53 protein-coding genes and 1 pseudogene (1 of these 54 only partly in view) are annotated in these 56,910 nt (G+C 58.4%); 13 read left to right on the top strand and 41 right to left on the bottom strand.

The genetic code is table 11. From position 1 onward, the window contains the following. From ABWQ00_RS05125 to ABWQ00_RS05030, 20 genes are all read right to left on the bottom strand, one after another. On the bottom strand, positions 1-2,658 hold part of the coding region annotated (locus ABWQ00_RS05125; RefSeq protein WP_353237598.1) for a DEAD/DEAH box helicase (this coding region is incomplete at its 3' end). The annotated region extends 651 nt beyond the left edge of the window; 2,658 of 3,309 annotated nt are visible. Between the two features lie 92 nt (positions 2,659-2,750). Then, the gene (locus ABWQ00_RS05120) at positions 2,751-3,893 is read right to left on the bottom strand and encodes a hypothetical protein (protein ID WP_353237597.1); all 1,143 of its coding nucleotides are present in this window, start codon (positions 3,891-3,893) and stop codon (positions 2,751-2,753) included. Between the two features lie 87 nt (positions 3,894-3,980). After that, entirely contained in the window at positions 3,981-4,301 is a 321-nt protein-coding gene (locus tag ABWQ00_RS05115; RefSeq protein WP_353237596.1) for a hypothetical protein, read from the bottom strand. A 17-nt stretch (positions 4,302-4,318) separates the two neighbouring features. Continuing rightward, on the bottom strand, positions 4,319-5,404 hold the full coding sequence (nagZ, locus tag ABWQ00_RS05110; RefSeq protein WP_353237595.1) for a beta-N-acetylhexosaminidase: 1,086 nt from the start codon (positions 5,402-5,404) through the stop codon (positions 4,319-4,321). 35 nt (positions 5,405-5,439) lie between these two features. Continuing rightward, entirely contained in the window at positions 5,440-5,868 is a 429-nt protein-coding gene (acpS, locus tag ABWQ00_RS05105; protein WP_353237594.1) for a holo-ACP synthase, read from the bottom strand. Then, entirely contained in the window at positions 5,865-6,614 is a 750-nt protein-coding gene (locus ABWQ00_RS05100) for a pyridoxine 5'-phosphate synthase (RefSeq protein WP_502908080.1), read from the bottom strand. Before ABWQ00_RS05100 ends, acpS begins: the two co-directional genes overlap by 4 nt. An 8-nt stretch (positions 6,615-6,622) precedes the next feature. Continuing rightward, the gene (gene recO / locus ABWQ00_RS05095; RefSeq protein ID WP_353237592.1) at positions 6,623-7,372 is read right to left on the bottom strand and encodes a DNA repair protein RecO; all 750 of its coding nucleotides are present in this window, start codon (positions 7,370-7,372) and stop codon (positions 6,623-6,625) included. A 10-nt stretch (positions 7,373-7,382) separates the two neighbouring features. Then, complete coding sequence (gene era / locus ABWQ00_RS05090; RefSeq protein WP_353237591.1) at positions 7,383-8,438, bottom strand: GTPase Era; 1,056 nt, start codon at positions 8,436-8,438, stop codon at positions 7,383-7,385. Then, on the bottom strand, positions 8,435-9,127 hold the full coding sequence (rnc, locus tag ABWQ00_RS05085; protein WP_502908079.1) for a ribonuclease III: 693 nt from the start codon (positions 9,125-9,127) through the stop codon (positions 8,435-8,437). The genes era and rnc overlap by 4 nt, the downstream gene beginning before the upstream one ends. 7 nt (positions 9,128-9,134) lie before the next feature. Beyond that, positions 9,135-10,100: a signal peptidase I gene (lepB, locus tag ABWQ00_RS05080; protein ID WP_353237590.1), complete on the bottom strand. Its 966-nt coding sequence runs from the start codon at positions 10,098-10,100 to the stop codon at positions 9,135-9,137. Then, positions 10,100-11,908, bottom strand: coding sequence for a translation elongation factor 4 (lepA, locus tag ABWQ00_RS05075; protein WP_353237589.1), 1,809 nt, complete (start codon positions 11,906-11,908; stop codon positions 10,100-10,102). Before lepA ends, lepB begins: the two co-directional genes overlap by 1 nt. A 496-nt stretch (positions 11,909-12,404) precedes the next feature. Then, on the bottom strand, positions 12,405-13,790 hold the full coding sequence (locus ABWQ00_RS05070) for a DegQ family serine endoprotease (protein WP_353237667.1): 1,386 nt from the start codon (positions 13,788-13,790) through the stop codon (positions 12,405-12,407). A gap of 666 nt (positions 13,791-14,456) precedes the next feature. Next, positions 14,457-15,701, bottom strand: coding sequence for a beta-ketoacyl-ACP synthase II (gene fabF, locus ABWQ00_RS05065; RefSeq protein WP_353237588.1), 1,245 nt, complete (start codon positions 15,699-15,701; stop codon positions 14,457-14,459). Positions 15,702-15,707: 6 nt separating this feature from the next. Further along, complete coding sequence (acpP, locus tag ABWQ00_RS05060; RefSeq protein ID WP_019427049.1) at positions 15,708-15,944, bottom strand: acyl carrier protein; 237 nt, start codon at positions 15,942-15,944, stop codon at positions 15,708-15,710. Positions 15,945-16,005: 61 nt separating this feature from the next. Next, the gene (gene fabG / locus ABWQ00_RS05055; protein WP_353237587.1) at positions 16,006-16,749 is read right to left on the bottom strand and encodes a 3-oxoacyl-ACP reductase FabG; all 744 of its coding nucleotides are present in this window, start codon (positions 16,747-16,749) and stop codon (positions 16,006-16,008) included. After that, positions 16,746-17,696: an ACP S-malonyltransferase gene (gene fabD / locus ABWQ00_RS05050; protein ID WP_353237586.1), complete on the bottom strand. Its 951-nt coding sequence runs from the start codon at positions 17,694-17,696 to the stop codon at positions 16,746-16,748. Before fabD ends, fabG begins: the two co-directional genes overlap by 4 nt. 78 nt (positions 17,697-17,774) lie before the next feature. After that, positions 17,775-18,752 (bottom strand): beta-ketoacyl-ACP synthase III, encoded by a 978-nt coding sequence (locus ABWQ00_RS05045; RefSeq protein ID WP_353237585.1) that lies wholly within the window; start codon positions 18,750-18,752, stop codon positions 17,775-17,777. Then, positions 18,749-19,813 carry a phosphate acyltransferase PlsX gene (gene plsX, locus ABWQ00_RS05040; RefSeq protein ID WP_353237584.1) on the bottom strand — a complete coding sequence of 355 codons (1,065 nt, stop codon included), beginning with the start codon at positions 19,811-19,813 and terminating at the stop codon, positions 18,749-18,751. The genes ABWQ00_RS05045 and plsX overlap by 4 nt, the downstream gene beginning before the upstream one ends. Before the next feature lie 108 nt (positions 19,814-19,921). Further along, positions 19,922-20,104: a 50S ribosomal protein L32 gene (rpmF, locus tag ABWQ00_RS05035; protein WP_353237583.1), complete on the bottom strand. Its 183-nt coding sequence runs from the start codon at positions 20,102-20,104 to the stop codon at positions 19,922-19,924. Between the two features lie 123 nt (positions 20,105-20,227). Continuing rightward, the gene (locus tag ABWQ00_RS05030; RefSeq protein WP_353237582.1) at positions 20,228-20,764 is read right to left on the bottom strand and encodes a YceD family protein; all 537 of its coding nucleotides are present in this window, start codon (positions 20,762-20,764) and stop codon (positions 20,228-20,230) included. Positions 20,765-20,879: 115 nt separating this feature from the next. Here ABWQ00_RS05030 and ABWQ00_RS05025 point away from each other — a divergent pair, with 115 nt between their 5' ends. Next, a complete protein-coding gene (locus tag ABWQ00_RS05025; RefSeq protein ID WP_353237666.1) occupies positions 20,880-21,446 on the top strand; it encodes a Maf family nucleotide pyrophosphatase in 567 nt (188 codons plus the stop codon). A 35-nt stretch (positions 21,447-21,481) separates the two neighbouring features. Next, positions 21,482-22,216 (top strand): SAM-dependent methyltransferase, encoded by a 735-nt coding sequence (locus tag ABWQ00_RS05020; protein ID WP_353237581.1) that lies wholly within the window; start codon positions 21,482-21,484, stop codon positions 22,214-22,216. A 19-nt stretch (positions 22,217-22,235) separates the two neighbouring features. On the opposite strand, the gene ABWQ00_RS05015 is transcribed toward ABWQ00_RS05020, so the two are convergent. The 4 genes from ABWQ00_RS05015 to ABWQ00_RS05000 are packed head-to-tail and all read right to left on the bottom strand — an operon-like array spanning position 22,236 to position 25,298. Beyond that, complete coding sequence (locus tag ABWQ00_RS05015; protein WP_353237580.1) at positions 22,236-23,252, bottom strand: S49 family peptidase; 1,017 nt, start codon at positions 23,250-23,252, stop codon at positions 22,236-22,238. A 2-nt stretch (positions 23,253-23,254) separates the two neighbouring features. Next, positions 23,255-23,620, bottom strand: a complete 366-nt coding sequence (locus tag ABWQ00_RS05010; protein WP_353237579.1) for a Rieske (2Fe-2S) protein — start codon at positions 23,618-23,620, stop codon at positions 23,255-23,257. 21 nt (positions 23,621-23,641) lie between these two features. Then, a complete protein-coding gene (locus ABWQ00_RS05005; protein ID WP_353237578.1) occupies positions 23,642-24,310 on the bottom strand; it encodes an HAD family hydrolase in 669 nt (222 codons plus the stop codon). Next, positions 24,282-25,298 carry an RluA family pseudouridine synthase gene (locus ABWQ00_RS05000; RefSeq protein ID WP_353237577.1) on the bottom strand — a complete coding sequence of 339 codons (1,017 nt, stop codon included), beginning with the start codon at positions 25,296-25,298 and terminating at the stop codon, positions 24,282-24,284. The genes ABWQ00_RS05005 and ABWQ00_RS05000 overlap by 29 nt, the downstream gene beginning before the upstream one ends. Positions 25,299-25,888: 590 nt before the next feature. Here ABWQ00_RS05000 and ABWQ00_RS04995 point away from each other — a divergent pair. After that, positions 25,889-28,906, top strand: coding sequence for an Rne/Rng family ribonuclease (locus ABWQ00_RS04995; protein ID WP_353237576.1), 3,018 nt, complete (start codon positions 25,889-25,891; stop codon positions 28,904-28,906). A 116-nt stretch (positions 28,907-29,022) separates the two neighbouring features. On the opposite strand, the gene ABWQ00_RS04990 is transcribed toward ABWQ00_RS04995, so the two are convergent. The 4 genes from ABWQ00_RS04990 to hemC are packed head-to-tail and all read right to left on the bottom strand — an operon-like array spanning position 29,023 to position 33,160. Beyond that, complete coding sequence (locus ABWQ00_RS04990; RefSeq protein ID WP_353237575.1) at positions 29,023-30,318, bottom strand: heme biosynthesis HemY N-terminal domain-containing protein; 1,296 nt, start codon at positions 30,316-30,318, stop codon at positions 29,023-29,025. A 6-nt stretch (positions 30,319-30,324) separates the two neighbouring features. Continuing rightward, entirely contained in the window at positions 30,325-31,383 is a 1,059-nt protein-coding gene (locus ABWQ00_RS04985) for a uroporphyrinogen-III C-methyltransferase (protein ID WP_353237574.1), read from the bottom strand. After that, positions 31,380-32,228, bottom strand: a complete 849-nt coding sequence (locus ABWQ00_RS04980; RefSeq protein ID WP_353237573.1) for a uroporphyrinogen-III synthase — start codon at positions 32,226-32,228, stop codon at positions 31,380-31,382. The genes ABWQ00_RS04985 and ABWQ00_RS04980 overlap by 4 nt, the downstream gene beginning before the upstream one ends. 14 nt (positions 32,229-32,242) lie before the next feature. Then, a complete protein-coding gene (gene hemC, locus ABWQ00_RS04975) occupies positions 32,243-33,160 on the bottom strand; it encodes a hydroxymethylbilane synthase (protein WP_353237572.1) in 918 nt (305 codons plus the stop codon). Positions 33,161-33,295: 135 nt separating this feature from the next. On the opposite strand from hemC, the gene ppc reads away from it, so the two are divergent. Beyond that, positions 33,296-36,148: a phosphoenolpyruvate carboxylase gene (gene ppc / locus ABWQ00_RS04970; protein ID WP_353237571.1), complete on the top strand. Its 2,853-nt coding sequence runs from the start codon at positions 33,296-33,298 to the stop codon at positions 36,146-36,148. Positions 36,149-36,452: 304 nt separating this feature from the next. Here the strand turns inward: ppc and ABWQ00_RS04965 are convergent, their stop codons facing one another. Next, positions 36,453-38,246, bottom strand: a complete 1,794-nt coding sequence (locus ABWQ00_RS04965; protein WP_353237570.1) for an SNIPE associated domain-containing protein — start codon at positions 38,244-38,246, stop codon at positions 36,453-36,455. A gap of 73 nt (positions 38,247-38,319) precedes the next feature. Between ABWQ00_RS04965 and ABWQ00_RS04960 the strand changes: the two are divergent. Together ABWQ00_RS04960 and argH are read left to right on the top strand one after the other, a co-directional pair. Continuing rightward, a pseudogene (locus ABWQ00_RS04960) lies at positions 38,320-38,442 on the top strand (phosphoenolpyruvate carboxylase); the annotation flags it as partial. A 48-nt stretch (positions 38,443-38,490) separates the two neighbouring features. Beyond that, entirely contained in the window at positions 38,491-39,939 is a 1,449-nt protein-coding gene (gene argH, locus ABWQ00_RS04955; RefSeq protein ID WP_353237568.1) for an argininosuccinate lyase, read from the top strand. A 43-nt stretch (positions 39,940-39,982) separates the two neighbouring features. Here the strand turns inward: argH and ABWQ00_RS04950 are convergent, their stop codons facing one another. Then, the gene (locus tag ABWQ00_RS04950) at positions 39,983-40,711 is read right to left on the bottom strand and encodes an SOS response-associated peptidase family protein (protein ID WP_353237567.1); all 729 of its coding nucleotides are present in this window, start codon (positions 40,709-40,711) and stop codon (positions 39,983-39,985) included. Positions 40,712-40,772: 61 nt separating this feature from the next. On the opposite strand from ABWQ00_RS04950, the gene ABWQ00_RS04945 reads away from it, so the two are divergent. The 4 genes from ABWQ00_RS04945 (at position 40,773) to ABWQ00_RS04930 (ending at position 43,036) form a co-directional block, all read left to right on the top strand. Continuing rightward, positions 40,773-41,303, top strand: coding sequence for a pseudouridine synthase (locus ABWQ00_RS04945; protein ID WP_353237566.1), 531 nt, complete (start codon positions 40,773-40,775; stop codon positions 41,301-41,303). Between the two features lie 89 nt (positions 41,304-41,392). Continuing rightward, positions 41,393-42,031 carry a nitroreductase family protein gene (locus ABWQ00_RS04940; protein WP_353237565.1) on the top strand — a complete coding sequence of 213 codons (639 nt, stop codon included), beginning with the start codon at positions 41,393-41,395 and terminating at the stop codon, positions 42,029-42,031. A gap of 115 nt (positions 42,032-42,146) precedes the next feature. After that, positions 42,147-42,287, top strand: a complete 141-nt coding sequence (locus tag ABWQ00_RS04935) for a hypothetical protein (protein ID WP_291916922.1) — start codon at positions 42,147-42,149, stop codon at positions 42,285-42,287. Between the two features lie 50 nt (positions 42,288-42,337). Then, a complete protein-coding gene (locus ABWQ00_RS04930) occupies positions 42,338-43,036 on the top strand; it encodes an RluA family pseudouridine synthase (protein WP_353237564.1) in 699 nt (232 codons plus the stop codon). A 4-nt stretch (positions 43,037-43,040) separates the two neighbouring features. On the opposite strand, the gene ABWQ00_RS04925 is transcribed toward ABWQ00_RS04930, so the two are convergent. Then, positions 43,041-43,940 carry a DMT family transporter gene (locus ABWQ00_RS04925; protein ID WP_353237563.1) on the bottom strand — a complete coding sequence of 300 codons (900 nt, stop codon included), beginning with the start codon at positions 43,938-43,940 and terminating at the stop codon, positions 43,041-43,043. A gap of 148 nt (positions 43,941-44,088) precedes the next feature. Here ABWQ00_RS04925 and ABWQ00_RS04920 point away from each other — a divergent pair, with 148 nt between their 5' ends. Beyond that, positions 44,089-44,379, top strand: a complete 291-nt coding sequence (locus ABWQ00_RS04920) for a 2Fe-2S iron-sulfur cluster-binding protein (RefSeq protein ID WP_353237562.1) — start codon at positions 44,089-44,091, stop codon at positions 44,377-44,379. A gap of 32 nt (positions 44,380-44,411) precedes the next feature. On the opposite strand, the gene ntrC is transcribed toward ABWQ00_RS04920, so the two are convergent. From ntrC to ABWQ00_RS04890, 6 genes are all read right to left on the bottom strand, one after another. Then, positions 44,412-45,917 (bottom strand): nitrogen regulation protein NR(I), encoded by a 1,506-nt coding sequence (gene ntrC / locus ABWQ00_RS04915; RefSeq protein WP_353237561.1) that lies wholly within the window; start codon positions 45,915-45,917, stop codon positions 44,412-44,414. 35 nt (positions 45,918-45,952) lie between these two features. Further along, positions 45,953-47,014, bottom strand: coding sequence for a nitrogen regulation protein NR(II) (glnL, locus tag ABWQ00_RS04910; protein ID WP_353237560.1), 1,062 nt, complete (start codon positions 47,012-47,014; stop codon positions 45,953-45,955). Further along, positions 47,011-47,568 (bottom strand): hypothetical protein, encoded by a 558-nt coding sequence (locus ABWQ00_RS04905; RefSeq protein ID WP_353237559.1) that lies wholly within the window; start codon positions 47,566-47,568, stop codon positions 47,011-47,013. The genes glnL and ABWQ00_RS04905 overlap by 4 nt, the downstream gene beginning before the upstream one ends. A gap of 120 nt (positions 47,569-47,688) precedes the next feature. Continuing rightward, on the bottom strand, positions 47,689-49,104 hold the full coding sequence (gene glnA / locus ABWQ00_RS04900; protein WP_353237558.1) for a type I glutamate--ammonia ligase: 1,416 nt from the start codon (positions 49,102-49,104) through the stop codon (positions 47,689-47,691). Between the two features lie 273 nt (positions 49,105-49,377). Beyond that, entirely contained in the window at positions 49,378-50,193 is an 816-nt protein-coding gene (locus ABWQ00_RS04895) for a competence/damage-inducible protein A (RefSeq protein WP_353237557.1), read from the bottom strand. Positions 50,194-50,229: 36 nt separating this feature from the next. Continuing rightward, entirely contained in the window at positions 50,230-51,168 is a 939-nt protein-coding gene (locus tag ABWQ00_RS04890) for an EI24 domain-containing protein (RefSeq protein WP_353237556.1), read from the bottom strand. 110 nt (positions 51,169-51,278) lie between these two features. Here ABWQ00_RS04890 and ABWQ00_RS04885 point away from each other — a divergent pair, with 110 nt between their 5' ends. After that, positions 51,279-52,103: an alpha/beta fold hydrolase gene (locus tag ABWQ00_RS04885; protein ID WP_502908078.1), complete on the top strand. Its 825-nt coding sequence runs from the start codon at positions 51,279-51,281 to the stop codon at positions 52,101-52,103. Here the strand turns inward: ABWQ00_RS04885 and ABWQ00_RS04880 are convergent. Continuing rightward, positions 52,093-52,812 carry a pseudouridine synthase gene (locus tag ABWQ00_RS04880; RefSeq protein WP_353237665.1) on the bottom strand — a complete coding sequence of 240 codons (720 nt, stop codon included), beginning with the start codon at positions 52,810-52,812 and terminating at the stop codon, positions 52,093-52,095. The genes ABWQ00_RS04885 and ABWQ00_RS04880 overlap by 11 nt on opposite strands. Before the next feature lie 74 nt (positions 52,813-52,886). Here ABWQ00_RS04880 and ABWQ00_RS04875 point away from each other — a divergent pair, with 74 nt between their 5' ends. Continuing rightward, entirely contained in the window at positions 52,887-53,222 is a 336-nt protein-coding gene (locus ABWQ00_RS04875) for a hypothetical protein (RefSeq protein WP_353237554.1), read from the top strand. A gap of 46 nt (positions 53,223-53,268) precedes the next feature. Here the strand turns inward: ABWQ00_RS04875 and ABWQ00_RS04870 are convergent, their stop codons facing one another. The 3 genes from ABWQ00_RS04870 to ABWQ00_RS04860 all read right to left on the bottom strand — a co-directional run bounded on the left by ABWQ00_RS04870 (position 53,269) and on the right by ABWQ00_RS04860 (position 56,862). Next, on the bottom strand, positions 53,269-54,255 hold the full coding sequence (locus tag ABWQ00_RS04870; protein ID WP_353237553.1) for a tripartite tricarboxylate transporter substrate-binding protein: 987 nt from the start codon (positions 54,253-54,255) through the stop codon (positions 53,269-53,271). 148 nt (positions 54,256-54,403) lie between these two features. Further along, positions 54,404-56,443, bottom strand: a complete 2,040-nt coding sequence (locus ABWQ00_RS04865) for a spermidine synthase (RefSeq protein WP_353237552.1) — start codon at positions 56,441-56,443, stop codon at positions 54,404-54,406. 248 nt (positions 56,444-56,691) lie between these two features. Then, entirely contained in the window at positions 56,692-56,862 is a 171-nt protein-coding gene (locus ABWQ00_RS04860; protein WP_353237551.1) for a hypothetical protein, read from the bottom strand. Positions 56,863-56,910 lie beyond the last annotated feature (48 nt).

Raw genomic sequence — 56,910 nt, 5'->3', positions numbered from 1 at the left:
TTGCGGGTCTTTCCAGCCGCTGACTACAGCGGCAGCTGAGCTGCTCTTCCACAGCGGGGACAACTTGATGTCTTTGAGTAAGCGGGTTCGTGGACCACCCGGTACCAGGTCTGTTCGAGGCTTTCCTCGGTATTCTGGACGCTTGCCCAAGATGAGGTATTTAGATGTTTCGAGGCTTTCGTCGTACGCGAATGCCCAGCGGTCGTTCAGGTATTGGAAGGCGGTGGTCTTGGCACGCTCTTGCTCGATGGGGTCGAGGTACATGCTTTGCAAGCAAAGGCCGCGACGCATGTGGTCAAACAGGCACACCGAAAGCTCAGTTCGGTGTTGGGGCGAGAGCTTTGACAAAACCGGGTTGCCTGCAAACAAAGATTCTTCGGTAACAAATTCGGCAATGCCCCGGTATTGGATGTTCAGCAGGTTGAGCTGGTCGAGGTTGGGGTTGTTGAAGCGCCAGCCTCGACGCAGGTCGCGCATCAGTCTGTACCCAATGATGAAGCGCAAGGTCTTCTGGGCATCTTGCCGGGCAAGGCCCATGATCTTGGGGTTTTTGAGATATTCGGTCAGGGTGCCTTGATCAACTTTCTCGAACCCCAGCGCTTTGAATACTTGACTGGCCAACACGTCCTCAGACAGCAAGCCTTGGTTGTTTTGCAGTGCGCCAATGAGCGCTGCACGCAGAGTCAGCAAAAAGATGAAGTCGTTGAAGTGGCCCGCTTGCAGTGCTGCATCTTGGCGGTTGTCAGTGAAGCCAAGAATTTTGCGGGGATCAGGTTGGTCCGTCTGGGGATCGCCCTCGGCAAACAGCTGGCGAATGGCGGTCAGGGTCAGGATCGTGGTTGCAGATGACCGCCCCTCACCAGACAAGCTGGCCAGGCGGTTGATGTCTTTGCCATGGACCTCATGAGACAGACCGCAGCGCAGACAAAACCTGAACTTTCCGGGAATGAACCAGAAATTTTCACCGTCCCGCCCGTGCAGGCCATCTGGCCCCAGGGTGACCGGTTGCGGCACGGCTTTTCTGTATGTACTTTTGATCTTAGGTTCGGCTTTGCTCAGGTCGAGCCATGTTTCGGGCAATTCTTCGAGTTGACCTGTAAAGGTTTGACCCGTAGTTTGCGGGCACAAGAAGCCGTAATGCGCGTCTTCGTTTTCGTCAGAAGAAATGTCGTCAATTTCGCGGGGACTGTATTCCTGCTGGGCATTTCCGGATCGCCAGACGGGGTGGTATTCCTGCCCGCAATCACGGCAGAAGTGCACGGGATAAAGGCGCGTTCCCTCGTCTTGCCGGCCTGGTGCAAAGCGTTGTGCATCTAGCGTGATGTGGCGCTTGCCTGCTGGCTCTAAAGTCGCGAGCACCTTGCCTGGTCCGCTGATGAATTGGTGCAGCTTGAAAGCAAATGGGGGGCGGCCTTGTTCGGTCTTGACTTCGTGGGCAGCCACCAAAAACAGTTGCAGGCCTGCACGGGCCAGATCAAAGTCACAACCCGCATCGTCGGCCAACCTGGCCGCCGCGTCTTTTAGGGTCATCGGTTTGGCGCGGCGCGGTGCTTCGAGTTCGGGAAGCTCAATGCCAAGGTTCAGTTCTACCCAGATGGCCAAAGGGTCGTCTTGGAAGGCGGCGTAGCTGGGCCATGAAAAGCTGGTTTGCGACAAAGCCGACTTGAGGTAGGGCTTGACGGCGTCTACACTTTTGGCCTGATTGGTGACACGGTCAAGTGTTTCACCAATGACATCGTGCTCAGTGATGGTGGTGCCAAAAAGTTTGGATGCCACTTCAGCAACAGTCTTGTTGCGGTCAGCCTGGGTGCCCGTAGATGACATGGTGGCAGATGTGCCAATGCAGACGAGCTTGTGGGCTTGCAGGCGCTCGCGCAGGCGACGTACCAGCATGGCCACGTCAGCACCTTGACGCCCCCTGTAGGTGTGCAATTCGTCCAACACCAAAAAATCAAGCCCTTGGCAGTGGTCAACCACGCCACGGTCAATTTCTTCATGCCGCGTGAGAATCAGCTCCAGCATCATGAAGTTGGTCAACAAGATGTCGGGTGGGTTGTTCTTGATGCGTTCGCGCTCGGCTGTACTTTCCTGTCCGGTGTAGCGGGCGACCGTGAAGGGCTGCTGGCCCGGCGCATAACCGTGCAAAAACTTGTCGAGCTCCTCCAACTGGCTGTTGGCCAGTGCGTTCATTGGGTAGATGACGATCGCACGAGTACGCGACTTGGCATTTGCGTCTTGTTTCTTTTCTTGCTCTTTGACTTTCAGAATCCGGTCGATGATGGGGATAAAAAACGAAAGCGACTTGCCCGAACCTGTGCCTGTCGTCACCACATAGCTTTTGTCCTGCCCAGCTTTGGCCAAGGCTTCCATCTGGTGTGCGTACAAAAACAAATCGACAGGCGTGCCCTCGGGCTTTTTGGCCTTGAACAACTCGGCACAGTCGGCATGCAAATCGCCCTTGGCGGCCAACTGCTGAACGGTGGCGCTTCTGCGGTAGTTGGGGTTGATTTGAATCAGCGGCTCAGGCCAATAACGGCCCTCGCTGTATTCACGCTCGACCTTCTCATTGATATCTCGGGCATAGATCTTGGAAAAACTTCGAGAAAAAGAGCTGTATTCACCGATCAGCTGATCCCGAAAATTAAATACGTTTTCCATAAATAGACAATCCCAAGCGGGGGAAATTTTTTGAAACAAGTCTAGCCAGAAATAGCTACAAACTTAACGGTAGATCATAGATGCTAGAAGCATCAGGAAGCAGTCTTCCAATAGCCCTTCTTGGAATAAATCCCCTCCTCCGTCTCCCTGGCATCCCAAAAATGACCCTCGGGCACGAAGTCAAGCCAAGGGCCGGGTTTTACCTTCAGTCGATCAAAGTCGTTGGCTTTCAGGGCTCGCTGCGCCTGGGCCACGTCGTCAAACTGCAGTGCATCGACTACAGCACTGCGATTGCTGAAGTCGGCCCTTTTGAATGCACTGGGCCGCAGCGTCATGCCCTTATCGTGAAAGAAATACACCGTGGCTTGTCCGTTGGTCTGCGGCTCGATCAAGGTCCAGTTGTGCGACATCATTCCCAACACTTTGACCCACCAGTCGCGGTTGCCAATGTGAAACAAGGGTGGAACCATGGGTTGTTCGGGCAGTTCTGGCATTTGGGTCTTCATGCGCCGGGCCTGCCATGCCCATTCAAAATGAATATCGCCGTCGTCTGGCGTGTCTTCAAAAACAAAGGGCTGCTCGTCTTGGCGCTCTAAGGCCTGCATGATTTGCTCGGCCCTGGACTCAAATTCATTTGAAAATTCATGGTCTAGCGATTGGGCGGCTTCGTCAAAGCGCCCGAGCTCCCGAAAGACTTCGGCCCTGAGCAAAATTTCAGCATAGCTGTCAGGGGGCAACAGGTCCAGCAGCGCCAGCAGATTGGCTTTCTCATCGGTTTGGAGCAGTTGTCGGCCAGTGTCCATCCGCTCATCGTTGACACGGTGCCAGGCATAGATCCGCAATTGCTCTGCGTGAGGGCTGATGTCTTGGCTTTGGACGTACTGGATACATTGCTTGAGGGTCGCCACCTTGTAACGAGGAGCGTCCCGGTATTGTTCGGCCAAGGCTTCTTGGGCTTTTTTGCTTTCGATTTCTTCCGGTGTGGGCTCACCCATAAAACCAAAACCCGGGAAATAGTCCCGGTACTCGACAGCATGTGTTGCGCCCACCATGCAAAAAAGCGCTTGGCAGTGTGGACAAGCCACCAAAGGTGGTGTTTGAGGCAACATACGGGCATTCATTTGCCCATCAGAGCGGTATTTAGCGCCCAGCGTGTTGCCAGAGGCCAGGGTTCTGCGGGCGAAGATGCCCTGGCAGTTTGAGCAGCGGTACAGGCGTTTGGGTCCGGGGAGCATGCTGAATCCTTGTTAGAGCATCGCATGCTAAATCTACCGAGGCTCTTGTATTGAGCCCCTAACCCTGTTGATGGATACAGGCTTTTTTCAGCCCGGCTTGCGAGGCGGCAGTCGGGGTGCGTCTTCCACCACCTCGCGCACTTCCACGTCTACCACCTGGTCATCGTGGGCGCTGTGGTGTCCCCTGGGGCCTTCAAAGCCCTGCGAAGGCCCGGCACGAAAGCCGCCTTGCTTGAAGTTCTGGCGCATGGCGCTGAACTGTTGCCAGACCAGCACCACCTGGGGCTTGCGACCCGTCAACAGCCAACGCAGCGTGGCATAAACGGTGTAGCAGGCCACACCAAAGAGCAAGGCCACCAGAAAGGCCAGCCCGAGCAGGGCCATGAAAATTTTGGCGATCCAGTTCATCCAAGTTCCTGTTCAGGTCAAGGCAGGCGGTCCAGCGCCTGCATGTAATCGGCCGAGCGCACCAGTTCGTCCCAGGGGCGGGCGGGGGATCGGGGCAAGAGGTTCAGGCGCCGCTCTTCGCTGATTTCGCTGGGGGTCCAGTGGCCCTTGAGCTGGGCTTCCGCCAACTGGTCGAGCACCTCGTCCAGCTCGGCGCCACCATTCACGGCCGAGCGGTTGCACAGCAGGGCCAGGTCGCAGCCCGCGTGCAGCGCGGTGATGACGGCCTGGGTATAACTGAGGGTCTGCCCCTCCAGCTGGCGGGCGGCGGCCATCGACAGGTCGTCGGTGCAGACCACGCCCTGAAAACCCAACTGCCCACGCAAGATGTCTTGCAGCCAGCGGGGCGAAAAACCTGCCGGGCGGCTGTCCACCTTGCTGTAGATCACATGCGCAGGCATCACGGCGGTGAGCACACTGCCCAGCCATCGGTAAGGCTGCGCATCGTCGGCCAGGATGGCTTTGAGGCTGCGCTTGTCCACGGGCAGCGCCACATGCGAGTCGGCTTTGACCGCTCCGTGCCCGGGGAAATGTTTGCCGCAATTGCCCATGCCCGCTTGCAACAGACCTTGCATCAGGCTGCGGGCCAGCAGGCTCACCACACGCGGGTCACGGGCAAAAGCGCGGTCACCGATGACGCCGCTCTCGCCATGGTCCAAATCCAACACGGGCGTGAAGCTGAAGTCCACACCGCAGGCACGCAGCTCGCTGGCCAGAACAAAGCCCGCCGAGGTGGTCGCTTCGCAGGCCTTGAGCACGCCCGAGCCGGGTTGTCCCTTGTCGTCCTGGCCCCAAAGTTCGCCGAACGCACGCATGGGTGGCAAATGGGTGAAACCATCGGTACGAAAGCGCTGCACCCGACCACCTTCGTGGTCTACCGCAATCAAGAGGTCTGCACGGATACTTTTGACCTCAAAGCACAAGTCGGTGAGCTGCGTCCGACTTTGCCAGTTGCGGCCAAACAAAATCATGCCCCCCACCAGAGGGTGCGCCAAGCGGCGGCGGTCCACTTCGGTGAGTGTGGTGCCAGCAATGTCGATGATCAGGGGGGCGTGGATGCTCATGCGGGACTCAGCAGTTCAGGGTGAACAAGGGGAATTCAAGTGGGTGCTTTGTCCGTCGAATGCGCCGGCGGTGCCAAGGTCTCGACCACACAAAAACTCGCGGCGTACTCGGACTCGTCGGTCACAGTGATGTGGGCGCTGAGGTTTTTCGCCTCAAACCATTCTTTCAGCACGCCGTGCAAAACGATCACGGGCTGGCCGCTGGGCAGTTTGCCGATCTCGCACAGCCGCCAGGTCATGGGCATGCGCATGCCCAAGCCAATGGCTTTGCTGAAAGCCTCTTTGGCCGAAAAGCGTGTCGCCAAGTAGCGCACACCCCGCTCAGGCCAGCGGGCACTGCGCGCCTTCCAGGTGGCCATCTCGGCATCGCTCAGCACTTTGCCTGCAAAACGATCGCCATGGCGCTCCAAACTCGTCCGGATGCGGCGTATGTCGGAGATGTCGGTGCCGATGCCGTAGATCATGTGTTCAGGCAGTCCAGATAAGCCTGTACCGTGGCGGTGTAGCCCAACTCCAACGCGTCGGCCATGAGGGCGTGGCCAATCGAGACTTCTTGCAGGCCTTTGACCGCGGCCACAAAGGCGGGCAGGTTGCCGCGGTTGAGGTCGTGGCCTGCATTGAGGCCCAGGCCTGCTTGTGTGGCGGCGACAGCGGCATCGGCATAACGCCGCAGCTGCATGGCTTGTTCTGGCGTGCCAAAGGCGGCGGCATAAGGCTCGGTGTAGAGCTCCACCCGGTCGGCGCCCACGGCACGGGCTGCGGCCATTTGCTCTGGCAAAGGGTCCATGAAGAGGCTCACCCGCACGCCCAGCGACTTGCACTCATCGATCAAGGGTTTCAGGCGGTCTGCGTCCTGCGGGAAGGTCCAGCCATGGTCGCTGGTGAACTGGCCTTCGCTGTCGGGCACAAAAGTCACCTGGTGCGGTCGCACGGCACGCACGTGTTCCATGAGGTTGTGGAAGGGGTTGCCCTCGATGTTGAACTCACGATCGGGCCAAGCCTGCATGAGGGCATGCAGCTCGGGCACGTCGCTCGCGCGGATGTGGCGCTCGTCGGGCCGGGGGTGAATGGTGATGCCCTTGGCACCCGCTTGCAGGCACAGCTCGGCAGCACGGGTGACGCTGGGAATGCCCAGGTGGCGCGAGTTGCGCAGCAAGGCGACTTTGTTGACGTTGACCGACAGGGCCACGCGTTGGGAATCAGCGGTCAAGAGGGTATTCATAGGGTTTGCAGATCCAGCATCATTTGGCGAGTGCGTAAAGCGCCTACACCGCAATGGTAGTTGAGCATGAGGCGCAAGGGACGCTGCAACTGCACCAGCAGCTCAGCGCAATCGCGTACCAAAGCGGCCAAGGGGCTGGGGGACACCAGCGCCGCGTGCAGCGCCAACCACTGTTCGCCTCGCAAGGCGGAGCGAGGGTCTTCGCTGACCCATTGCAGCCCGGCCTCGGGCACCAAGGCATAACTGTCCTTGTGCAGCAAAGGCTTGAGGCTCAGGGTTTGCTGGTTCAGGGCAGGCAACAGGCCCATTTCCCGCAGCAGCAGCAATTCAAAGCCGCGCAGACCCCATTGCAAGGCATCGGGGTCACCACTGGCCAACAGGCGCACAGCGGCGGCGTACACCTCAAACAAAGCGGGGTGCGGGTCGTCACGCGCCGTCAGGCGCATGAGCAACTCATTGAGGTAATAACCGGAGAGCAGCGCCTCTCCCGTGGGCATGACGTGACCGCCTACCCATTCGGCCGATTTGAGCGTGCGGATATCGCCATCGCCCCCAAACGCCAACGACAAAGGCTGCAGCGGCAAGAGCACCGGGCGAAAGCTGGAGGTGGGCCGTTTAGCCCCTTTGGCGACCAAAGCCACCCGGCCGTGGTGGCGGGTGAAGACTTCGAGGATCAGGCTGGTCTCGCTCCAGTCGTAGCGGTGCAGCACATAGGCCGGCTCGTCTGCAATCCGCTTGGAGGCCATGGGCGGGGGGTTACTCGTAACCAAAACTGCGCACGCGGGCTTCGTCGTCGGCCCAGCCCGAACGCACCTTGACCCACAGCTCGATGAACACCTTGGCGTCCAGCAGCTTTTCCAGCTCGACGCGGGTTTCGGTGCCGATGCGTTTGAGCTTTTCACCCTTGTCACCGATCACCATGGCCTTGTGGCCTTCGCGCTCGACCACGATGGTGGCGGCAATCCGCAGCATTCGTTTGGCCGTACGGCCCGCTTCTTCTTCGAACTTGTCGATCACCACGGTGGAGGTGTAGGGCAACTCGTCACCCGTCAATCGAAAAAGTTTTTCGCGCACCATTTCACTGGCCAAAAACTTCTCGCTGCGGTCGGTGAGTTCGTCTTCGGCATGCCACCAAGGCTGCTCGGGCAGGTATTTTTCACAAATACCGAGCAGGCGCTCGATGTCCTTGGGCTGCTTGGCCGACATGGGCACAAACTCTGTAAAGGCGTAGCGCTCGTGCATGCTTTGCAACCAAGGAGCGATGTCGCCACGGCGGTGCACGTTGTCCAGTTTGTTGGCCACCAACAAGACAGGGATGCCGGGCTTGAGCAGCGCCAAGACCTTGGCGTCCGCCGTGGTGAAGCTGCCCGCCTCGACCACAAACAGAACCAGATCCACATCGCTCACCGCACCCACCACGGTCTTGTTGAGTGACTTGTTGAGTGCGGTGCCATGGATGGTCTGAAAACCGGGCGTGTCCACAAACACATGCTGCGCCGCACCTTGGGTGCGGATACCCGTGATGCGGTGGCGGGTGGTCTGGGCTTTGCGCGAAGTGATGCTGATCTTTTGGCCCACCAAGGCGTTGAGCAAGGTGGACTTGCCCACATTGGGCTTGCCCACAATGGCCACCAGGCCACAGCGCTGGCCTGCGGCAGGCTCCAGCGCGGGCGCTGCGGCCAAGGGGGGCAAAGCGGCGTCTTCAGTTGCGTCGCGCGGCTGGATGGTCACACCCGCAATTTGCACAGGGCGGCGCAGGGTTTGCTCTCGAGCAGTGCGCTCAGCGTTGGCAGATTTTTTGTCGGTGCTCATGCGGCGCTTTCGGGTTTCAGGGTGAGCAGCATGGCGGCTGCCGCTGCTTGTTCGGCTGCACGGCGCGATGCGCCCGAGCCTTGTTGGGTTTGGCGCAATTCGGTCACTTCGCAAGAGACCTCGAACTGCTGGCGGTGCGCCGCGCCAGAGGTGCCGACCACGGTGTATTTGGGCAGCGAGAGCTTGCGCCCTTGCAGCCACTCTTGCAACTCGGTCTTGGGATCTTTGCCCACGGCTTGCATGTCGGGCTTGATGTCGACCTGGGCAAACAGGCGCTCGACCAAGGCATGTGCATCCTTGTAGCTGCCGTCCAGGTACACCGCGCCAATGATGGCTTCGAGTGCATCGGCCAAGATGGAAGGACGGTTTTGACCGCCTGAACGCATCTCGCCCTCACCCAAGCGCATCACGGCAGGCAAATCCATTTTTTTGGCCAGTTGGTGCAAGGTGTCTTGCTTGACCAGGTTGGCCCGCACACGCGACAAATCGCCTTCGGGCAAATTGGCCAGTTGCGTGTAAAGCAGGTGGGCCACCGACAGGTTGAGCACCGAATCGCCCAAGAACTCCAGGCGTTCGTTGTGGTCCGCACTGAAGCTGCGGTGCGTGACCGCTTGCTGCAGCAAACTGCTCTGGCGAAAGGCGTAACCCAGCCGGACTTGCAAGTCGGACAATGCAGACGAATTTGCCACGCTCACCTCAGTCAAAAGCGCCAATGCGCTTGAGGTTGCCAAAGTTCATCCACACAAAGAAGGCTTTGCCCACAATGTTGGCGTCTGGCACAAAACCAAAATAGCGCGAATCGAGCGAGTTGTCGCGGTTGTCACCCATCATGAAGTAGTGACCTGCAGGCACTTTGCAAGTCACGCCTTCGACGGTGTAGTTGCAGTTCTCACGGCCCGCAAATTGGTCGGCACCGGGGATAAAGGCCGGACGGTCATCGTCTTGCAGCGTCTGATGTGGTTTGGCCCCCAAGGTTTCACGTCGGTGCTTGTGGTAACGCATGGTGGATTCATCAAAGAAATCGGGCAAAACTTCGGTGGGCACGGGTTTGCCGTTGATGCTGAGATTCTTATTGATGTAAGCCACCTCGTCGCCCGGGAGCGCCACGACGCGCTTGATGTAGTCAACACTGGGCTTGGGAGGGTATCGAAACACCATCACATCGCCGCGCTGCACAGGTGTGCCCTCGGTGAGCTTGGTGTTGGCCACGGGCAAGCGAATACCGTAATGGAATTTATTGACCAAAATCAGATCGCCAATGTGCAGTGTAGGGATCATGGAGCCGGAAGGGATCTTGAAGGGTTCGAACAGAAACGAGCGCAGCACAAACACCACCACAATCACCGGGAACAAACCTGCTGTCCAGTCCAGCCACCAAGGCTGCATGAGCAGCTTTTCACGGCTTTCGCGGATGTCAGTGTCGACCTTGTCGATCCCCATCTTGGTCAACTCGGCGCGACGTTGAGCGGTTTCGGCTTCCAGTTGAGCCACCGCTTTTTGGCGTTGAGGCAAAAAGAAGAAGCGCTCGGCCAACCAATAAATGCCGGTCACCACGGTGGCCAAAAGCAAAAGCAACGCAAAGTTGCCCTCAATGAAACCCAGATACCAAGAACCGGCATAGCCGACAAAAGCGGCCAAAACCATCGATGTGATGAATTGCATCAATCTTCCACCTGCAAAATGGCCAAGAACGCCTCTTGTGGCACCTCGACCGAGCCAATCTGTTTCATGCGCTTTTTTCCGGCCTTCTGCTTTTCCAGCAGCTTGCGCTTGCGGGTAATGTCGCCACCGTAGCACTTGGCCAGCACGTTTTTACGCAAGGCCTTGATGGTCTCACGGGCAATGATGTTGGCACCAATGGCGGCCTGAATCGCCACATCGAACATTTGGCGTGAAATGATTTCGCGCATCTTGGCTGCCACTGCTCGACCACGGTACTGAGCTTGCGTGCGGTGCACGATGATGGACAACGCGTCGACCTTCTCGCCGTTGAGCATGATGTCGACCTTGACCACGTCGGACGCGCGGTATTCCTTGAACTCGTAATCCATCGAGGCGTAACCCCGGCTGACCGATTTGAGTTTGTCAAAGAAGTCCAGCACGATCTCACCGAGCGGCATTTCGTAGGTCAGCATGACCTGTCGGCCGTGGTAGGCCATGTTCATCTGCACGCCACGCTTTTGGTTAGCGAGCGTCATGACAGGACCCACATAGTCCTGCGGCATGTACAAATGCACCGTGACGATGGGCTCGCGGATTTCCTGCAGCTTGCCCTGGTCAGGCATCTTGGAAGGGTTCTCCACCATGATGACCTCGCCATCGCCCTTGACCACTTGGTAGACCACGCTGGGCGCGGTGGTGATCAAGTCTTGGTCAAACTCTCGCTCTAGGCGCTCTTGCACGATTTCCATGTGCAACAAGCCCAAGAAACCGCAACGGAAACCAAAGCCCAACGCCTGCGAGACTTCGGGCTCGTAATGCAAGGAGGCATCGTTGAGCTTGAGCTTTTCCAACGCGTCTCGCAAAGCGTCGTACTGGTTGGCTTCAGTGGGGTACAAACCGGCAAACACCTGGGGCTGGATTTCCTTGAAACCGGGCAAAGCTTCGGCCGCAGGCCCCAAATTGTTGGGCAACTTCTTTTCCAGGGTCACGGTGTCGCCCACCTTGGCCGCTTGCAGCTCCTTGATGCCCGCGATGATGTAACCCACTTCGCCCGCCTTGAGTGATTCGCGCGGCTGGTTGGCGGGGGTGAACACGCCCAAGCTGCCCGCTTCGTACACCGCGTTACTGGCCATCATGCGAATGCGTTCGCCTTTGAGCAACTGGCCATCGACCACGCGCACCAGCATGACCACGCCCACATAAGTGTCAAACCAGCTGTCGATGATCATGGCGCGCAGCGGCGCATCGGGACTGCCTTTGGGCGGTGGAATGCGGGCCACCACGGCTTCAAGGATTTCTTCGATGCCCATGCCTGTTTTGGCCGAACATGGAATGGCATCGGTCGCATCGATGCCGATCACGTCTTCCACTTCGCTTCGGGCATTGTCTGGATCGGCGTTGGGCAGATCCATTTTGTTGAGTACCGGCACCACCTCTACACCCAAGTCGAGTGCGGTGTAGCAGTTGGCCACGGTTTGCGCTTCTACGCCTTGGCTGGCGTCCACCACCAACAAAGCGCCTTCGCAGGCCGACAAGGAGCGAGACACTTCATAAGAGAAGTCGACATGCCCAGGGGTGTCGATCAGGTTGAGGTTGTAAACCTGACCATCATTGGCCTTGTATTGGAGTGCCGCGGTTTGGGCTTTGATCGTGATGCCGCGCTCTTTCTCAATGTCCATCGAGTCCAACACCTGCGCCTCCATCTCCCGCGCTTCCAATCCGCCACAGCGTTGGATCAGGCGGTCGGCCAGCGTGGATTTCCCATGGTCAATGTGAGCGATGATCGAAAAATTTCTGATGTGATTCATCAAGGAAGTTCTGCAAGTAGGGGCGGATCAATGATCCGGAAAAGAAAAAAGGGCGCGTCTGGTGGTGACGCGCCCTGAACCAACAATCTATGGCAACTGCGATAGTTGGGACCTCATTGTAGGCAAAATGGCCCATTCGCACAGCCCCAAGTTCGGGTTCAGCAGGTCGTTGCAGACAAGCAACACAGAATTTATACACAACTTATCCACAGGTTAAGTCCGGTTGATATGAACAACTTGTGGGCTGTCTGTGGATCATCGGTGGACACCTGCGTGAAATATCGCATGGTGAATCCAGACCTGCTGCGGATGCCATGAATCGTCGTTCAAGACCTGAGATTTTAGCCAGATTCATCATGATTAACAGAAAATGTCAGTCGACACAAACATCAGATTTTTTTCTGATGGGGTCTGAATGACCCCAAAAATAGGCGCAAAGACCCCATTCACTTAAAAACCATAGGGATTTCAAGGTTTGTGGGGCCTGTGGTTTGCATCAGGGTGCGGGCCGGATCGTCACAAAGTCCGCCGCATTGCCTCCTCGAATCAACAGACTCAGGGGTTTGGTCTTGTCCAAACGGGCAACCAAAGTCTCAAAAGACTGTACCGAGGTCACCTCGGTATTGGCAATGGCCAAGATCAGATCACCCTCCCGAATACCCGCACGCGCGGCGGCATCCACTGCCGCATCCACGCGCACACCGGAGCGAACGCGGGCTTCTTTGCGCTGCTCGTCAGACAAGTCGCTCAAGGTCAGGCCCAAATGCGCCACAGTCGCTGGAGGTGCTTTTCTCTCGGGTAAAGCAACCGCGATTTTTTCGGGCTCCACCTCGGCCACGGTCACAGTCAGGTCTCGGTGACTGCCGCGCCTGAAAACGGTGAGCGTGACGCGGTTCCCAGGTTTGGTGTTGCCAACCGCGCGAGGCAAGTCGGCTGTTTTTTCAATGGGTTTGCCATCAAAACGCACAATGATATCGCCAGCTTCCACACCTGCTTTTTCAGCGGGGGAGCCCTCCTCGACACCCCTAACCAGCACACCTTGGGCCTTGCCCAAACCAATCGATTCAGCCACATCTTTGGTCACAGGCGCAATTTGTACGCCGATTCGGCCGCGACTGACACGACCGTTTGCGCGCAACTGGTCGCTTACCCGTGTGGCTTCATCCATGGGAATGGCGAAAGAAATGCCCATGAACCCACCTGAGCGCGAATAGATCTGGCTGTTGATGCCCACCACCTCGCCCCGCATGTTGATCAAGGGCCCACCGGAGTTGCCAGGGTTGATGGCCACATCGGTTTGAATGAACGGTAAAAAATCACCGGTGTCGCGTTGTTTGGCACTCACGATGCCGGCGGTGACGGTGTTGTCCAAACCAAAAGGCGAACCGATGGCCATGACCCACTCGCCCACGCGAAGGCGACTGACGTCACCCACTTTCACAGCCGGCAAGCCCGAGGCTTCGATTTTGACAACCGCCACATCCGTTCGTTTGTCTGCGCCCACAATGCGCGCCTTGAATTCTCGTTTGTCTGGCAAGGTGACCAAGACTTCGTCAGCACCGTCTACGACATGGGCATTGGTCATGATGAAGCCGTCAGCGCTCAAGATGAAGCCTGAACCCACGCCGCGTGGTTGTGCCTCTGGTGCGGGACGGTTGGGTCTGGGGGCCTGCCTTGGGGCATTGGGCATGGGCACGCCAAAAAATCGCCGAAAGAACTCCTGCATTTCGTCATCGGCAGCACCCGGCGCAGGCGTGTTGGTGCGCGCCTTTTCCAAGGTGCGAATGTTCACCACCGAGGGGCCCACTTTCTCGACCAGGTCCGTGAAGTCCGGCAAGCCTCTGACCGAAGCACTGGCGGGTTGTGCCAAAGCTCCGCCCATGGGAATGATCGCCCAACCCGCCACCAAGGCACTGCTCAAAACGGCCGTTGCGGCGGCTTGGGTCCAATTTGTATTGCTCACGAAAACCTCCTGTTGTTTTCTAAAAACGGGTTCAATGCACTATCAGATGGGGGAAAAAACCAACGATTCAAGCTTGGCGAGTGGCTGTCAAACCTGGGTCTTTTTTAACCTCATTCACCTTTGGGCGCGAATATACAGCGCATCTAAATCCATGCCACTTCGAGGGCATCGCATCCGCTTGCAACCAAGCACTGCTCAAGGGCCCCATCACCCTGCCCTGATCGTCCACACTTTGGACCCACAACAATAGCCCCGACCCAGTATCGAGTCCCACCGTCAAACGGACGGCCTGGGCTTGCGCTGACAGGTCATGTTCTGCTTGCCAAAACCAGGCGTCACCTGTCCACAACAAGCGTCCCCCAGACGCATGTTGTTGGGGCGCCCAGGCCGCTGTGGCCACCCAACACAGCAACCAGAAGCCCCAAGCACATGCCACCAGCCAGGTGGCCGCTTGGCTTTGCATTTGCCAAACGATCAATCCAACAGCAGACAGTGTGGCTGCGGCCAACAACACGACGCGGCCCCAAACAAAACGCCCCACCGGGAAAGCCACAGGTGGGGCGTTGTACATGAGGGTGGCCCGGGTCAGATGCGTTTGAAGACCAAAGAGCCGTTGGTGCCACCAAAACCGAAGTTATTCTTCAGGGCGACATCGATTTTCAGGTCTCGCGCCGTGTTGGCGCAATAGTCCAGATCGCACTCGGGGTCGGGGTTGTGCAGGTTGATGGTGGGCGGAACTTTTTGGTGGTGCAAAGCCAACACGGTGAACACGCTTTCAATGCCACCGGCACCACCCAGCAAGTGACCCGTCATCGACTTGGTGGAGCTGACCACGGTCTTGTAGGCATGGTCGCCCAAAGCCGCCTTGATGGCATGGGTTTCATTGATGTCACCCAAGGGGGTGGAAGTGCCATGGGCGTTCAAATAGTCGATCTGATCAAGGTTCACACCGGCATTGCGCATGGCGTTCAGCATGGCGCGGCGGGGGCCGTCCATGCTGGGCGCGGTCATGTGTCCGGCGTCGGCACTCATGCCGTAGCCACCCAGCTCAGCGTAAATTTTCGCGCCACGGGCTTTGGCGTGTTCGTACTCTTCGAGCACCATGACACCTGCGCCTTCACCCAGCACAAAGCCATCGCGGTCTTTGTCCCAGGGGCGAGAGGCCGCTGCGGGGTCATCGTTGCGGGTAGATAAAGCGCGCATCGCGGCAAAGCCACCCACACCCAAAGGAGAAACCGTACCTTCAGAACCACCGGCGATCATCACATCGGCGTCGCCGTATTCGATCAAACGGCCGGCTTCGCCAATGCTGTGCAAGCCCGTGGTACAGGCCGTGACCACGGCCAAATTCGGCCCTTTGTAGCCATGTCGCATCGACACGTGACCCGAGATCATGTTGATGATCGAAGCAGGTACAAAAAATGGGGAAATGCGACGCGCACCGCGCGCCACGTACTCGATGTGGGTTTCTTCAATCAGTGGCAAGCCACCAATGCCAGAACCAATCACCACACCGGTTCGGCAAGCCTCTTCTTCACCCAAGGCATCGCCTGTAGGCAAGCCAGAATCTTGGATCGCTTGGGCAGCTGCAGCAATGCCGTAATGGATGAACCGGTCCATGGTCCGCGCCTCTTTGGCGCTGATGTAAGACTCGAGGTCAAAATTTTTGACTTCACCCACGATTCGGCACGACATGGCCGAAGCGTCAAAGCGGGTGATGGGACCGATGCCGGACTGACCGGCGAGCAGGTTGGACCATGCATCGGCGACCGTGTTGCCCACGGGGCTGACGCATCCCAAACCCGTGACAACAACGCGGCGCCGGGTCATCGTCGATCAGGCCTTCTTGCTTTGTGCGTAATCGATCGCAGCTTGCACCGTGGTGATTTTTTCTGCGTCTTCGTCAGGGATCTCGATGCCAAACTCGTCTTCGAGTGCCATCACCAATTCCACAGTGTCCAAGGAGTCGGCACCCAGATCGGCCACGAAGGCTTTTTCGTTGGTGACTTGTGACTCTTCAACGCCAAGTTGCTCGGCAATGATTTTCTTGACACGTGCTTCGATATCGCTCATGGGGTCCCTCTGAGGGTTGTGAAAAATGAAGATTTTACCTGTCCGGAAGGGGTTCCGGGAATCAGGCCATGAACATGCCACCATTGACATGCAATTCCTGTCCAGTGACATAGCCAGCACCCGGACCCGCCAAGTAGGCGACCGCGTGCGCGATGTCATCAGCTTGCCCCAAATGGCCCAGAGGAATCTGGCCCAACAAGGCTTTGTGCTGTTCTTCGGGCAAGCTGGCCGTCATGTCGGTGGCAATGAATCCAGGGGCCACGCAGTTCACGGTGATGTTGCGGCTGCCCAGCTCGCGGGCCAGGGCACGGGTCATGCCCGCCACACCGGCCTTGGCCGCTGCATAGTTGGCTTGGCCGGGGTTGCCAGAGGCGCCCACCACGCTGGTGATGCTGATGATGCGGCCATAGCGCTGCTTCATCATGGGGCGGATCACGGCGCGGCTCATGCGAAAAACCGCCTTGAGGTTGGTGTCGATCACTGCGTCCCAGTCGTCGTCTTTCATGCGCATGGCCAAGGTGTCGCGGGTGATGCCAGCGTTATTGACCAGCACGTGCAAACCACCATGCTCTTTCACGATGGCGTCAATCAGGGCCTCGCCGGCTAAAGCATCGGTCACATTCAAGTTGGCCCCACGGCTGCCGGGGTAAGCCGACAAAGTCTGGCTGATTTTGGTGGCTCCGTCATCGGTGGTGGCGGTGCCAATGACCACATAACCAGCCTTGGCCAAATGCAGGGCAATGGCGGCACCGATGCCGCGAGATGCGCCAGTGACCAAGGCCACTTGTTTTGGGGTATCGCTCATGCAAGGAGTCCTTTCACTTCGGCCAAGGTGGCCGGGTCATACAGCGCCACGCCATTCAATTCGGCGTCGATGCGCTTGGTCATACCGGCCAGCACCTTGCCGGGGCCGCATTCGACCACAGTGCTCACGCCGCGGGCCTTGATGGCCAGCACACACTCCACCCAGCGCACCGGGCCAAAGGCCTGGCGGTAAAGCGCATCGCGGATGCGGTCGGCATCGGTTTCGATGGCCACGTCGATGTTGTTGAGCACCGGGATCTGCGGTGCGCCTAAAGTCAGGGTGGCCAGTTTCTCGCGCAGCTTTTCAGCCGCTGGCTTCATCAAGCTGGAGTGGAAAGGGGCCGAAACGGGCAAGAGCAACGCACGCTTGGCGCCCATGCCCTTGAGCACTTCACAGGCTTTGTCCACCGCCGCTTTGCTGCCCGCGATCACGGTTTGTGCCGCGTCATTGAAGTTGACGGCCTCGACCACTTCGGCGCTGCCTGAGGCGAATGTGGCTTGGGCCTCTTTGCAGCCTTCGATCACTTTGTCAGAGGCCAAGCCCAAAATCGCAGCCATCGCGCCCACGCCCACCGGTACTGCTTCTTGCATGGCGGCGGCTCGCAGGCGCACCAGCGGTGCAGCTTGTGTCAGTGTGAGCACGCCTGAGGCCACCAAGGCGCTGTATTCACCCAGCGAGTGACCAGCGACCACTGACGGCTTGGCGCCGCCATCTGCCAGCCAAGCACGGTAAGCAGCCACAGCCGACACCAACATCACAGGCTGTGTGTTGGTCGTCATGGCCAAGGCTTCTTTAGGGCCTTGGTGGATCAATTTCGCCACGTCTTCACCGAGGGCGTCGGAGGCTTCTTTCAAGGTTTCGAGCACCACGGGGTGGTCGCCCCATGCATCCAGCATGCCCACCGATTGAGAACCTTGGCCGGGAAAAACAAAAGCAAATGTGGTCATGAGCAAATTTTGTATCTGGTGTGAAACAGGTCTGGCCATAGACTGGCGCAGACCCTCATGGGTCATGAGGGTTGTGAATCAGTAACGCAAGAGGACCGAGCCCCAAGTGAATCCTCCGCCAACGCCCTCGAGCATCAGGGTCTGACCGCGCTGGATACGACCATCGCGCACAGCGGTGTCCAACGCCAAAGGAATCGAGGCAGCCGAGGTATTGCCGTGCTGGTCAACCGTGACCACCACCTTTTCAGAGCTCAGCTTCAGTTTCTTGGCCGTGCTTTGCATGATGCGGATATTGGCTTGGTGTGGGATCAACCAATCGATGTCAGCATCCGTCATGTTGGCCTTGGCCAAACTGGCGCGAGCGGTTTCCTCGAGCACTCCCACAGCCAGCTTGAAGACCGCTTGGCCGTCCATCTTGAGCACCGGATCGCCCAAGATACCGCCGCGATTGACGTGACCGGGCACGCACAAAATGTCTTTGTATTTACCATCGGCATGCAAATCCGTGGCCAAGATACCGGGCTGATCCGAGGCTTCGAGCACCACAGCGCCAGCGCCGTCGCCAAACAACACGCAGGTGGTGCGGTCCTTGAAGTCGAGGATGCGGCTAAATACTTCAGAGCCAATGACCAAAGCGCGTTTGGCTGAGCCCGTCTGAATCATCGAATCGGCGACTGTCAGGGCATAAATGAAGCCACTGCAAACGGCTTGCACATCAAATGCAGGACCGCCGGATGCACCCAGTTTGTGCTGGACCATGGTTGCCACCGATGGGAAAACCATGTCGGGCGTGGAGGTGGCCACAATGATCAAGTCGATATCTTGGGCCGTCAAACCTGCTGCGCTCAGGGCATGGCGGGCGGCATGGGTGGCCAAATCGCTGCATCCTTGCGCATCGTCGGCAAAGTGACGCGCCCGGATTCCCGTGCGCTCGACGATCCAATCGTCGGAGGTTTCGACCCCTTGCTGAGCCAGCTCGGTGGCGAGGTCGGCGTTGCTCAGGCGTCGCTCCGGCAAATAACTGCCGGTGCCCAAAATGCGTGAATAAATTCTCATAAAGAGGCGGCCGCGTTGTCTGAGTGCTCTGCCTGCGCGCCCATCAACAAGGGGGCGGCATGGGCAATGCGCTCGCGCACGCGATCCAACAATTGGTTTCGGGCTGCATCATAAGCCCGGCTCAAGGCATTCTCAAAGGCCAACTCATCTGCCGATCCATGGCTTTTGAACACGAGGCCGCGCAAGCCGAGCAAAGCAGCGCCATTGTACCGGCGATGGTCAACTCGATTTTTAAAAGCAGATAAGACCGGATAAGCCAACAAAGCAGTAATTTTAGTGAAGATGCTGCGCGAGAACTCGGCTTTGAGAAAGCCGCTGACCATCGTGGCCAATCCTTCACTGGCCTTCAGGGCCACATTGCCCACAAAGCCATCGCAGACCACGATGTCGACCGTGCCCTTGAAGATGTCGTTGCCTTCCACGTTGCCATGAAAATTCAAATCACCCGAATTGGCAGCCGATCGCAGCAGTTCACCTGTTTTTTTGATGATTTCATTGCCTTTGATGGCCTCTTCACCAATGTTGAGCAAACCCACCGTGGGTTGATCTTTGTTTTGCAACACCGACACCAAAGCTGAGCCCATGACCGCGAACTGCAGCAAATGCTCGGGCGTGCAATCCACATTGGCACCCAAATCCAGCATGGTCGTGCCACCACCCTTGAAATTGGGCATTTGCCCTGCAATGGCCGGACGGTCGATGCCCTCCATGGTCTTGAGGACGTAACGGGCAATGGCCATCAAAGCCCCCGTATTGCCCGCAGAGACAGCCACCGAGGCTTTGCCATCGCGCACTTGCTCAATGGCCAGGCGCATCGAAGAGTCTTTTTTCTTGCGCAGCGCCACCTCCAAGGGATCGTCCATTTCCACCACTTCAGTGGCCACGACCACTTGTGCCCGCGGATCAGAAAATCCTGCCAAAGCCTCAGCCCGACCCACCAAGATCAAGCGCGCTTCGGGGTGAGCCGTCAAAAATCGGCGGCAAGCCGCGAGCGTGACGCGAGGACCATGGTCGCCGCCCATGCAATCGACAGAGACAGTGATCGGGTTGGGTGATGTCATGTCATCCTTGGGATCAGAATCGGGAGAAATACAAGCCATAAACTAAAAAGCCCGAGGCTACTCAAAAAGTAGCGCCGGGCCTCTGTAGGCTTGAGGGCTGCGGGCCGATCAGGCTTCCGATTTGTTTTTGATCACTTGACGACCACGGTAAAAACCGTTGGGGCTGATGTGGTGGCGCAAGTGTGTCTCGCCAGTGGTTGGCTCCACAGCGATACCTGGCACGTTCAGTGCATTGTGCGAACGGTGCATGCCGCGCTTGGAGGGCGACTTTTTGTTTTGTTGGACGGCCATGGTGGCTCCTTGAAAGCTTGGAGGCCGCGACGATGTGAACGCAGCTTCTGGTTGAAGGGATGTCACTTGGCGCACCAAGCGAAGCTCACGATTATAGCCCAAGCCACGTCGGCAGCATGCAACTTATTTGGACACACCTGTTTTGAGACCCGCCAAGACGCCAAACGGATTGGGACGCTCGGAGGCGACTTCGAACTCCGGGTCGGCCACCGACGTGGGCAAAACCTCTGGGCATACCTCGTGCAAGGGCACCAACGGCATGGCCAAAATCAGCTCGTCTTCGATCAAAGTCAAGGCATCAAAGTCTCGGCTGATGACCAAAATATCTTCCTCTGACTCATCGTCCAAGGCGGCTGCAGTGGCCTCATCGGCCACAAAACGAAAGGAGCGTTCTGCGCAAACCTCTTCCAAAACCATTGTCAGGCAGCGCTGGCATTGCATGGGCAGTGGCACCGTCGCCCGCAAATCCAGCCAAATTTGGTCTGCAGCACCCGCCTGAGCCACAACTCGGCCCTGAAGATGCCAATGCACAGCCCCGGCCGCGAGTTCTTGCCCGTGCTGCTCAAGCGCCAAACGAGGCCAATCGGCTAAAGCAGCCTCGCCGCTCAGGGCCAAACCCTCGCGTGCAAAGGACAGCAAATCCAAGTGTTGGGGGTCCATTTTTTTATCCATGGCAGCAGTGTAAGAGAATCACCCCTCTGAACACATTGAGATCTGCGCTTTGACAACGACTTCTGCCCAATCACCCCTTCACAGCCCCGTCAGCCGCTCTGTGGTGCTGGGTTCGACCTCGCGCTACAGGCGCGAGTTGCTGGAGCGTCTGCGCATTCCTTTTGAGGTGACAGCACCTGAAGTGGACGAAACACCTCTGGCAGGCGAGCTCCCCAGGGCTTTAGCCTTGCGCTTGGCTTTGGCCAAAGCCCAAGCGGTTGCTGCGCTTCACCCCGAAGCGGTGGTGATCGGCTCCGACCAAGTGGCCGATCTGGCGGGTCAACCCTTGGGCAAACCCGGCGAACACGCCCGTGCGGTTGCCCAGTTGCGCCAAATGCGTGGCCAAACCGTGATTTTTCAGACCGCTTTGGCGGTGGTTTGCTTGGCTTCGGGCTTTGAGCAAGTTGATTTGGCTGAGGTGCGGGTGGTCTTTCGCAACTTGAGCGACGAGGAGATCGAGTCATATCTGCAGGCCGAACAGCCCTACGACTGCGCAGGCAGCGCCAAAAGCGAGGGCTTGGGCATTGCCCTTTTGGAGTCGATTGACAACGATGACCCGACCGCACTGATCGGATTGCCCCTCATCCGCACCGCCCGATTGCTGCGCCAAGCCGGAGTAAAACTCCTGTGAACGCGCCCAAGCCACCCAAAGGGCGTCTTTTTTTAGTGCCCACCCCCCTCGACTTTGGCTGCGCCGAACAAGCCCATATCAGCGATGTGCTGCCGATCCACACCCTGGCTTGCGCCGCGCGGATCCAACACTGGGTGTGCGAGAACGCCAAAAGCACACGGGCATTTTTAAAGCGAGTGGGCGAGACCCACAGCTTGATCGCCCCCCTGCCCGAACAAACCATCACAGAGCTGCCGCGCCATGTGCACAAAAAAGGCGACCACCAGTCCGGCTTTGATGGCAAACCGCTGCTGGCCGCAGCCTTGCAAGGACTCGATGTGGGTCTGGTCAGCGAAGCAGGCATGCCAGCGGTCGCCGACCCGGGCAGCTCAGTGGTGCGGGCCGCGCACGATCTGGGCATCTCTGTGGTGCCGCTGGTGGGCCCCGTGTCTTTGCTGCTGGCTCTCGCGGCCAGTGGCCTGAACGGACAAAATTTTGCTTTTGTGGGGTATTTGCCGCAAGACGCGGCGCAGCGGTCGGCTCGCATCAAGCAGCTGGAGTCATTGGCCCACAAAACCGGCCAAACCCAGTTGTGGATAGAAACGCCTTACCGCAATGCCGCCATGCTGGACGGCTTGCTGCAAAGCCTGCAAGCCGCCACTCGGCTGGCCATTGCCAGCGGCCTGACTTTGCCATCGGTCAACATCCAAAGCCACAGCGTTGCCCAATGGAAAAAGGGCAGACAAGGCCCTGATGGTCATACGCCCGCGGTTTACGCCATCGGGCCTTGATGTTGGGGTGGCGTGAGAGTCAGCGCAAGGCCGCTGGCTTGTTCAACAAACGAACAGAGCCTTCGCCCACCGCGACGCCAAAACGCTTGACCAGGCGCTCGGCCACATTTTCACGCTGGGTGTAGTCAATCACATCGGGGGCCTTGACCACATCTCTGGCCACGCCGTCGACACTGCCCAAGCTGTCGGCCAAGCCCAAATCCACGGCTTGTTGCCCGCTCCAAAACAAACCGCTGAATAGGCCAGGGCTGTCTTTGAGCCGATCCCCCCTGCCCTTTTTGACCACGTCAATGAATTGCTTGTGGATCTGATCCAGCATGGCCTGGGCATGCACGCGCTGAGGCCCGGTTTGAGGACTGAAGGGGTCCAGAAATCCTTTGTTCTCACCGGCCGTCATCAAGCGACGCTCCACGCCCAACTTGTCCATCAAGCCCGTGAAACCAAAGCCGTCCATCAAGACCCCGATGCTGCCCACAAGGCTGGCTTTGTCCACAAAGATTTGGTCTGTGGCAGCGGCAATGTAGTAAGCCGCAGAGGCACAAGACTCTTCCACCACCGCGTAGATAGGTTTGTTGTGCAGCGCCCGCAATCGGGTGATCTCATCGTTGATCAAACCGGCCTGCACGGGGCTGCCGCCCGGTGAGTTGATCAGCAGCACCAGAGCCCTGGAGCCTGGGTCTTCAAGCGCGGTGCGCATGGACGACATGACATTTTCTGCACTGGCCTCGGTGTCTGAGGATATTTCCCCCACGATGGTCACCAAAGCGGTATGCGGAAAGCTGGGGCTGGTCGCGGGCGAACCGAGGCTGAAAATTTGCCAAATGACAAAAATGACAATTCCCATCCAAGCCAAGCGCAAACCCAATTTCCAGCGGCGATCGCTTCGCTGCTCTTTCAAGTTGGCAAATGCCAGTTTTTCCAAAGTTTCGCGCGCCCAAGTGTCCTGAGCGGCGAAAGCAGTCGACTGGACAGCGTCTGCTGGCGGCAAGGGTGAAGTCTCAAAGGGCTTGGACGTGTTGTCCTGAGGGTCTTGCATGGTCAAAATTCAACAGGCTTTAAGTTGTAGGCAGTATGCCAGTGAACCACACCATCACGCTCTGACAAGCCTATTGAGACCAAACCACCGCGACACGGACCACCCGAGCACGTCCCTGTGTCCGGTTCGTAGGTAGCACCATGTGTGGCACACATCAACCAACGCCCAGTGTTGTCAAAAAACCGGTCCGGCTGGTAATCCATCTCCATGGCCACATGGGTGCAGCGGTTCAGATACGCGTGCACCTGGCCCTGGTAGCGGATGGCAAAAGCCCGGCATGTCTGCCCTGCATACACGATGTCAAAGGGAATAGCACGCCCGCCATTGACCAAGTCGGCGCTGTTGCACAAAGGGACCGTGGGTTCCATGGGCACTCCTTATTTCTGGCGTCAGGCGTGTTGCAGCAACCAGTCGTGCAGTTCACGCACGCTGTGGGCCACATGGCGCGGTTTCAGGGCGTGAAAGGCCTCGGGCTCGTGGGCGCCATAACTCACGCCTACGCTGGCACACCCGGCATTCAGCGCCATTTGCAGGTCGTGCGTGGTGTCGCCAACCATCAAGGTGCGCTCGGGTTCAACGCCAAACTCACGCATCAACTCGTGCAGCATCAAGGGGCTGGGCTTGCCCGCGGTTTCATCGGCCGTGCGTGAACCATCAAAACGGTGACGCAACTCGACCGCCTGCAGAGCCTCGTTCAGGCCGTGACGGCTTTTTCCGGTGGCCACCGTCAACCAATGGTGCCGGGCTTTCAGCTCGTCCAGCATGCCGAGCACCCCATCAAACAGACTGATGTCGTTTTGGTGCTGAAGGTAGTGGTGGCGGTAGCGCTCGCCCAGCGCCGGATATTTGTCTTTGGGCACATCCGGTGCGGCATGGGCCAGGGCGGGCATGAGCGCCATGCCAATCACATAAGAAGCGGCCTCACGGGTCGGCTCTTGCCCACCCACATCCACCACGGCCCGCTGAATGCAGCGTGTGATGATGGCGGTGGAATCGAACAAAGTGCCGTCCCAATCGAAAGCGATCAGGTCAAACTGTCGAGGTCTTGAGTTGGGCATGGTCAACGTAAGCTTTCAATTCGGAAGGCAAATCGGCTTGCAGAGCGACGCGCTCGGCGGTCACGGGGTGGTTGAACTGCAAGCGCCAGGCATGCAAAAACATGCGCTTCAGGCCCGGAGTGGCTCCCGGCCTTAGCAACTGACGGTTCCAATCGAAATCACCGTATTTGTCGTCGCCCGCGATCGGGTGGCCTTGAGAGGACAAATGCACCCGGATCTGGTGGGTACGGCCAGTCTTGATGGTCACTTCCAGCAAAGTGGCCCCCTGAAGGCGTTGGGCCACCTTGACCAAGGTGATCGACCGCATGCCGTCCGGGTCATCGGCGGTGGTCACCTTGACGCGGCGCTCGCCTTCCATGCCATCCTTGCCTGGCAGCAAAAATTTGTGAAGCGGCTGGTCAATCACCTTGAGCTTGGCAGGCCAGTCCCCTTTGACCAGAGCCAAATAGGTTTTGCCGGTCTCGCGTTCGCGAAACTGGTCTTGCAGGTGCTTCAGTGCGCTGCGCTTTTTGGCCACCAACAAAATGCCGCTGGTATCGCGGTCCAGACGGTGCACCAGCTCCAACAGCTTGGCCTGAGGACGGGCCTGACGCAATTGCTCAATCACCCCAAAACTCACGCCGGAACCACCATGCACCGCCACGCCCGAGGGTTTGTCGATGGCCATCAGGCTGTCGTCTTCGAGCAAGATGGGGAATTCACGACTCGGGACTGGATGGACGGCTTTTTCTGCGACTTTTTCGGAAACACGCACAGGCGGCAAACGAACTTCGTCACCGTTTTCGACCCGGGTCTCGGCCGAAGCACGGCCCTTGTTGATGCGCACCTCACCGCTGCGGATGATGCGGTAAACGTGGGTTTTGGGCACGCCTTTCAAATGACGCATCAAAAAGTTGTCCAATCGCTGACCGGCCGACTCCTCGTCCACCAACAACCATTTGACGGCAGGCGTCGAATCGGCAGACTTGGACCCTATAATGTGATTCACTGGCAATTGGCTGTAAGTGGTTGATTCAAATGGAAATGAATTCCTGAGAGCAGGAGTTTAGTCCACCACCACCGCGCCAAACCAGATGGTCGATGCCACCCTCGGCACGATTTTGCAGACTGAAGGCCAGCGCCGACAGTGGCAAAACGCCCCGGAGGTTGGGCCGACGCCCAGAAACCCAGATACGGAATACCCCAAGTTGAGCAGCACCCAGGCGCTGCTCAACGGATCAAAGCGAGATGGTTGTGTTGTTCGGAACTTTGCTGATGTGGATGAAATGGCTCACGAAGCCGTGCGTTTCCGTCACGCCTTGTGCCCAACAGTTTGTCTTAGACACCGAGGGAAACCCTCGGCAGTGGACAAATATCTGCACACCTTTTGACTCGCCCCATCCACGCGCCACGACCCCCATTCCTGTGCTCATGCACAGCTGAGTGGTCGGTCACCTTCGGCAATTCCCTTCGTTTCAGGCGTCAGCTCCGGCAACGTGGGCTTTGCGGCTTCCAAGACCCAAAGCCGGTTGTGTAAACAGGTTTTGAGCGCAGTCACTTTCTGCGCCAATGCCAAGCTGAACAGAAAAGGAACGCATCATGAAACGGATGCTGATCAACGCCACGCAAGCTGAAGAGCGACGCTTGGCCATTGTCGATGGACAAAAACTCCTAGACTACGAAATCGAAATCGAAGGCCGCGAGCAACGCAAGGGCAACATCTACAAAGCCATCGTCACGCGCGTCGAGCCCTCACTCGAAGCCTGCTTTGTGGACTACGGCGAAGACCGTCACGGTTTTTTGCCCTTCAAGGAAATTTCCCGCCAATACTTTGCTGAAGGCGTGTCTGTCAGCCAAGCCCGCATCCAAGATGTCATCAAAGAGGGCCAATCCCTGCTGGTGCAGGTCGAAAAGGAAGAGCGCGGCAACAAGGGTGCGGCTCTGACCACCTTCGTCAGCTTGGCTGGCCGTTACGTGGTGCTCATGCCCAACAATCCCCGTGGCGGTGGCGTCAGCCGCCGTATCGAGGGCGACGACCGGGCCGAGCTCAAAGAGGCGATGGATCAGCTGGAATACCCCAAGGGCATGTCCATCATCGCCCGCACCGCAGGCATTGGCCGGTCCGCGCCCGAGTTGCAGTGGGACCTGAACTACCTGCTCAAGCTGTGGAGTGCGATTGACGGCGCCACCCAGGGCAAAGGCGCTTTCCTGATTTACCAGGAATCGTCCTTGGTCATCCGCGCGATTCGTGACTATTTCAACAACGACATCGGCGACATCCTGATCGACACCGATGACATCTACGACCAGGCTCAACAGTTCATGAGCCACGTGATGCCCGAGTTCGCCCCACGCGTGAAGCGCTACCGCGACGACGCGCCGCTGTTTTCCCGATTCCAGATTGAGCACCAGATCGAGTCGGCCTATGCCCGCACGGTACAGCTGCCGTCAGGCGGCGCTATCGTGATCGACCACACCGAAGCCTTGGTTTCGGTGGACGTGAACTCGGCCCGCGCCATCAAGGGCGGCGACATCGAGGAAACCGCCACCCGCACCAATCTGGAAGCCGCCGACGAAGTGGCCCGCCAGATGCGCTTGCGCGATCTGGGCGGACTGATCGTGATCGACTTCATCGACATGGAAGAAGCCAAGAACCGCCGTGAAGTAGAAAACCGCTTGCGCGACGCGTTGCGCCAGGACCGTGCCCGCGTGCAATTTGGCTCGATCAGCAAGTTCGGCCTCCTCGAGATGAGCCGACAACGTTTGAAGCCTGCTTTAAGCGAAGGCGCATCGATTCCGTGCCCACGCTGCGGCGGTGCAGGCCACATCCGCGACACCGAGAGCTCGGCGTTGCAAATTCTGCGCATCATTCAGGAAGAGTCCATGAAGGACAACAGCGCCGCTGTGCACGCCCAAGTGCCTGTCGAAGTCGCGTCTTTCCTGCTCAATGAAAAGCGCTCCGAAATCGCCAAGATCGAGCTGCAGCAACGCATCAATGTGCTGCTGGTGCCCAACAAGTCACTGGAGACGCCGCACTACAAACTCGAGCGCTTGAAGCACGACGATCCACGCTTGGACCGCATCGAAGCCAGCTACAAGATGGCCGAAGAGATTGAAAACGCGACCACCGTGACGCGCCGCTCGCAAGAGCCCACCAACAAGCAGACCCCAGTCATCAAGGGCGTGCTGCCCGATGCACCCGCGCCTGCGGCGCCCGTCAAGGCAGAGCCCCCAGCGCCCAAAACCAACACCAAAAAGCCTGCCCCCCCACCAGCCCCTGTGCCTGCAGCGACTGCAAGTGGTGGTTTCTTTGCTTGGTTGAAGAACTTGTTCAGCGGCTCGTCGTCTGAACCTGCACCGGCCACCTCAGACAAAAAAGACGACAAGGCACGTGAAGCTCGCCGTGATGGTGGGCGTGAGGGAGGCCGCGATGGCAACCGTGGCGATGGCCGCCGAGGTGGACGAGACGGTCGCCGTGGTGAGCGCAGCGAAGCTGCCAATGGCGAGGTCCGGGCACCCCGCGAAGGCGGTCGCCGCGGAGAAGGACGCATCGAAGGCCGCGAAGGCGAAGCCAAGCCCGCTCGTGGTGAACGAGCAGAACGCGGTGAGCGCCCCGCGCGCGAAGGCCGTCGCGATGGCCGATCTGAAACCCGCGGGGAAAACCGTGGCGAAACGCGCACCGACACACGCGCAGAATCCCGCGCCGATGCGCCGGCAGAGCTGAATGCCGATGGCACCGAAGTGCGCCAAGAACGCGCGCCGCGTGAAGGTCGCCGTGAACGAGCTGAGCGTGGCGGTGAAGGTCGTCGTGAACGCGGCGATCGGAGCGATCGTCGCCCAGCCGAAGCACCTGTCCCTGAACTGAATGGTTCCGACGCAACTGCCAGCTCAGCGGATGCCTTGGAAGGCAACCCATCGGCCGAAGGCGCAAGCACCGAAAACACGGGCGAACGCCGTGAGCGTCGTTCACGTGACCGTTACGGCCGTGATCGCCGCGAACGCAATGGAGAAACACGCCAAGACAACGCCACAGAAGAAGGCCAGGCCGACGCTGCTGCCCTGACGACAGAAACGCCAGCACCTGCGAAAGCCGAAGAAAGACCAGCGGGCCGCTCTTACTTTGAACGTGCGCAAGCTTCAGCCACCCCAGCGCCTTCGACAGCAGCACCGGACCCAGCACCCCAAGTGACGCCCGAAGCTTCATCGATGACCACAGCCGCTGCACCCTCTGCAGACATGGCCGCTGAATCGCCCGCCCACACGCCTGCACCCACGCCGGTCTCGGCACCTGCGGCCGCCACACCTGTTGCAACACCAAAGACCGAGGCCCCCGCACCGACCGCAGCCACAACGCCAGCAGCCCCCTCCAAGGGACTGCCGTCCGTCAGCCGCTTCGATCTGCCCATCGATAGCTTGACGCAAATTGCCCAATCGTCGGGTTTGGTTTGGGTCAACTCTGACGCCGCCAAAGTGGCGGCCGTCCAAGCGGCCATCGCAGCAGAGCCCAAACCGGTGCGTGTGCCTCGCGAGCGTCCTCCAGCCGTGGTGCTCAATGAAGGCCCCTTGGTATTGGTGGAAACACGCAAAGACCTGAATACTTTGAAGGTACCCTTCTGATCACAATACAGGTGTTCTGAGCCAACAAAAAACCGGGCCTGAGTGGCCCGGTTTTTTTGGCTGATCCCCTTTCACACGCTCCAAGCGGCTGACGCTTTAGGCATGGTGTTACCCAATCAATTGGCTGCGCACTGGGCAGCCTGTTTCCAAGCGGCTGTGGCCTCGGCAAGGTCTTGACGTTGCTCGGCCAGTTCGGCCAAAGCCATCCAGGCATTTCGCTTGAGCGCTGGGCTCTGCAGATTCTTCGTCGCTTGACTCAACAGACCTTGCGCTTTACCCCAGAGGCGGTGTCGCAGGCAAAGCATGCCAGCCAAGTATTGCAAATGGGCGGCTCTGGGCTGTGCCTGCTGCGCAGACTCCAGGCGCGACAGCCAGTCCAAGGCATCTGGGGCATCGACACTGGGCAAGCAGGCGTCAAAGGCTTGCACCACCCGGAGCAGCTGATCTGGCGACCAATTCGAACGCTGCGACTGCATGGGACCCCAAAAATCCTGCAACCAAGACCGGGCAATAGCAGGGGCTCCACCCAATTTCAACCAACGTAAAACCGCTTCCGAAGCGATCTCGGGCATCATGCGCTGCGCTGGGGTCAAGCGCAGCCAAGTGCGCTGCAAGGTATCGGCGTCATGCGTGTGTGAAATCAATTCCAAGACCAAGCGTGATACCAAGCTTTCGGCTGCAGCTGGTGAAAAAGCCTTGTGCTTGGCCAGCAATGTGGCGGTCTCCAGCGCTTGGCCAGCTTGTCCCGCCAAGCGCGAGGCCTTGAGCTGCAGGCGCATGGCTACCATGCGACGACTGGCGGCATTTGGCAATGCTTTGAGTTGTTCCAAACTGGCAGCGGCATCCCGGTCGTCCAACAACCAGCGCGCCGATCGCAACAAAGAACCTTCCAACAAAGTTTGCCCCCCGCTACCCTGGCTGTGGGTGGCTTGGGCCAAGGCCAGTTCCAGATGTTGTTGACGTTGGACTTTGTCTTGCAGGGCATGGCTGGCCTCGGCGGCCACGATGTGCGCCAAAGTCCTCAATGCGGCGGCATGCTCCAATTGAACGCCTGCAGCCGCCAGCAAAGCCTCTTTGTTCAATGTTTGCTCGGCCGACTTGCGGGCTCGCAAGAATCGGCCAGCCATGAAGTGGCCGATGGCATCGAGCAATGCGGCGTGACTGGCCCTTTCTTTTTGTTGCAAGCGCCAGCGCTGGGCCTTTTGGGGCAAGGAAAGAAAAGCCTCCAGTGCACGCTGGGCCAAAATCACCAGCAAAACGACCGAGAAAACCATCAAGAACGCCAGGTTCAGAGAGATGTCCACCCTGTGCGGGTAGAGAAACAAACTCACCGTGCCTTGGTTGTTTCCCGCAAGCCAAGCGCCGGCGGCAGCCAAGGCAAACAAAATGATGAGCCACAAAGCTGCACGCATGTTGATTTACCTTGCAGCCGCAGCCGCGCTGAGGGCCGTCAAAGAGGCCTCGATGCGGGGGACCTCGGCCGTTCGCACTTGTTCCGTGGTTTGCTCCAACAGCTGCAACAACTGGGTGGTGCGACGCGATTGCGGCTCGGCGTAACGCCGAACCAAAATGGCCGATGCATGGAGGTCAGCACGCACACCGTCTTTCTGACGCGCCAGCAGACCCAAGCGTGCATTGAGCAACTTGAGCTTGATGTTTTCGCGCACGAAAAAGGCTTGCTCTGGCGACAGCAAGGCGGCCTCTGGTGAGTCAATGCGACTGACCCGAAGCAAGCTCTTGAACTCATCCCCCATTCGGGTCAAACCGGCCATCCACCAAGATATGGGGGTGGCGTTGGCCAAGGGTTCGGGCTGTTGGCTCAGTCGGCTTTGCTGGGACGTGGCAGCGTTGGCCAGCACCAGGCCGTCGACCAAAACAACGCCTTCGTCGAGCTTGAGCATCAAACCCGGCAAGTCAAAGCCTGGCAGGCTGTTGATCCGCTCCAGATCTTTCTCCAAAGTGCGCGCCAGGGGCATCAACCGCGGCTGTACCGTGCGCTGCACCCGCTTTTGAGCCGACTGCAGCGCAGCGACCAAGGGTTCCGTGCTGCCGGTCATCAGCGCTTGCTGTTGGGCGATGCGCAAAGCCGATTCGATGTCGACCAACAAATTTTCATCGCGAGACCGCGACAGGCTCTGCATCAGGTCTTCCAATTGGGTGCGCTGCGAGGCCACCTCTGCTAAACGTGCCTCCAAGAGCGCGACTCTGGCCGCGCTGTCTTTCACGGTTTCTTGGGCTTGTTTGGCCCAAGTTTTGGCTTCCAAGGCCTGGACGCCAGAGTCGGCACTCTGACGGGCCAACTGCTCTTGAATCCGAGAAAGCTTTTGCCACAAGAAAACAGAGGACAACAAGGCCAGTAAGGCCAAAGTGCCCACCAAAAACAAGACCCACCAAGAGCGTTGCGCAGTGTTTGCGCCAGAAACGTGCGGCTCGCTGGCGGGCTGAGTATCTGGAAGGTCTGCTGAAGGGGGTGTCATGCCATGGATTTTATAGACTGCGCCTGAGCCTTGAGGCCTGCCGGCACCAAATCTACACACGACCAGCCCAATTGCTTCAATCGGAGGGCAATCCGCGGGTGGGTGACCAAGGCTTTGGCCCTGTCCAGATTCAAATCTGGGCAGGCCTGCAGCAAGTGCTGCGCTGCCTCTGAACTGCTGAACAACCACCGACTGCCGTCGCTCATGGCTTGTCTTGCACGGCTTTGTTGCGCCGCGCTCAGTTGGGGGGCACGGCGCACATACGCCACCGTCTGCAGCACCTGGATGCCGGCAGATGTCATCTGCAAAGCCAACCAGTCACGCCCAGCCAATTCGCCCTGTGCATCGGCACCGCGCACGATCAACACCACGGCTTGAGCCTGCACAGCGGTCTTAGCACCTGCCTTGTTCATGGCTTGGCTGGCACCGATCGCGCGTGGGGCGACCAAGGCCCACAAAGCTTCCGAGTCAAACTGCGGCGCGGTCTCGTCAGGAGAATCGATCAACTCGGCCGGCCAGCCCTCTGCCAGCAAAGCCGCCCGGGTACCTGGCCCCGTTGACCAAGCTCGGCATGCATGAATCGGCGAACCAAGCGGTCGCGCTGCCATGAAGTGACGCACGGCATTGGCACTGACGAACATCACCGCCAAATATCGGGGCACAGCTTGCCATGCGCTCGTCAAGGACGATGGGTCTTGCAAACCGGCAATTTCAATCAAGGGCAGCGATTCACTGGGCACGCCCAGGGCCTGCAAAGCATGGACCCATGCTTGCGCCTCACGCTCGGGGCGGGTGACGATCACCCGTGGGGCCTCTGCCGCGGCGTTCAAGGGCGCCAGCGCCATGTCAGCGCCCGGCCTCAATGCGCTCCGCCGGCGCGCAGAGCTTGCGCCACGCTCAGGCCCAGCGCCTCAGCGGCCTGCAGGCCATCGGTGCTGGCTTGCGCGTCGGCCGTGACCAAGGTGGTGCTGCCCTCTGGATCGCCCCAAGCCGCTTGCAACTTGAGTACACCGCCTTCGATGGTGGCGTGGGCGGCCAGAGGCATAGAGCAGCTGCCGCCCATGGCCCGGCTCACCGCCCGCTCGGCCGCCACGCGCCGCCAAGACGGCGCATCGGCCAGCTGGGCCAGCAGGGTACGCAGATCGGCCCGGTCGCTGCGGATCTCGATGCCCAAAGCACCCTGCCCTGCAGCGGGCAGCATGTGCTCTGTTTCAAAAATATGGCGAATCCGCTCAGACAGACCCAGGCGCTTGAGGCCCGCTGCCGCCAGCACAATGCCCGCGTACTGGCCTTCGTCGAGTTTGCGCAGGCGCGTGTCCAGGTTGCCGCGCAGGGGCTCGATCTTCAAATCAGGCCGCAAGGCCCGCAGCAACACCGTGCGGCGCAGGCTCGAGGTGCCCACCACCGCGCCAGGCGGCAAGTCTTCCAGTCGGGCGTATTGCGACGACACCCAAGCGTCACGGGGGTCTTCGCGCTCCATCACGCAGGCCAACTCAAAACCCTCGGGCATGTCCATGGGCACGTCTTTGAGCGAGTGCACCGCGATGTCCGCGTGGCCCTCTTGCAGCGCCACCTCCAGCTCCTTGACGAACAAGCCCTTGCCGCCCACTTTGGACAGGCTTCGGTCCAGGATCTGGTCGCCCTGGGTCGTCATGCCCAGCAACTTGACCGAGCAGCCCAGCCCCTCCAGCAAAGATTTGACATGTTCGGCCTGCCACAAAGCCAAACGGCTCTCACGGGTGGCGATGACGATAGAGGGTTGGGTGGTCTCGGTCACAGCGGGGTTCCTGAAAAAAAATTTGATCCCATCCGAATGAAATCAGTGGGTCATTTGTCTCTTCTGGCGATGCTAGCATAATGTCAAGGGAAATTGACACCCTGCAATACCCCAATCCCTATCCCCGAGCACACGATGAAACTGGCCGCCCCCGACACCGCCTTGCCCGACCTCGCCCCAACGCGCAGTACAACACGCGAAAAACGCGACAGCGAACGCCCTTTGGTCGAGGACATCCGCTTGCTGGGACGCATCTTGGGCGACGTGATCCGGGTGCAAGAAGGCCCCGAGGCTTACGAGCTGGTCGAGCAAATCCGCAAACTCTCGGTGGCTTTCAGGCGCGACGCCGACCACGAAGCCGACAAGGCCCTGAAAAAGCTGCTCAAAAGTCTGCCTGGTGACCGCGCCGTGAGCGTGATCCGTGCCTTCACCTACTTCAGCCACCTGGCCAACCTGGCAGAAGACCGCCACCACATCCGCCGCCGCGCCATCCACGAGCGGGCGGGCCACACCCAAGAAGGCAGCATCGACGTGGCGCTGCAGCGCCTGCGCTGGGCGGGCATCACGCCACGCAGCATCTCGGACATGCTGGCCACCAGCTATGTCTCGCCCGTGCTCACGGCCCACCCCACCGAAGTGCAACGCCAAAGCATCCTGGACGCCGAGCGCGACATCGCCCACCTATTGACCGAGCGCGACGCCATCAAAGCCCGCGCCGCTGCTGTGAACGCCGCCAAAGACGCGCTCAGCCCCAAAGAGCTGGCTGCCAACGAGCTGCAAATGCGCGCCCGCGTGATGCAGCTGTGGCAAACCCGTTTGCTGCGCTTGACCAAACTCACCGTGGCCGACGAGATCGAAAACGCGCTGAGCTATTACGAAGCCACGTTTTTGCGCGAAATTCCCAAGCTCTATGCCGAGTTGGAAGCGGCCCTGCCCGGACAGCCGATTGCCAGCTTTTTGCGCATGGGCCAATGGATTGGCGGCGACCGCGACGGCAACCCCAACGTGACCGCGCCCACGCTGGAACACGCCCTGACGCGCCAAAGCGATGTGGCCCTGCGCCACTACCTGACCGAGGTTCACTTTTTGGGCAGCGAGCTGTCGCTGTCGGCCATGCTGGTGCCCTTTGGCCCCGAGATGCTGGCCCTGGCCGAGCGCTCGCCGGACACCAATGAACACCGCCAGGACGAACCCTACCGCCGGGCCCTCACGGGCATCTACGCACGCCTGGCCGCCACCCTGAAAAAACTCACAGGCGGTGACGCCGCCCGCCACGCCGTGGCCCCGCAAAACCCCTATGCCAGCGCCGAAGAATTTCTGGCCGATTTGCGCGTCATCGAGACGTCATTGCGCAGCCACCACGCCGAAACCCTGGCCGCGCAGCGCCTGCACCCGCTGATCCGCGCAGTCGAGGTGTTTGGCTTCCATCTGGCCACGGTGGACCTGCGCCAAAGCTCGGACCAACACGAAGCCGTGGTGGCCGAACTGCTGACCACCGCACGCGTGGAAAAAAACTACCCCCAACTCGACGAACACGCCAAACAAGCGCTGCTGCTGGGCTTGTTGAACGACGCCCGCCCGCTGCGTGTGCCGGGGGCCGACTACTGCGCCCACACGGTGTCGGAGTTGGCCATTTTTGACACGGCGCAGCGCATGCTGCGCAGCTTCGGCAGGCAGGCGATCCGCCACTACATCATCAGCCACACCGAAAGCGTTAGTGACCTGCTGGAAGTGCTGCTGCTGCAAAAAGAAGTGGGCCTGCTGCGCGGCACGCTGGACGCGCAAGCGCACAACGACCTGATCGTGGTACCCCTGTTCGAGACGATTGAGGACCTGCGCAACGCCGCACCCATCATGCGCGACTTTTATGCCCTGCCTGGCGTGGCCGCGCTGATTGCACGCTCGGGCGGTGAGCAAGACATCATGCTGGGTTACTCCGACAGCAACAAGGACGGCGGCATCTTCACCAGCAACTGGGAGCTGTACCGCGCCGAAATCGCCTTGGTCGAGCTGTTTGACAAACTCAAGGGCAGCCACGGCATCACCTTGCGCATGTTCCACGGCAGAGGCGGCACCGTGGGCCGGGGCGGCGGCCCCAGCTACCAAGCCATCCTGGCCCAGCCGCCGGGCACCGTGCGCGGCCAGATTCGCCTGACCGAACAAGGCGAAATCATCGGCTCCAAATACGCCAACCCCGAAATCGGCCGCCGCAACCTCGAAACCCTGGTGGCTGCCACTTTGGAGGCCACGCTGCTGCAACCCACCAAGCCCGCCACCCGGGCCTTTCTCGACGCCGCGGCCGAACTGTCTGAGGCCAGCATGGCCGCCTACCGTTCGTTGGTCTACGAGACACCCGGCTTCACCGACTACTTTTTTGGGGCCACCCCGCTCAAGGAGCTGACCCAGCTGAACATCGGCTCGCGCCCTGCCTCGCGCAAGGCCTTGCAAAAAATCGAAGACCTGCGCGCCATCCCCTGGGGCTTCAGCTGGGGCCAATGCCGCCTGACCTTGCCCGGCTGGCTGGGCTTTGGCTCGGCGGTGGCCGCCTTTTTGGACAAGCCCGACGCCGCCGAGCGCAAAGCCGCGCTGGCCTTGCTGCAAAAAATGTACCGCCAATGGCCGTTTTTCCGCACCCTGCTGTCCAACATGGACATGGTGCTGGCCAAGAGCGACTTGGCACTGGCCTCCAGATACGCCGAACTGGTGGGCGACGCCCGCCTTCGCAAAAAAATCTTCACCGCCATCGAAGCCGAATGGCACCGCACGGCCGACGCGCTCACGCAAATCACGGGCGAGAAAAACCGCCTGGCCAGCAACCCGGCGCTCGCCCGCTCGATCCGCCACCGCTTCCCCTACATCGACCCGCTGCACCACCTGCAGGTCGAGCTGATCCGCCGCTACCGCGCTGGTCTGGCCGACGAACGCGTGCAGCGCGGGATTCACATCAGCATCAACGGCATCGCTGCGGGGCTGCGGAATACGGGCTGACTCAGAGATAAATTAGTGGGTCCTTCAACTCACTCTAGATGCCATCCACTCAGCGGCCTTGGATAGTTGCTGGGCTTGTTCTTTGGTCATTTCGCCAACCACGGCAATGTCTGCACTTCGACCATTTATCCAAAGACGGAAAAACAACTTCCCTGCATTTTCAAATAACTCAATTTCGTGTTTCAGATTTGGTTGAGCATGATCAACAATTAGAAAATCTTGATCAAAAAATGATGCGCCCCCATATTTAATCCTTTCATAAATTCACTTAAAGACCACTTCAAAAACAAGGTTCATACGCTATTTAGATGGCATGCAACTCCTCAGACTGAAGTGACATTTCCTCGGCTATTTCAAAAGCCTCTTGCTTGTTTAGCCAGTCACTCGCCATCGCAGGGTTTGTGATCAATCGTTGCTCAATAGCTAGACTTTCCCTGTATTCAGCAGCATCAGCGCTCATTGTCCAGGAAACATCAAGCCCACGCGCCTCTATCGATGCACGAAGCTCCGCGATACCAACTCGAAAAAATTCCTTACGTGGGTTTACTTTATTAACTTGTGAACGGACAAAGTTTTTATGCAACGCGTGCTCCAGTGCAGGAGCATCCTCACTCCAAATCATGGCGTGAACATCAAAACCAAATGGAACGCTGGCATCGCCCAATTCACGAACACGATCTAATGGTTCAAGCCGTCTAGTCATACCAACTTTATAAACACCATCCCCAAAAGAGCCGACATTCGAGATGATGTAAACGTGACCAGCTCTTGTTTGCTGGGCCATCGATAAAGCTCGTTGATTTTTTTCCTCAGCTAGACGCAAGCGCTCCTGCAAAGAACTCAATTCAGCTTCAAATTGCGCCTTCTGCTCATCGCTAGCTCTAGCAACTTGTAGACGAATTTTTTCCATAGCTTTTTGCAGATACTCTTCTTCTTTAGCGATGTCTTTCAAAGCCTTTTCAATTTCACGACGGGCACGCTCCTCCTCTCGCATCCGTTCACGAATAGATCTTTGCTGTTCCCGTTCACGCTCCTTTAAGACAATTACTGCCATTGCCCATCGCAACTCATCTAATCTAGACTGAAGAAATTCTTCTGTAATTCGAGCATTTCGAAATGCGCCCCCGTTGTTATTAACCAGCGCACATGCATCACGAATTTGTCGTTCAAGAGTCCCATGATTGTCGGACTTTGTTCTGGAAAGAATGGAGTCCACCTTTCCATTAAATGCATCCACAACAAAACGTATGGCAGTATTACGTCGACTTTGTTCAACGTAATCACATGTCGCAGCCCTTCCCGAATTAATCATAATTTGGGTTCGTTCGCGCGCTAATTTAAGCTCCTTACCCGCATCATCAAATGAATAGAGTTCGGCAAGTTCATCCAGCCAACTAAAAGTTGGCTTTAAGTATCGGTCACCATAGCCATCAATGAGATTGCGGATTGCAGTCGCAGTTTCTTGAAGTTGATCCACTTGCTTCAATGCCCTGTACGCATCACCTGCTACCTCTTCTGCACGAAGCTTTGCAGTCGCAATGATCTGGGTTGCCTGCTGATTCGCTTGGTCATGCAAAGACTGTATTCGCTCACGCCTTTCGCGAATTTCTAAACTCATCTGTGCTTTGATTTCATTCGCTTCATCAATTGCTTTTTGTTTGAGCACCTCCGCTTCCGAACGCAATTTATCAGCCTCAGCTTCAGCATCAAGAATGGGCCTGAAGCGTGCCAAACTTGCTACTTCACTTTTAAGCCGTTCCGCCTCAAGAGAAAAATTCTGACGTAGCACCAACTCACGGACAACCTGAGCTTTTGCATCTGAAAGCTCACGCTTCAGTGATTCTTGCTGCGCTGAATTGTTTGTCTGCAAGTCGGCAAGCTGGCGCTCAGTTTTTTCCACATACGCATCAAGGTTTACACGAACACTGGCAAGCAACTCTTGCATTTCTGCGGAATAAGCTTCGAATTTCGCATTTGCCGAAGCAAGAAGTTCATCATTCTTTTGTTTTTGAGTCTCCACTTTTTTAGCATAGCTTTGCCGCAATAACCAAAATGCAACCGCTACCACAAACCAAACAAACCAAACAAACCAATCCATGTTCACCCCAAATAAATTGAATTCTTAGGATATTACTTTACATGACAAATAAGCTCTAATTTGTTTATATAAGTTGGACCACCTGCAAGTCGAGCTGATCCGCCGCTACCGCGCTGGCCTGGCCGACGAACGCGTGCAGCGCGGGATTCACATCAGCATCAACGGGATTGCGGCGGGGCTGCGCAACACGGGCTAACCGTCAGTTTTTGGGGCGCGGCTGGCCGCCCGATAAAATCCCCCACCTATGACAAACCAACTCGACAAAAAATCCCAAGCTTGGTCCGCGCTCTTTTCTGAACCCATGAGCGAGTTGGTCAAGCGCTACACCGCCAGCGTGTTCTTTGACAAGCGCCTGTGGCAAGCCGACATCACCGGCAGTCTGGCCCACGCCGAGATGCTGGCCGCGCAAAACATCATTGGCGCCAGCGACCTGGCCGACATCCAGCGCGGCATGGCGCAGATCACGCAAGAGATCGAGTCCGGCGCTTTCGAGTGGAAGCTGGACCTGGAAGACGTGCACCTGAACATCGAAGCACGCCTGACCCAACTGGTGGGCGACGCGGGCAAGCGCCTGCACACCGGTCGCAGCCGCAACGACCAAGTGGCCACCGATGTGCGCCTGTGGTTGCGCGGCGAGATGGACCTGATCATCGACCTGCTGGTCGACCTGCAAAAGTCACTGGTCGATGTGGCCGAGCAAAACGTCGAGGTCATCCTGCCCGGCTTCACCCACCTGCAAGTGGCCCAGCCGGTGAGCTTTGCGCACCACCTGCTGGCTTATGTGGAAATGTTCAGCCGGGATGCCGAGCGCATGGTCGACGTGCGCCGCCGCACCAACCGCCTGCCGCTGGGCAGCGCCGCCTTGGCCGGCACGACCTACCCGCTGGACCGCGAACGCGTGGCCCGCACGCTGGGCATGGTCGATGAAGCGGGCAACCCGCAAGTCTGCCAAAACAGCCTGGACGGTGTGAGCGACCGCGACTTCGCCATCGAATTCACCGCAGCCGCCAGCCTGTGCATGGTGCACATCAGCCGCTTCTCAGAAGAGTTGATTTTGTGGATGAGCCAGAACTTTGGCTTTGTGCGCATCGCTGACCGCTTCACCACCGGTTCATCGATCATGCCGCAGAAGAAAAACCCCGACGTGCCCGAATTGGCGCGCGGCAAAACCGGGCGCGTGGTCGGCCACCTGATGGGCCTGATCACCCTGATGAAGGGCCAGCCCCTGGCCTACAACAAAGACAACCAAGAAGACAAAGAGCCGCTGTTCGACACGGTGGACACGCTCAAAGACACGCTGCGCATCTTCAGCGAAATGGTCGGCGGCCAGGTCAACCCTGCCACGGGCCAAAAAGAAGGCGGCATCACCGTCAACGCGGCGGCCATGGAAGCCGCCGTGAAAAAGGGCTACGCCACCGCCACCGATTTGGCCGACTACCTGGTAAAAAAAGGCCTGCCCTTCCGCGACGCGCACGAGGTGGTGGCCCACGCGGTCAAGACCGCGCAAGGCCTGGGCGTGGACTTGTCAGAGCTGCCGCTGGAAACCCTGCAAAAATTCGACAGCCGCATCGAAGCCGATGTGTTCGGCCCGCTCAGCCTGCAAGGGTCATTGAATGCCCGCAACACGCTTGGGGGCACGGCACCTGCGCAGGTGCGTTTGCAGATTGCAAGGCATCGGGCTCGCTTGGGCTGAGCCTGCACATCAGCGCGGAATGCGCTGAGCTGCCCCACACCGCTTATTTCTTTTGAACCGGATTGGCCAACAGCAAGTTGGCCGGGTAGGCCCGCATGAACTCGCGGGCTTTATCCAGCGGGGCGCTGAGCCAAGCACCATAGGCGCCCTCGTTCAGGATGGCAGGCATGCGTTTTTCGTTGCCGTTTTGGCCATAACGGTTCATCAAAGCGTGGCTGTTGGCATTCACCGTGAGCAGTGTGTAGCTGATGATGTCTTCATCGCCTTGGGTCCAGCGTTCCCACAGTCCCGCCACCCCCATCGGTTTGCCGTCCACCCGAGCGATGCGCGTGGGAACGGCTTTGCGGCTGCGCCAATCGTCTTCCAAAAATGCCTGCATCGGGATGATGCAACGCTGGCCTTTGAGCCAGGTTTCACGCGTGGCCGTGGCGGTGCTCATGTTTTCATAACGGGTCACGGCCAACTTGGTGGACCGCAGCTTGGCGTCAGACGCCGATTTGACCCAGGTGGGCACCAAACCAAACTGGCCTTGGGCCAGTTCCATCACCAGTGGGCTGGCGGGGGCTGAAATGGGAGCTACTCCCAGTTCAGACTCTGCGGGGGTTTCACTGGCTGGCTCCAGACCTTGTTCTGCCGCCACAAACGCTTTTCGGATGAAAAAACCCGGCTGGCGCGGCCAGACTTCTTTGCCCAGCAGGGCATCGGGCGGGGCGATACCAAAGGCCTCGGCATAGGGGTCCAAGCTTTTCAGGCCTTCGTATTGGGTGCTCATGCGGTCGATGCTAACCGACCTGATACGCTCAAGGCCTTGCCTTCTCCCTGATGACTTGCCCATGCTGATCCGATTCAACAAGCCCTATGGCGTGCTCAGCCAGTTCACTCCCGAGGGTCGTTGGCAGGGACTCAAAGACCACATCGACCTGCCGGGCGTTTATGTGGCAGGCCGCCTGGACGCCGACAGTGAAGGCCTGCTGCTGCTGACCGACGATGGACAGGAGCAAGCCCACATTTCCGATCCGCGCTTCAAGATGGAGAAGACCTATCTGGTGCAGGTGGAAGGCCTGGTGAGCGACGCAGCCCTGACCGCCTTGGCCCGGGGCGTGACGCTGAACGACGGCCCCACCCTGCCCGCCCGCGCACGCGCTGTTGAGCCGCCTGCCGACCTGTGGTCGCGCAACCCACCGATCCGCGAGCGTCAAAGCATTCCTACGACTTGGCTGGAGCTGTCCATCCGCGAGGGCCGAAACCGCCAAGTGCGGCGCATGACCGCAGCCGTGGGCTTGCCCACGCTGCGGCTGATCCGCACCGCCGTGGGGCCTTACACGCTGGATGGCCTGCCCACGGGGACTTGGCAACAAATCTGAGCCCTGCACAGTGGCTTGCGCCAACGCAAGACCGGTGCTCCGCGTCTTCCTGCACAATCGCGCATCTTTCAACCCCAAAGTGAACCCCCATGTCTGACTTGCTGAACAAACTCGAATGGCGCTACGCCTGCAAAAAAATGGACCCGACCAAGGTCGTGCCGCAAGACAAAGTGGACCGCATCGTCGAAGCCGCCCGCTTGGCCCCTACCTCCAGCGGTCTGCAGCCTTTCGAAATCTTCGTGGTGACCAACGCTGCCGTGCGCGAGCAGATCAAGCCCAAAGCCTGGGGCCAAGCCCAGATCACCGACGGCTCGCACCTGCTGGTGTTTGCCGCTTGGGACAACTACACGGCCGATCGCATCAACATGATGTTTGACCTGACCAACGCACAACGCGGCGGCACCAACGAAGGCTGGGAAAACTACCGCCAGATGTTGCTCAAGAACTACCCTGCCCGCACGCCCGAGGTGAACTACGAGCACGCCGCACGTCAGGCCTACATCGGCTTGGGCGCTGCCCTGATCGCTGCGGCTTTTGAAGAAGTGGACGCCACGCCCATGGAAGGTTTTGACCCGAAAGCCGTAGACGAAATTTTGGGCCTGAGCGCTCGCGGCCTGCGCAGCGTGGTCATCGTGCCCCTGGGTTACCGCGCGGCCGAAGGCGACTGGTTGGCCAACCTGAAAAAAGTGCGCCGCCCCACCGCCCAGTTTGTGACCGAAGTCAAATGATGGCCATGCCCGCTGAAAACGGGCAGTCTTGACACCCCCACAAAGCCGCAGATTCTGCAGCTTTGTGCTTTAACATCAAGCCTTCCCAAGTCGGGATGCAACCCAAGGAAACACCATGGCCAAAGGCGAACAACGCAGCAACAAAATGGCCAAGAAGCCAAAGAAGGACACCGCCCCCCCCAAGACCTTCACGTCCGACCGCCCGATGGCCCCGTCAACCTTTGTGGCGCCTCGCGGCAAGGTCAAAGACAAGTGATTTTTTTCGGCCGAACGGCCTTTTGACTGGGCCCGCTCGGCCCACCCTGCATGACCCCGATCCACGAAGACGAGCACCTGCTGGTGCTGGAAAAACCCAGCGGCTTGTTGTCGGTGCCCGGTCGCGGCCCGGACAAGCAGGACTGCCTCTCCAAACGGGTGCAGGATCGCTACCCCGAAGCCTTGATCGTTCACCGCTTGGACCAAGACACTTCGGGCCTGCTGCTCATGGCCCGAGGCATCGAAGCCCAGCGCCGCTTGAGCAAGTTGTTTGAAACGCGCCAAGTTAAAAAGCGCTACGTAGCGGTAGTGGCTGGTCAACCAGAGCAAACCCAAGCGGCCGAACTGCCCGACGAAGACGGCTGGCGCACCATCGATGGCCCGATCCTGCTGGACTGGGAGCGCCGCCCGCTGCACATCATCCATCCCGATGGCAAAGCCAGCCGCAGCCGTTGGCGCGTGCTGCAAAGCAGCCACAGCGACAATTTCAGCGCCAGCCTGATCGAGCTCGAACCCGTCACAGGCCGCACGCATCAGCTGCGCGTGCACATGCAAAGCATTGGCCACCCGATGCTGGGCGACTCGCTGTACGCCACACCCGACATCAAGGCGCTCAGCCCCCGCTTGCTGCTGCACGCGCAAGAGCTGGCCTTTGTGCACCCCTTCACCGAGCAAGCTTTGGCGTTCAAGGCCCCGGTCGAATGGTCTGCCCTATCGCCGTACTTGGCCGTTCATCACCCCCAGCCCTGAGCGATCAGGCCTGGGCTGCGCCCTTGATGCGGCCAGCCACCACACCACACAGCACCACCAGGCCCATGCCCGTGAAGGCCAGCGCGTCCGGGATGTGGTCAAACAGCCACCAGCCCATCACCGTCGAAAAGGCCACCCCGGTGTAGAGGAATGGCGAGACCGCCGAAGCCGGGGCTTTGGAAAAAGCCACGATCAATAGGTATTGGCCCAGTGTGGCGGCCAAGCCCACCAAGAGCAGCAGCCCCCATTCCTGCAGGCTTTGCGGCGTGACCCAGGCATTGAACACCAGCAGCGTGCTCACCGCCCAGCCCACCCAGCCGGTGTACAGCTGCATCACGGCCGGGTCTTCGGTGCGCGTCATGTGGCTGGTCACGGCCTGAAACACGGCATAAGTCAGCACCACCATGAGCGCCATCCAGCCGACCGTACTGTCGACCTGGCCACCCGGGCGGATGACCAGCAAGGCTCCGATCAACCCGCCCACCACCATGAACCAGCGCAGCGGCGAGACTTTTTCTTTCATGACAAAACGGGCCAAGGCTGTGAGCACCAAGGGCGTGAGCATGACCGTGGCGGTGAACTCGGCCACCGGCATGCGCTGCAAGCAATAAAAAGCCAGCAAGCTGCATGAGACCATGAGCAAGCCGCGCAGCAACTGCCAGTTCAGGCTGTGCGTGCGCCACATGGCCCGCCCCCGCACCGGGGCCAACACCATGGTGGTGCCCAAGGCCTGCACCGCGTAGCGGAACCACAGCACCATCACCGGGGACACGCTGAGCAAAACCCATTGGCTGGTGGCGTCGCTGAAGCTCAAACTGGCCATGGCCAGTACGGCAAAGACGATGCCGGGCCCCATCCAACGGGCTTGGGCAGATGGCGCTGGGCGGTGCGGTGGCTGGGTCAAGGGGTCATCCAAATGGGTACTGAGCGATCTTGGCACAGCAGACCGCCAACATCTGTCGCGTACGCCCAGCATGCCCAGCTCAAACATCCGGCACACCCAAGCGCCTTGAGACATGTGAAATGGGCCAGGGCCGCTAAAATCGGGAACCATGTCCCCTGAAATCCCTTTTTTCAATGCCCGCATCGCCCCAGACGGGGGCAGCTTTGACGCCTGGAAAACACAGAGTTTGCTCGACTCGATCGAACAAAGCGGCCTGCAGTGGCCGAGTTCTTGCCGATCGGGCACTTGCCGCACCTGCATTGGCCAACTTGTCTCCGGTCAGGTGCACTACGAGATGGAATGGCCTGGCCTCACAGCCGAAGAAAAAGCCGAGGGCTGCGTGTTGCCTTGTGTGGCCAAGCCCCTGAGCGATGTGGTGTTGCAAGACCCGTTCGCCTGACCAGGCGCCATGGCCCGGGGACCGTTGGACGCTCAACCCTCGTCGATTCCGAGTTCCTGAATTTTGCGGGTGATGGTGTTGCGGCCAATGCCCAGCTTTTGGGCGGCTTCAATACGGCGACCCCGTGTGGTGGCCAAAGCCGCCTGAATCAAACTGGTCTCAAAACGGCGCGTCAGCGCATCCCATACATCGGTACGACCGGCATTCAACAAAGCCAAAGCCTCTTGCTCCAAACCCGTATCCCACACTGCCGCACCCGTGCTCGTACCACCCAAGGCGGCAGCATCCAAGCCAGCCACGGCAACAGAGGCCATGGCAACAGCAGGTTCATCCTGTACTGTTGGAGCAGAAGACCGCCATGCCCCCCCGAGCGCAGGTCCCGCATCCAAAACTTCAGGTGGCAAATCCTTGACTTCGATGAGCTGCGAAGGCGCCATCACGGTCAGCCAGTGGCAAATGTTTTCCAACTGACGCACATTACCGGGAAACTGAAAGTGACTCAAACGCTCCAGCGCAGCATCGTCCATGCGTTTGGGCTCCACGCCCAACTGCTGAGCACTGCGTTGCAAAAAGTAACGCGCCAAGACAGGCACGTCCTCGCGCCGTTCACGCAATGCGGGCAAACGCAGTCGAATGACATTAAGGCGGTGGTACAAGTCTTCGCGAAACACCCCTTCTTTGACGCGCTGCTCCAGATCTTGGTGCGTGGCAGCGATGACACGCACATTGGTTTTGACGGCGCTGTGGCCTCCCACGCGGTAGAAGTTGCCGTCCGACAGCACACGCAGCAAGCGCGTCTGCAAATCAAACGGCATGTCGCCGATCTCGTCCAGAAACAATGTGCCGCCATCGGCCTGCTCAAAACGCCCCCGGCGAGAAGCTTGCGCACCCGTGAACGCACCGCGCTCATGGCCAAACAATTCGCTCTCCAGCAAGTCTTTGGGAATGGCCGCTGTGTTGATGGCCACAAAAGGCTGATTGGCCCGCGGCGAGTGTTTGTGCAGGGCATGCGCCACCAGCTCTTTGCCCGAACCCGACTCACCCGTGATCAGCACCGTGACATGGCTTTGCGCCAAACGGCCGATGCCACGGAACACATCCTGCATGGCCGGCGCTTGGCCCAGCATCTCGGGCGCGTCGGCCATCTTTTCTTCGGCCACATCTTCACGCTGGCTCTCGCCTACGGCACGGCGGATCAGCTCAATCGCCTTGGGCAAATCAAACGGCTTGGGCAGGTACTCAAACGCGCCGCTGGAAAAAGCCGACACGGCGCTGTCCAGATCGGAGAACGCGGTCATGATGATGACCGGCAAGCCAGGCATGCGCTGCTTGATGGCGGCGAGCAAATCCAGACCCGAACCGCCCGGCATGCGGATATCACTGACCAACACCTGCGGCCCTTCACTTTCGGCCTCCAAGGCTTTCATCACCTCTCGCGGGTTGGTGAAGCTGCGGGTGGGCAGTCCCTCACGCAAAAGTGCTTTTTCAAGCACAAAGCGAATGGATTGGTCATCGTCTACGATCCAAATTGGCTTCATCAACGTAACGCTTTCAGTGTTCACAAGCAGGTGCTTTAAGGCAACGGAATCAATATTTTGAAATCCGTCCGGCCGGGCTCGCTGTCACACTCGATCATGCCGTGATGCTGCTGGACAAAAGTTTGCGCCAACGTCAGCCCCAGGCCAGATCCACCTTCGCGACCCGATATCAACGGGAAGAAAATGCGGTCCTTGATCGAGTCTGGAACACCAGGCCCGTTGTCCATCACATGCAATTCCAATGCCAGGCGGTAACGCTGCTTGCCAAATGTGACTTGCCTCAGGATTCGGGTCTTGAGCGTGATCAGTCCATCGCCGTGAGCGATACGCTCTTGCAGGGCCTGCGCCGCGTTGTGGGCGATGTTCAGCACCGCCTGAATCAGCTGTTCACAGTCGCCACGAAACTCTGGAATAGAAATGTCGTAGTCGCGCACCACCTTCAGTCCCCTGGGGAACTCGGCCAATATCAGGGCACGCACACGCTCGCAAACTTCGTGGATATTCACATCACCGACGACATGCGGCCTGCGGTGTGGCGCCAGCAAACGGTCTACCAAAGTTTGCAGGCGGTCGGCCTCGTGAATGATCACCTGGGTGTACTCCGTCAACTCCTTGTTGTCCAGCTCCATCTCCAGCAACTGGGCAGACCCCCGAATCCCCCCCAAGGGGTTTTTGATCTCGTGGGCCAAATTGCGGATCAGCTCTTTGTTGGCCTGCGCTTGGTCCAGCAGCCGCTCCTCGCGTTCTTGCCGTGTTTGCTGCTCCACCGGCAGCAGCTCCACGATCACTTCATCGGGCTCATCTGTCGCGGCCACGATCACGTGCACGGGCCAAGCATCATCATGGTTCAAACGCCGCAACTGGGCCTCATAACGCAAGGCCGCAAACTCATTCGACTGGGCCCCCACCAAAGCGGACATGAGCGGCTGGGGATCGAGAAAAAAATCGGGCAGGTGCATGTCGTACAAGGTACGGCGTGACATGCCCAAAGCGTCCTCCAAGGCCGCATTGACAAAACGGATCTGCCCTTGGCCTTGCATCACCGCCACGGGGGTGGCCAACAAGTCAAAGGCTTGAAAGCGGGCGGTTTTGTTCATGGCGCGCGGGTGCTGGCCACCACGGGACGGCGGTCAAGCTCACGTTGCAAACTGTCAATGTCGCGTTGCGTGCGCTCGATGGAGGCCTTGAGAGCAGACACGCGGTCCAGGTACCTTTGGTGGTGACGGCTCTCAGAGGCCCATTTCACTGGTTCCCCATCGTTGTACTCCTGCACCAAGACGGTGAGTTGCTGGCGCGCTTTCTCCAACTCCTGACCCACGATGGTGCGGGCGTGCAGGTCACGCTCGGCTTGTTGTGGCTGCGCAGTACGCGGTGTCTCTGGGCTGGTGCGCGTTTCGGTGACCGAGGCGCTGGGAGCAGATGCAGCCGCGCGAGGGGGTGAAGGCCGCGTTCCGGTGATGACCGTCACGGCCTGAGCAGCCATGCGTTCGCATTGGCGAACATCACGCGGGGCATTGGTGTACTCGTGACCGCAACGGTAAATCGCCTCTTGAGCCCATGCACACATGCTGACAGCGCCAGACACACTCAAGCCCAGCGCCACCAGCTGGCGCATGTTGAATTCGAGATGAAAACGTCGAAGTTTGAGCATGATTGGACTCCTGTGCCAACGGGCCGTACCACCATCAAAACCACATTGAACCAGAAAAAAAGGACGGCCGAAGCCGTCCTTTGCGCCTATTGCACGGACGTGCAAAGGGACATCTCCCCATCAGAGCGAGTAGTACATGTCGTACTCAACCGGCGACACTTCCACGCGGCTGCGGTTCACTTCTTGCATCTTCAGGTCAATGTAGGCATCGATCCACGAGTCGGTGAACACGCCGCCCTTGGTCAGGAAAGCGCGGTCGGCGTTGAGGGCGTCCAAAGCTTGGTCCAAGCTGGAGCAAACGGTGGGGACCAACTTGTCTTCTTCTGGAGGCAAGTGGTACAGGTCCTTTGTCGCTGCTTCGCCGGGGTGAATCTTGTTTTCGATACCGTCCAAGCCCGCCATCAACAAGGCCGCAAAGCCCAGATACGGGTTGCACAATGGATCGGGGAAGCGCGCTTCCACGCGGCGGGCCTTGTCAGACGCGACGTTGGGGATGCGGATCGAAGCCGAGCGGTTCTTGGCCGAGTAAGCCAACTTGACCGGCGCTTCGTAGTGAGGGACCAGACGCTTGTAGCTGTTGGTCCCAGGGTTGGTGATCGCGTTCAGGGCACGGGCGTGCTTGATGATGCCGCCGATGTAGAACAAAGCGAACTCAGACAAACCGGCATAGCCATTGCCAGCGAACAGGTTCTTGCCGTCTTTCCAGATGGACTGGTGCACGTGCATGCCGGAACCGTTGTCACCAGCGTAAGGCTTGGGCATGAACGTCGCGGTTTTGCCGTAAGCATTGGCCACGTTGTGGATCACGTACTTTTGCAGCAAAGTCCAGTCAGCGCGCTCGACCAATGTGGAGAACTTGGTGCCGATTTCGCACTGGCCAGCGCCTGCCACTTCGTGGTGGTGCACTTCGACCGGGATGCCCACGGACTCGAGAATCAGCGACATCTCGCTGCGCATATCGTGTGTGCTGTCGACCGGAGGCACAGGGAAGTAGCCACCCTTGACGCGGTTGCGGTGGCCTTTGTTGCCGCCGTCCATCTTGGTGCCGCTGTTCCATGGGGCTTCGGCTTCGTCGATGGCGTAGAACGTGTTGTTTGGCTCGGTGCTCCAACGCACTTCGTCAAACAAGAAGAACTCTGGCTCGGGACCGAAGTAGGCGGTGTCGCCCAGGCCGGATTGCTTGAGGTAAGTCTCGGCGCGCTTGGCGATCGAACGTGGGTCACGCTCATAGGCTTTACCGTCTGTGGGCTCGATCACGTCGCAGATCAACACCAGGGTCACCTCTTCGAAGAAGGGGTCGATGATGGCGCTGTTGGCGTCAGGAATCAGCAACATGTCCGAAGCCTCAATGCCTTTCCAGCCTGCAATCGAAGAACCGTCAAAAGCTTGACCGTCTTCGAACTTGCTTTCGTCAAACTGGGAAACAGGCACCGTGATGTGCTGCCACTTGCCACGGGTATCGGTGAAACGGAAATCAACGAACTTGACTTCGTTGTCTTTCACCATGCTCATCACATCTGCGACGGTCTTGGCCATCAAATTCTCCTGGATAGAAAAGGGTTGTAAAGTTTACGTACGGGTATTGCAGTTTTTGTGCCAACTTGACTCAATCGACCGCATCAAACGACCCGTGATTGTGCCCTGAGCACGCCCCGTTCAGGGTCTGCGCTGCAGAAAAAAGCGCGGGTATCGCCACCGTTTGCACCCGTGCGCACTTCAGATTGAGGCTCAAAAGCCAATTGCCTGCCTGGCCACCCCTAACATTGCACCAATAAAGTGCATTAGAGCTCTATTATGGTGCAAATGATATCAGCGCACCAATTCGGGGCCGTATTGCAGGGAAAAAGTCATCAAGCCTTGCCGCAGGTCCAAATACGCCAGTTCTGCCGCATCGGGTGGACCCTTCACGCCCAATTCAATATGGCGCCCCCACTGAGGGTGGTCCACGCTGGGCAAACTGAACACTTTGACTTGGGGGTGCGCCTCCTCAATGCCCTCCATCAGAGGAGTCAAAGTGGCCTCCATCGCACCCAAGATGATCACCGACCTTTCAACGTACGCATTCAAGCGGAAATGGGCGCTGTACTGGGAGTCCAGCACCGATTCGATCATGGGCCACGCCATGACAGGAAAACCAGGCACGAAATGAACGCGGCCTCCGGCAGCACCTTGGCAACTGAAACCAGGAATTTTGTTGTAAGGGTTGCGAATGATGGTCGCCCCTCGCGGAAACACACCCATATTGAGACGGTGGATGTTGTCGGCTCGCTCTGGCTCATAGGCGACGCCCTGCTCTTTGGCGGTATCCTGCATGCGCTCTTGAATCAATGCCTTGGCTTCTGGATGCAATGCCAATGGCAGGTTCAGCGCCCGGCCTGCGCATTGGCGGGTGTGGTCATCCGGGGTCGCACCAATACCCCCGCAGCTGAAGACGACGTCCTGCGATTCGAAGGCCCGCTTCAGTGTCGCAATGATGCGATCGGGATTGTCACCAATGTATTCAGCCCAGCTCAGACTCAAGCCGCGGGCGGTCATCAACTCGATGACTTTGGGCAAATGTTTGTCCTGGCGCTTGCCGGACATGATTTCGTCGCCAATGATGATCAGTCCAAAGTGAGGTGTCATGGTGCTGGGTCAGGTCAGAAGAAGGAGAACAAAGGGTCAAGAGCCACGCCGAGGATCGACATCGGTCACATCGGTTTTAGGGGTGCTGCTCAGCCCTTGCGAGACACCGACGGACAAACGGGCATCAGCGTGCGGCGAGACAGGCTGCTCAGGAAAAATTTCACCGTCATAGGCTTGCGGCGCCTCCAGGCGCATGTCCTGCAAGGCACTCAAGGCGTAATGTGCAAACCACAAAGATGCAAACGCAAAAACCAGGGTGTAAATCCAGATCGCCAAAGGCACCAAAATCACAAAAGCAGCGACAAACAAGGCACCAGAGGCCCAAACCAAGCTGGGCGCTGCGCCCATCATGCCGGTGATCACGCCCATGCCCAAAAGGCTCAAACGGTGACGCGACAACAGGGTTTGCCGCTCTGAGGTGCTGGCAAACTCGGCCAAAACATCAAAGGTCATGATGCGGTAAGTGAGCCAACCCCAAATCAAGGCGGGGAGCAACATGGCCAAAGGCGGCACCAACCACATGGGCAAGGTGATCAACAAGGCCCCCAAAGCCAACAAGACCGACCACAAGGTCCACCCCAAACCCGCCAGCAAACTTCCGCCATGCTTGAGCTCAAGTCCGGAAAACCGCCTTTGGGCGACCATGCGAGCCAAGGCCGGCGTCATCAGCCAAGAAACCAACACCAGACAAACGACCACCACCACCGGGGTGATGAGAAAAATGACCACCAAGGGCGCCACGACCGCTTTCAAATCAGGCAAGCCCACGCCTTCCAACCAGCGCCACACGACGTCCAGCCAACTGGAGGCATCCAAGCCCGTGCGCACCAGAGCGATGGCGTCATCCCAGTACAAGTAGCCCAGCAACCAAGACAGGGCGACCATCAAAACCAAAGGCAACAGCGACAGGCCGATGACACGGGGATGAAGGCAATATGCGCCAGCACGCCAAAACGAATCGATCAACAACTTCATGCCTCAAAGCTTAACAGCTGACAACAGCCGACCGCGGTGCGGGTACTTCACCGCCCACTTTGAAACGCCTTCAAAATAGCGCGTCAACTCTGAATTTGAAAGCCCTTCCAATGCTTTTGCCCGTGAGCGAAAAAACAGACGTGTTCGGCATCCAGCTGGAGACCCAGTTCATCCCAGCGCCAGCGGGCCAAGAACACCCTGTTCTGGTTTTTTTGCACGAAGGCCTCGGCAGTGTGCGCATGTGGCGCGACTGGCCACAACTCCTTTGTCAACAACTCGGCTGCGCGGGCTTGGTCTATTCTCGGCAAGGCTATGGCCTATCCGATGCCGTGGCCGATGTACGAGGGCCCGCCCAGCAAAGCCCGGACGATCACATTCGAAGCGGCTGTCTCCAGCCAGACTACATGCACCGCGAGGCCCAGCTGGTCTTGCCCGAATTGCTTAACCGTTGGGGTATTCAAAGACCGGTTCTGATCGGCCACTCGGATGGCGGCACCATTGCCTTGCTCCACGCAGCCCATCGCGATGTCCACGCTTGCATTGTGATGGCGCCCCATGTCATGGTGGAGGACATGTCAATTCAGGCCATCCAATTGGCCCGCGAAGCGTTTGAAAAGGGCTCTTTGCGCCAACACCTCAAGCCTTTTCATGCAGACGTGGACTGCGCCTTTTGGCAATGGAACGATGTCTGGTTGAGCGAGGGCTTTCTCAGCTTTGACATTCGAGACACATTGACCACAGTCAGCGCGCCGTTGTTGGCCATACAAGGCGTGGATGACCCCTATGGCAGCATGGCGCAAATTGACGACATTGCCCGCCAAGCCCCACAGACCCAACTGCTCAAACTGGCAGGCTGCGGTCACTCTCCCCATAGAGACCAGCCCTTGGTGGTGAGTCAAGCCATCGAGGGCTTCTTGAAAAACCTCAGGGTTTGAGCAAAGCCAAATCTTGCTCAGTGAGCCAGCGCCATTGACCAGGCGCCAAGTCGCTCAAAACCAAGCCGCCAATTTGAGACCGATGCAGGCCTTCCACACGGTTGCCCACAGCCGCCAACATGCGTTTGACCTGGTGGTACTTGCCTTCGGTCAAGGTCAACCTGAGGTGCAGCTCGCTGACCGCCTCGCAAGCGGCCGCTTTGACAGCTATTGGATCGTCATCGAGCACCACACCCGTCAAAAGCCGGTCGACCATCTCAGCGGTGATGGGGTGCTTGGTCGTGACCTCGTACACCTTGGGCACGTGGTGTTTGGGGGAACTCATCTTGTGGATGAACTTGCCGTCGTCGGTCAGCAGCAAAAGTCCCGTGGTGTCTTGGTCCAGCCGCCCTACCGCTTGGACCCCTTGGACCGCAGCTTTTTGGGGGCGTTGGCGCAAAGGGGGTGGCAGCAAGGTGTAAATGCTTGGCCAAGTTGATGGCTTTTGTGAACACTCGGTCCCTGCAGGTTTGTTCAGCATCAAATAGGCCTGCGCAGCAAACGGCCAGTCATCCCCCTGCACCATGAAACGCAGCCCCTCGAGATCAAAGAACTCGCCCGCATCGACCACGGTCTGGCCATGAACCTGCACATGCCCCTGCTGGATCAGACCAGCACAGACACGGCGGGTGCCAAAGCCCTGACTGAACAAAATGTCCTCCAAGCGCATGGGTTTAAGAGTTGGAACTTTCATGGGGCATGATTGTCGCTTCGAAAACACCTTCAACCCAGAGCCTTTTGAAGATGACCCAGAACTCAAGCCCGCTGGACGCCATGACGCAAGCCCTTTGGCAGTGCGAGCAAGGCGACACAAGCACTGCACAAATGATCCGAATTTGGCGCCATGAAGCAAACCAGTTGAATTTGCCGCAGCGCTTCGGCGATGTGCTCAATGGGCAGCTCGACCGCATGGAGTCGAGTGCCTTGTTCAGCGAAGAAAGTTGCTCATTCAGCCAAAAAGACCAACTGGCTGCTTTGAGGCTTTGGCTTGAAAAAGCAAGCGAACAACTTATTCGGCAGCAAGCCGTGGACCATGCTCAGGCGCAAGGCTCTGGCGGTGACGAAAAAAAGGGCGCCTGACTCAGGCGCCCCTTGATTGGGCAGAACCCAAACCGAAGCCCAAAAATCAGGAATCGGCGCGGAAACCCAGAGCCCTGACCAAGCGGCCAGAGAACTCGGTGTCAGCCTTCATGCGTTCAGCAAACTGCTCTTGCGTGGTGGGCGTGACTTGGACAGCCAAAGGTGCCACGGCTTCGGCCACATCGGGCTGAGTCAATGCGGCGCGCAGCAAATTAGAGGCTCGGTCACGCACCGCGGCAGGGGCCGTGGCGGGCAAGAAAAAGCCAAACCATTCGCGCATGACCAGTTCATCAAAGCCCTGCTCTCTGTAGGTGGCCACGTTGGGGACAAAAGTGGACCGATTGGGGCCCGACGTGGCCAAAATGCGTGCACGGCCATTGGCATGGTGCTGAATCCAGTCGCCCAGCGGGGACGACATCGATGTGATTTGACCACCCAGCAGCTGCGGCACGCCAGGGCCAGAACCTGCAAAGGGCACATTCAAAGATTGGATGTCGGCAATTTGTGCAAAACGCCCCGCCAACAAATGCGGCATGGAGCCAGCGCCCGGGTTGCCCACCGTGGCTTTGCCGGGGTTGGCTTTGGCCCAAGCCACGTACTGGCGCAAATTGGTCACTTCAGCAGGTACTGCTGGGCCCACCACGAAGGCATGGTCGGTGGCGTGACCAATGCTGATGGGTGCCACATCGGCCTGGGAATAAGGCAACTTGGAATAAGAGTGGGGGTACACCGTCAACATGGAGGCCGGCGTGTACAACATGGTGGCACCGTCGCCAGCTGCGGCTTTCAAGGTAGACACACCAATTTGGCCACCCGCCCCTGGGCGGTTCTCAATGATGATGTTGGTGGCATAAACACCACGCAGCTTCTCACCAATGCGACGCGCGAATGCATCGGTGGTGCCCCCCGGTGGAAAGCCCACCACAATCCTCAAAGTCTCTGGGATGGCTTGCGCAAAGGCAGGCAAGTGCCCCAAGCCCAAAGCAGCAACAGCACTGGCGCCCTGAATAAGGGCTTGACGACGAGTTTTCATGTTTGACTCCTGGTTTTTGATGTTGAGGGTGAAAACCGATCCATGGTAAGCGAGCCAGTTCGATCAACCAAGTGGAATCAAGGCGAATCCTTACATTTCATAAGCATTTGATGCAAAAATAAAACACAAGGATTCGGCCTCTAAGCCCTCATTTGGCAATGGGAGCAATGCTGCTGAATTGGTCGGTCCACAATCTCAAACCGGGCTGGTCTTGAGGTTCATGCCTCAAGAAGCGACCCGCAGCATCCCGCACCTCGCGGTTCACCGATGGGTAGGCTTTCAGGTACGCCTGATCCTGCGTCATGATGAAGTGCAAGTTTCTGCGGATATTGCGAACCTCATCGGCGGCTTGAGATTTGTGCCGAAACGCCATCCCCAAGTGCTCTGACTGCGCCTTCACGACAGGGTAGAGGTTGAGATAGGCATTGGTGATGTTGATGGCAATGTAGCCATCAGGCTTGAGGTGATCGCGGTAAATCTGAAAAGCTTCCCGTGTCAGCAGATGGATGGGCACCGATCCACCGGTGAACGCATCCAACACAATCACGTCATAAAGCTTGTCTTTGGGCAACTGCTCCATGCGCAGCCGCGCATCGCCCAGCAAAATATTTTGCTCACGCGCTTTGCAAGACGACAGGTTGTCAAACCATTCTTGTGCAAACCGAACGGCAGCCGGATTGATCTCGTAAAAATCGTAAGCATCGGCTTCACGGGCAAAATTGGCCAAGGTTCCGGCGCCCAAACCGATGAGCGCCACCGACAGATTCGGCTTTTGCGACATGGCCCACAACAAGGTTTCGCCTATGCCGCTGTCGCGTGCATAGTAAGTGGTCGGCACATGGCGAAGTGACTCCGACAAAAACTGCTGACCGTGGGTCACATTGCCGCTGAAAAACACCCTGTCGTTGCGCTCGGGCTCGTTCAAAAATCGGCGTTCCTTGACCGAAACTGTGCCGTAAAAATTCCTGTCTTGGTCCAACAGCACTTCTGTGCGGTCCGCTTTGCGGACCTCGCGCCAAGACCACGGGTTTTGCATGGCCACCAACAAAGCCACCATAGCAATGGCCGTGAACACCCCCACCAGACGCCCCGCCAAGGCAGGACGCTTTGAATCTGAACGGAACAACACGTGGCAGGCCAACAAGGCCACCAAAATCAATGCCATCAACCACTCGTGGTAGTCATCAAACCATTGGGTTGCCGCCAAGGTGACGAACAAACCACCGAAAGCGCCACCCACAGACATGCACAGGTAAAACTCAGTCAAGCGACGCGTGTCCACGGGCCTGCGGCGATAGAGTTCACCATGGCACAACATGCACACCACAAAGAGCAGGGCGAAATGCGACCAACGCACTTCGTTGACGCCATAGTCCCACTCAATGCCCAACCAACGCGGAATGTCACTCATACCCGCAGTGACCAGCAGCAATACCAAGGTCAAGAAGGCAAATAACTTGGGGCGGTACCAACGGGGGTGGTCAAAAGTCAGGATGAAAGTGACCAAGTACAGGCCCAGAGTGGAGATCCACAAACGGGGCTCTGGCGCCACGTCATGGCTGATTTGATCGGTGGCCGCAATGAAAACCAGTGATGCCAATGCGGGCAAAGCCACCCATAAAAAACGCTGTGCGAAAGACGTTTGGGCTGGATGTCCAAGGTCTTCTGCGGTCACGGTCGCTGAAGACTCTGGGCCACCCCCATGGGTAGCACCAATCTGCGCTTTGTTTTGCCACGCCCCCAACGCGACCGGCAAACACAAAAGGGCAAACACCCAAAAACCAGCGGTCCAAAGCTGCCCCATCTCCTGTTGCTCCAGCCAAGGCTCGAGCACATAAGGGAAAGACAACAGGGCCAAGAATGAACCCACATTGGACAAGGCATACAAGCGAAAAACAGAAGAAGCATGCGCCGTACTGGTGAACCAATGCTGGACCAAAGGCCCGGTGGTGGCCAAACAAAAATAGGGCAAACCCACACTCGCGCCCAAGATCAACAAAACCTGAAAGACCGGCGAGTCGGGTGACTCGGGTCGCAGTTCAGTACCGGGCAAAACCCTGGAGGCCAACAGGGCCGCCACGGCCAACAAAACCACATGGATCCGTGCCTGTGTTTGGCGAGACTGCAGCTTGGCCAATGCATGCGCATACAGGTAACCCAAGCACAACAAGGTCTGAAAAAACAGCATGGCTGTTGTCCAAACAGCAGGACTGCCACCAAACCACGGCAAGATTTGTTTGCTCAGCAGCGGTTGGACCTGAAACAACAAAAAAGCACTCGTGAAAATCGTGAGTGCAAATGGCAGAAAACTCCAAGGATTGGGGGGGGTCGCGATGCTTTGATTCATGATCCAGGGCAAAAGAAATGTGATTCGTCTAATGGGTAAAAAAGGCGGGAATCATGAAGACACAAAACCTCAATGCCATGCGCACGGTCTCACCCATGGATGTTCGGCAGCGTTTTAAAGCCGCCAGTTAAGTCATGGGCAATTGAGTTGAACGGCGCAGATTCTACAAGTTGAAACCACCGATTCAGGCTCAGCGATTGAATGGAAAACCCTTTATTTGAAAAATCTTTTGATACAGGGTTTCCATTGATGGTTGGCATTCCCCCAAATCTCTAGACACTTTTCATAGCGCAGTTTGACGTTGGCGC

The sequence above is a fragment of the Limnohabitans sp. genome (genome assembly GCF_040400975.1).
GTDB lineage: Bacteria > Pseudomonadota > Gammaproteobacteria > Burkholderiales > Burkholderiaceae_C > Limnohabitans_A.
This window is presented reverse-complemented; position numbering and strand designations above follow the sequence as displayed.

Bases quoted from the DNA above. Each gene is read 5' to 3' on its own strand.
- fabG (WP_353237587.1), bottom strand. From the start codon at position 16,749: ATGAGCGATACCCCAAAACAAGTGGCCTTGGTCACTGGCGCATCTCGC.
- plsX (WP_353237584.1), bottom strand. From the start codon at position 19,813: ATGACATCACCCAACCCGATCACTGTCTCTGTCGATTGCATGGGCGGC.
- ntrC (WP_353237561.1), bottom strand. From the start codon at position 45,917: ATGAAGCCAATTTGGATCGTAGACGATGACCAATCCATTCGCTTTGTG.
- ABWQ00_RS04905 (WP_353237559.1), bottom strand. From the start codon at position 47,568: ATGCTCAAACTTCGACGTTTTCATCTCGAATTCAACATGCGCCAGCTG.
- fabD (WP_353237586.1), bottom strand. From the start codon at position 17,696: ATGACCACATTTGCTTTTGTTTTTCCCGGCCAAGGTTCTCAATCGGTG.
- ABWQ00_RS05070 (WP_353237667.1), bottom strand. From the start codon at position 13,790: ATGGGCGGAGCTTTGGCACAACCCGCCAGTGCTTCGGTCAGAGGCTTG.
- ABWQ00_RS04860 (WP_353237551.1), bottom strand. From the start codon at position 56,862: ATGCCAACCATCAATGGAAACCCTGTATCAAAAGATTTTTCAAATAAA.
- ABWQ00_RS05015 (WP_353237580.1), bottom strand. From the start codon at position 23,252: ATGCAAGACCCTCAGGACAACACGTCCAAGCCCTTTGAGACTTCACCC.
- ABWQ00_RS04865 (WP_353237552.1), bottom strand. From the start codon at position 56,443: ATGCTGTTTTTTCAGACCTTGTTGTGCTTGGGTTACCTGTATGCGCAT.
- ABWQ00_RS05115 (WP_353237596.1), bottom strand. From the start codon at position 4,301: ATGAACTGGATCGCCAAAATTTTCATGGCCCTGCTCGGGCTGGCCTTT.
- era (WP_353237591.1), bottom strand. From the start codon at position 8,438: ATGAGCACCGACAAAAAATCTGCCAACGCTGAGCGCACTGCTCGAGAG.
- ABWQ00_RS04965 (WP_353237570.1), bottom strand. From the start codon at position 38,246: ATGGATTGGTTTGTTTGGTTTGTTTGGTTTGTGGTAGCGGTTGCATTT.
- ABWQ00_RS05010 (WP_353237579.1), bottom strand. From the start codon at position 23,620: ATGGAACCCACGGTCCCTTTGTGCAACAGCGCCGACTTGGTCAATGGC.
- ABWQ00_RS04995 (WP_353237576.1), top strand. From the start codon at position 25,889: ATGAAACGGATGCTGATCAACGCCACGCAAGCTGAAGAGCGACGCTTG.
- recO (WP_353237592.1), bottom strand. From the start codon at position 7,372: ATGGCCTCCAAGCGGATTGCAGACGAGCCGGCCTATGTGCTGCACCGC.
- ABWQ00_RS04950 (WP_353237567.1), bottom strand. From the start codon at position 40,711: ATGAGCACCCAATACGAAGGCCTGAAAAGCTTGGACCCCTATGCCGAG.
- lepA (WP_353237589.1), bottom strand. From the start codon at position 11,908: ATGAATCACATCAGAAATTTTTCGATCATCGCTCACATTGACCATGGG.
- ABWQ00_RS04940 (WP_353237565.1), top strand. From the start codon at position 41,393: ATGTCTGACTTGCTGAACAAACTCGAATGGCGCTACGCCTGCAAAAAA.
- acpS (WP_353237594.1), bottom strand. From the start codon at position 5,868: ATGATCTACGGCATCGGCACCGACATCTCCGACATACGCCGCATCCGG.
- argH (WP_353237568.1), top strand. From the start codon at position 38,491: ATGACAAACCAACTCGACAAAAAATCCCAAGCTTGGTCCGCGCTCTTT.
- nagZ (WP_353237595.1), bottom strand. From the start codon at position 5,404: ATGAGCATCCACGCCCCCCTGATCATCGACATTGCTGGCACCACACTC.
- ABWQ00_RS04990 (WP_353237575.1), bottom strand. From the start codon at position 30,318: ATGCGTGCAGCTTTGTGGCTCATCATTTTGTTTGCCTTGGCTGCCGCC.
- ABWQ00_RS04885 (WP_502908078.1), top strand. From the start codon at position 51,279: ATGCTTTTGCCCGTGAGCGAAAAAACAGACGTGTTCGGCATCCAGCTG.
- fabF (WP_353237588.1), bottom strand. From the start codon at position 15,701: ATGACCCGGCGCCGCGTTGTTGTCACGGGTTTGGGATGCGTCAGCCCC.
- ABWQ00_RS04875 (WP_353237554.1), top strand. From the start codon at position 52,887: ATGACCCAGAACTCAAGCCCGCTGGACGCCATGACGCAAGCCCTTTGG.
- ABWQ00_RS05030 (WP_353237582.1), bottom strand. From the start codon at position 20,764: ATGGACCCCCAACACTTGGATTTGCTGTCCTTTGCACGCGAGGGTTTG.
- rpmF (WP_353237583.1), bottom strand. From the start codon at position 20,104: ATGGCCGTCCAACAAAACAAAAAGTCGCCCTCCAAGCGCGGCATGCAC.
- ABWQ00_RS04985 (WP_353237574.1), bottom strand. From the start codon at position 31,383: ATGACACCCCCTTCAGCAGACCTTCCAGATACTCAGCCCGCCAGCGAG.
- ppc (WP_353237571.1), top strand. From the start codon at position 33,296: ATGAAACTGGCCGCCCCCGACACCGCCTTGCCCGACCTCGCCCCAACG.
- ABWQ00_RS05005 (WP_353237578.1), bottom strand. From the start codon at position 24,310: ATGCCCAACTCAAGACCTCGACAGTTTGACCTGATCGCTTTCGATTGG.
- glnA (WP_353237558.1), bottom strand. From the start codon at position 49,104: ATGGCCAAGACCGTCGCAGATGTGATGAGCATGGTGAAAGACAACGAA.
- ABWQ00_RS04890 (WP_353237556.1), bottom strand. From the start codon at position 51,168: ATGAAGTTGTTGATCGATTCGTTTTGGCGTGCTGGCGCATATTGCCTT.
- ABWQ00_RS04945 (WP_353237566.1), top strand. From the start codon at position 40,773: ATGCTGATCCGATTCAACAAGCCCTATGGCGTGCTCAGCCAGTTCACT.
- acpP (WP_019427049.1), bottom strand. From the start codon at position 15,944: ATGAGCGATATCGAAGCACGTGTCAAGAAAATCATTGCCGAGCAACTT.
- ABWQ00_RS04980 (WP_353237573.1), bottom strand. From the start codon at position 32,228: ATGGCGCTGGCGCCCTTGAACGCCGCGGCAGAGGCCCCACGGGTGATC.
- ABWQ00_RS05045 (WP_353237585.1), bottom strand. From the start codon at position 18,752: ATGAGAATTTATTCACGCATTTTGGGCACCGGCAGTTATTTGCCGGAG.
- ABWQ00_RS04895 (WP_353237557.1), bottom strand. From the start codon at position 50,193: ATGACACCTCACTTTGGACTGATCATCATTGGCGACGAAATCATGTCC.
- lepB (WP_353237590.1), bottom strand. From the start codon at position 10,100: ATGCAATTCATCACATCGATGGTTTTGGCCGCTTTTGTCGGCTATGCC.
- glnL (WP_353237560.1), bottom strand. From the start codon at position 47,014: ATGAACAAAACCGCCCGCTTTCAAGCCTTTGACTTGTTGGCCACCCCC.
- ABWQ00_RS04880 (WP_353237665.1), bottom strand. From the start codon at position 52,812: ATGCGCTTGGAGGACATTTTGTTCAGTCAGGGCTTTGGCACCCGCCGT.
- ABWQ00_RS04870 (WP_353237553.1), bottom strand. From the start codon at position 54,255: ATGAAAACTCGTCGTCAAGCCCTTATTCAGGGCGCCAGTGCTGTTGCT.
- ABWQ00_RS05120 (WP_353237597.1), bottom strand. From the start codon at position 3,893: ATGCTCCCCGGACCCAAACGCCTGTACCGCTGCTCAAACTGCCAGGGC.
- ABWQ00_RS04920 (WP_353237562.1), top strand. From the start codon at position 44,089: ATGTCCCCTGAAATCCCTTTTTTCAATGCCCGCATCGCCCCAGACGGG.
- ABWQ00_RS04930 (WP_353237564.1), top strand. From the start codon at position 42,338: ATGACCCCGATCCACGAAGACGAGCACCTGCTGGTGCTGGAAAAACCC.
- ABWQ00_RS04935 (WP_291916922.1), top strand. From the start codon at position 42,147: ATGGCCAAAGGCGAACAACGCAGCAACAAAATGGCCAAGAAGCCAAAG.